The organism is Streptomyces sp. NPDC058632, from assembly GCF_042717095.1.
In the GTDB taxonomy this organism is placed as follows: domain Bacteria; phylum Actinomycetota; class Actinomycetes; order Streptomycetales; family Streptomycetaceae; genus Streptomyces.
Genome location: NZ_JBHXQZ010000049.1, coordinates 1 through 56688, shown reverse-complemented (window position 1 = coordinate 56688; position 56688 = coordinate 1). Strand labels below are relative to the sequence as shown.

55 protein-coding genes and 2 pseudogenes (1 of these 57 only partly in view) are annotated in these 56688 nt (G+C 70.0%); 18 read left to right on the top strand and 39 right to left on the bottom strand.

Translation table 11 applies throughout. From position 1 onward, the window contains the following. From ACFWVE_RS19965 to ACFWVE_RS19945, 5 genes are all read left to right on the top strand, one after another. On the top strand, positions 1–186 hold the 3' portion of the coding sequence (locus ACFWVE_RS19965; protein WP_384015691.1) for a hypothetical protein. It extends 138 nt beyond the left edge of the window; only the last 186 of its 324 coding nucleotides appear in the window; the start codon falls outside the window, past its left edge; it ends in the stop codon at positions 184–186. Positions 187–649: 463 nt separating this feature from the next. Beyond that, complete coding sequence (locus tag ACFWVE_RS19960; protein ID WP_384015689.1) at positions 650–1174, top strand: PadR family transcriptional regulator; 525 nt, start codon at positions 650–652, stop codon at positions 1172–1174. Continuing rightward, a complete protein-coding gene (locus ACFWVE_RS19955) occupies positions 1171–1860 on the top strand; it encodes an ABC transporter ATP-binding protein (protein WP_384015687.1) in 690 nt (229 codons plus the stop codon). The genes ACFWVE_RS19960 and ACFWVE_RS19955 overlap by 4 nt, the downstream gene beginning before the upstream one ends. Positions 1861–1958: 98 nt before the next feature. After that, a complete protein-coding gene (locus ACFWVE_RS19950) occupies positions 1959–4277 on the top strand; it encodes an ABC transporter permease (RefSeq protein ID WP_384015705.1) in 2319 nt (772 codons plus the stop codon). A 114-nt stretch (positions 4278–4391) separates the two neighbouring features. Beyond that, complete coding sequence (locus ACFWVE_RS19945) at positions 4392–4961, top strand: alkyl hydroperoxide reductase (protein WP_384015685.1); 570 nt, start codon at positions 4392–4394, stop codon at positions 4959–4961. 46 nt (positions 4962–5007) lie between these two features. On the opposite strand, the gene ACFWVE_RS19940 is transcribed toward ACFWVE_RS19945, so the two are convergent. The 11 genes and pseudogenes from ACFWVE_RS19940 to ACFWVE_RS19890 form a co-directional block, all read right to left on the bottom strand. Beyond that, entirely contained in the window at positions 5008–6492 is a 1485-nt protein-coding gene (locus ACFWVE_RS19940) for an AI-2E family transporter (protein ID WP_384015683.1), read from the bottom strand. A gap of 143 nt (positions 6493–6635) precedes the next feature. Then, a complete protein-coding gene (locus tag ACFWVE_RS19935) occupies positions 6636–7352 on the bottom strand; it encodes a transglycosylase SLT domain-containing protein (RefSeq protein ID WP_384015681.1) in 717 nt (238 codons plus the stop codon). 439 nt (positions 7353–7791) lie between these two features. Next, positions 7792–9117, bottom strand: coding sequence for a PhoH family protein (locus tag ACFWVE_RS19930; protein WP_384015679.1), 1326 nt, complete (start codon positions 9115–9117; stop codon positions 7792–7794). Between the two features lie 345 nt (positions 9118–9462). Continuing rightward, positions 9463–10236 carry an isoprenyl transferase gene (locus ACFWVE_RS19925; protein ID WP_384015677.1) on the bottom strand — a complete coding sequence of 258 codons (774 nt, stop codon included), beginning with the start codon at positions 10234–10236 and terminating at the stop codon, positions 9463–9465. Positions 10237–10952: 716 nt separating this feature from the next. Next, the gene (locus tag ACFWVE_RS19920) at positions 10953–11828 is read right to left on the bottom strand and encodes a methyltransferase domain-containing protein (protein WP_384015675.1); all 876 of its coding nucleotides are present in this window, start codon (positions 11826–11828) and stop codon (positions 10953–10955) included. A gap of 75 nt (positions 11829–11903) precedes the next feature. Continuing rightward, positions 11904–12791 (bottom strand): LLM class flavin-dependent oxidoreductase, encoded by an 888-nt coding sequence (locus tag ACFWVE_RS19915; RefSeq protein ID WP_384015673.1) that lies wholly within the window; start codon positions 12789–12791, stop codon positions 11904–11906. Between the two features lie 10 nt (positions 12792–12801). Then, positions 12802–13026 carry a hypothetical protein gene (locus ACFWVE_RS19910; protein ID WP_384015671.1) on the bottom strand — a complete coding sequence of 75 codons (225 nt, stop codon included), beginning with the start codon at positions 13024–13026 and terminating at the stop codon, positions 12802–12804. A gap of 486 nt (positions 13027–13512) precedes the next feature. After that, the gene (locus ACFWVE_RS19905) at positions 13513–14106 is read right to left on the bottom strand and encodes a hypothetical protein (protein WP_384015669.1); all 594 of its coding nucleotides are present in this window, start codon (positions 14104–14106) and stop codon (positions 13513–13515) included. 91 nt (positions 14107–14197) lie between these two features. After that, positions 14198–15553, bottom strand: coding sequence for a hypothetical protein (locus ACFWVE_RS19900; protein WP_384015667.1), 1356 nt, complete (start codon positions 15551–15553; stop codon positions 14198–14200). After that, positions 15550–15867 (bottom strand): hypothetical protein, encoded by a 318-nt coding sequence (locus ACFWVE_RS19895; protein WP_384015665.1) that lies wholly within the window; start codon positions 15865–15867, stop codon positions 15550–15552. The genes ACFWVE_RS19900 and ACFWVE_RS19895 overlap by 4 nt, the downstream gene beginning before the upstream one ends. A gap of 106 nt (positions 15868–15973) precedes the next feature. Continuing rightward, positions 15974–16673: pseudogene (locus ACFWVE_RS19890) on the bottom strand (hypothetical protein); the annotation flags it as partial. Between the two features lie 320 nt (positions 16674–16993). Between ACFWVE_RS19890 and ACFWVE_RS19885 the strand changes: the two are divergent. Genes ACFWVE_RS19885 through ACFWVE_RS19875 form a run of 3 tightly spaced genes read left to right on the top strand, consistent with a single transcriptional unit; the run spans position 16994 to position 21800 of the window. After that, positions 16994–18535 (top strand): alpha-1,2-mannosidase, encoded by a 1542-nt coding sequence (locus ACFWVE_RS19885; protein WP_384015663.1) that lies wholly within the window; start codon positions 16994–16996, stop codon positions 18533–18535. A 49-nt stretch (positions 18536–18584) separates the two neighbouring features. Next, on the top strand, positions 18585–18971 hold the full coding sequence (locus ACFWVE_RS19880) for a DUF192 domain-containing protein (protein WP_384015661.1): 387 nt from the start codon (positions 18585–18587) through the stop codon (positions 18969–18971). Positions 18972–18995: 24 nt separating this feature from the next. After that, positions 18996–21800, top strand: coding sequence for a protein kinase (locus tag ACFWVE_RS19875; protein ID WP_384015659.1), 2805 nt, complete (start codon positions 18996–18998; stop codon positions 21798–21800). On the opposite strand, the gene ACFWVE_RS19870 is transcribed toward ACFWVE_RS19875, so the two are convergent. After that, a complete protein-coding gene (locus ACFWVE_RS19870; RefSeq protein ID WP_384015657.1) occupies positions 21797–22297 on the bottom strand; it encodes an ATP-binding protein in 501 nt (166 codons plus the stop codon). The genes ACFWVE_RS19875 and ACFWVE_RS19870 overlap by 4 nt on opposite strands. Positions 22298–22589: 292 nt before the next feature. Here ACFWVE_RS19870 and ACFWVE_RS19865 point away from each other — a divergent pair, with 292 nt between their 5' ends. After that, positions 22590–23441, top strand: coding sequence for a helix-turn-helix domain-containing protein (locus ACFWVE_RS19865; protein WP_384015655.1), 852 nt, complete (start codon positions 22590–22592; stop codon positions 23439–23441). Between the two features lie 10 nt (positions 23442–23451). Continuing rightward, entirely contained in the window at positions 23452–23643 is a 192-nt protein-coding gene (locus ACFWVE_RS19860; protein WP_384015653.1) for a hypothetical protein, read from the top strand. 149 nt (positions 23644–23792) lie between these two features. On the opposite strand, the gene ACFWVE_RS19855 is transcribed toward ACFWVE_RS19860, so the two are convergent. From ACFWVE_RS19855 to ACFWVE_RS19775, 17 genes are all read right to left on the bottom strand, one after another. Continuing rightward, positions 23793–24827 carry a hypothetical protein gene (locus ACFWVE_RS19855; protein ID WP_384015651.1) on the bottom strand — a complete coding sequence of 345 codons (1035 nt, stop codon included), beginning with the start codon at positions 24825–24827 and terminating at the stop codon, positions 23793–23795. After that, positions 24815–25480 (bottom strand): hypothetical protein, encoded by a 666-nt coding sequence (locus ACFWVE_RS19850; protein ID WP_384015649.1) that lies wholly within the window; start codon positions 25478–25480, stop codon positions 24815–24817. Before ACFWVE_RS19850 ends, ACFWVE_RS19855 begins: the two co-directional genes overlap by 13 nt. A 349-nt stretch (positions 25481–25829) precedes the next feature. After that, complete coding sequence (locus ACFWVE_RS19845; RefSeq protein ID WP_384015647.1) at positions 25830–27005, bottom strand: amidinotransferase; 1176 nt, start codon at positions 27003–27005, stop codon at positions 25830–25832. 173 nt (positions 27006–27178) lie between these two features. Beyond that, positions 27179–27775: an OmpA family protein gene (locus ACFWVE_RS19840; RefSeq protein WP_384015645.1), complete on the bottom strand. Its 597-nt coding sequence runs from the start codon at positions 27773–27775 to the stop codon at positions 27179–27181. Between the two features lie 55 nt (positions 27776–27830). Continuing rightward, complete coding sequence (locus tag ACFWVE_RS19835) at positions 27831–28412, bottom strand: hypothetical protein (RefSeq protein ID WP_384015643.1); 582 nt, start codon at positions 28410–28412, stop codon at positions 27831–27833. A 34-nt stretch (positions 28413–28446) separates the two neighbouring features. Then, a complete protein-coding gene (locus ACFWVE_RS19830) occupies positions 28447–29049 on the bottom strand; it encodes a pilus assembly protein TadG-related protein (RefSeq protein WP_384015641.1) in 603 nt (200 codons plus the stop codon). Next, the gene (locus ACFWVE_RS19825) at positions 29046–29240 is read right to left on the bottom strand and encodes a hypothetical protein (RefSeq protein ID WP_384015639.1); all 195 of its coding nucleotides are present in this window, start codon (positions 29238–29240) and stop codon (positions 29046–29048) included. Before ACFWVE_RS19825 ends, ACFWVE_RS19830 begins: the two co-directional genes overlap by 4 nt. Positions 29241–29400: 160 nt before the next feature. Further along, positions 29401–30303 carry a response regulator gene (locus ACFWVE_RS19820; protein ID WP_384015637.1) on the bottom strand — a complete coding sequence of 301 codons (903 nt, stop codon included), beginning with the start codon at positions 30301–30303 and terminating at the stop codon, positions 29401–29403. 23 nt (positions 30304–30326) lie between these two features. After that, the gene (locus ACFWVE_RS19815) at positions 30327–31949 is read right to left on the bottom strand and encodes a sensor histidine kinase (protein ID WP_384015703.1); all 1623 of its coding nucleotides are present in this window, start codon (positions 31947–31949) and stop codon (positions 30327–30329) included. A gap of 40 nt (positions 31950–31989) precedes the next feature. Further along, on the bottom strand, positions 31990–32877 hold the full coding sequence (locus ACFWVE_RS19810; RefSeq protein ID WP_384015635.1) for a DUF5936 domain-containing protein: 888 nt from the start codon (positions 32875–32877) through the stop codon (positions 31990–31992). 19 nt (positions 32878–32896) lie between these two features. Continuing rightward, complete coding sequence (locus tag ACFWVE_RS19805) at positions 32897–33841, bottom strand: type II secretion system F family protein (RefSeq protein WP_384015633.1); 945 nt, start codon at positions 33839–33841, stop codon at positions 32897–32899. A gap of 10 nt (positions 33842–33851) precedes the next feature. Then, entirely contained in the window at positions 33852–35189 is a 1338-nt protein-coding gene (locus ACFWVE_RS19800; protein ID WP_384015631.1) for a CpaF family protein, read from the bottom strand. 70 nt (positions 35190–35259) lie between these two features. Further along, positions 35260–35646, bottom strand: coding sequence for a TadE/TadG family type IV pilus assembly protein (locus ACFWVE_RS19795; protein WP_384015629.1), 387 nt, complete (start codon positions 35644–35646; stop codon positions 35260–35262). Continuing rightward, positions 35647–35979 carry a pilus assembly protein gene (locus ACFWVE_RS19790; RefSeq protein ID WP_384015701.1) on the bottom strand — a complete coding sequence of 111 codons (333 nt, stop codon included), beginning with the start codon at positions 35977–35979 and terminating at the stop codon, positions 35647–35649. It lies immediately after the preceding gene. A 104-nt stretch (positions 35980–36083) separates the two neighbouring features. Then, the gene (locus ACFWVE_RS19785; protein ID WP_384015627.1) at positions 36084–37352 is read right to left on the bottom strand and encodes a CpaE family protein; all 1269 of its coding nucleotides are present in this window, start codon (positions 37350–37352) and stop codon (positions 36084–36086) included. A 9-nt stretch (positions 37353–37361) separates the two neighbouring features. Then, on the bottom strand, positions 37362–38069 hold the full coding sequence (cpaB, locus tag ACFWVE_RS19780) for a Flp pilus assembly protein CpaB (RefSeq protein WP_384015625.1): 708 nt from the start codon (positions 38067–38069) through the stop codon (positions 37362–37364). A 114-nt stretch (positions 38070–38183) separates the two neighbouring features. After that, a complete protein-coding gene (locus ACFWVE_RS19775; RefSeq protein WP_384015623.1) occupies positions 38184–39089 on the bottom strand; it encodes a hypothetical protein in 906 nt (301 codons plus the stop codon). A 518-nt stretch (positions 39090–39607) separates the two neighbouring features. Between ACFWVE_RS19775 and ACFWVE_RS19770 the strand changes: the two genes are divergently transcribed. Then, a complete protein-coding gene (locus tag ACFWVE_RS19770; protein WP_384015622.1) occupies positions 39608–41350 on the top strand; it encodes a chitinase in 1743 nt (580 codons plus the stop codon). 71 nt (positions 41351–41421) lie between these two features. On the opposite strand, the gene ACFWVE_RS19765 is transcribed toward ACFWVE_RS19770, so the two are convergent. Both ACFWVE_RS19765 and ACFWVE_RS19760 read right to left on the bottom strand, forming a co-directional pair. Further along, complete coding sequence (locus ACFWVE_RS19765) at positions 41422–41565, bottom strand: hypothetical protein (RefSeq protein ID WP_384015620.1); 144 nt, start codon at positions 41563–41565, stop codon at positions 41422–41424. After that, positions 41562–42030, bottom strand: a pseudogene (locus ACFWVE_RS19760) (ALF repeat-containing protein). The gene ACFWVE_RS19765 and the pseudogene ACFWVE_RS19760 overlap by 4 nt, the downstream one beginning before the upstream one ends. A 73-nt stretch (positions 42031–42103) precedes the next feature. On the opposite strand from ACFWVE_RS19760, the gene ACFWVE_RS19755 reads away from it, so the two are divergent. Both ACFWVE_RS19755 and ACFWVE_RS19750 read left to right on the top strand, forming a co-directional pair. After that, positions 42104–42472 carry a Scr1 family TA system antitoxin-like transcriptional regulator gene (locus tag ACFWVE_RS19755; protein ID WP_384015699.1) on the top strand — a complete coding sequence of 123 codons (369 nt, stop codon included), beginning with the start codon at positions 42104–42106 and terminating at the stop codon, positions 42470–42472. A 39-nt stretch (positions 42473–42511) separates the two neighbouring features. Continuing rightward, a complete protein-coding gene (locus tag ACFWVE_RS19750; RefSeq protein WP_384015697.1) occupies positions 42512–42691 on the top strand; it encodes a hypothetical protein in 180 nt (59 codons plus the stop codon). On the opposite strand, the gene ACFWVE_RS19745 is transcribed toward ACFWVE_RS19750, so the two are convergent. After that, complete coding sequence (locus ACFWVE_RS19745; protein ID WP_384015618.1) at positions 42660–43565, bottom strand: helix-turn-helix transcriptional regulator; 906 nt, start codon at positions 43563–43565, stop codon at positions 42660–42662. The two genes, ACFWVE_RS19750 and ACFWVE_RS19745, sit on opposite strands and share 32 nt — an antisense overlap. Positions 43566–43643: 78 nt before the next feature. On the opposite strand from ACFWVE_RS19745, the gene ACFWVE_RS19740 reads away from it, so the two are divergent. Next, the gene (locus ACFWVE_RS19740; protein ID WP_384015616.1) at positions 43644–44405 is read left to right on the top strand and encodes an SDR family oxidoreductase; all 762 of its coding nucleotides are present in this window, start codon (positions 43644–43646) and stop codon (positions 44403–44405) included. A 123-nt stretch (positions 44406–44528) separates the two neighbouring features. Continuing rightward, the gene (locus ACFWVE_RS19735) at positions 44529–44738 is read left to right on the top strand and encodes a 4-oxalocrotonate tautomerase family protein (protein ID WP_384015614.1); all 210 of its coding nucleotides are present in this window, start codon (positions 44529–44531) and stop codon (positions 44736–44738) included. 36 nt (positions 44739–44774) lie between these two features. Here ACFWVE_RS19735 and ACFWVE_RS19730 read toward each other — a convergent pair whose 3' ends face one another. Further along, on the bottom strand, positions 44775–46103 hold the full coding sequence (locus tag ACFWVE_RS19730) for an Nramp family divalent metal transporter (protein ID WP_384015612.1): 1329 nt from the start codon (positions 46101–46103) through the stop codon (positions 44775–44777). Between the two features lie 236 nt (positions 46104–46339). On the opposite strand from ACFWVE_RS19730, the gene ACFWVE_RS19725 reads away from it, so the two are divergent. Then, positions 46340–47677 (top strand): M14 family metallopeptidase, encoded by a 1338-nt coding sequence (locus ACFWVE_RS19725; protein WP_384015610.1) that lies wholly within the window; start codon positions 46340–46342, stop codon positions 47675–47677. Between the two features lie 24 nt (positions 47678–47701). On the opposite strand, the gene ACFWVE_RS19720 is transcribed toward ACFWVE_RS19725, so the two are convergent. The 5 genes from ACFWVE_RS19720 to ACFWVE_RS19700 all read right to left on the bottom strand — a co-directional run bounded on the left by ACFWVE_RS19720 (position 47702) and on the right by ACFWVE_RS19700 (position 52639). Next, positions 47702–48466 (bottom strand): hypothetical protein, encoded by a 765-nt coding sequence (locus ACFWVE_RS19720; RefSeq protein WP_384015608.1) that lies wholly within the window; start codon positions 48464–48466, stop codon positions 47702–47704. A gap of 134 nt (positions 48467–48600) precedes the next feature. Then, a complete protein-coding gene (locus tag ACFWVE_RS19715; RefSeq protein WP_384015606.1) occupies positions 48601–50088 on the bottom strand; it encodes a GntP family permease in 1488 nt (495 codons plus the stop codon). A 166-nt stretch (positions 50089–50254) separates the two neighbouring features. Further along, positions 50255–50665: a RidA family protein gene (locus tag ACFWVE_RS19710; RefSeq protein WP_384015604.1), complete on the bottom strand. Its 411-nt coding sequence runs from the start codon at positions 50663–50665 to the stop codon at positions 50255–50257. 13 nt (positions 50666–50678) lie between these two features. After that, positions 50679–51437, bottom strand: coding sequence for an IclR family transcriptional regulator (locus ACFWVE_RS19705; RefSeq protein WP_384015602.1), 759 nt, complete (start codon positions 51435–51437; stop codon positions 50679–50681). Next, on the bottom strand, positions 51434–52639 hold the full coding sequence (locus ACFWVE_RS19700; protein ID WP_384015600.1) for a sugar kinase: 1206 nt from the start codon (positions 52637–52639) through the stop codon (positions 51434–51436). The genes ACFWVE_RS19705 and ACFWVE_RS19700 overlap by 4 nt, the downstream gene beginning before the upstream one ends. Before the next feature lie 241 nt (positions 52640–52880). Between ACFWVE_RS19700 and ACFWVE_RS19695 the strand changes: the two genes are divergently transcribed. After that, the gene (locus tag ACFWVE_RS19695; protein WP_384015598.1) at positions 52881–54158 is read left to right on the top strand and encodes an amino acid deaminase; all 1278 of its coding nucleotides are present in this window, start codon (positions 52881–52883) and stop codon (positions 54156–54158) included. Between the two features lie 11 nt (positions 54159–54169). After that, positions 54170–55780, top strand: a complete 1611-nt coding sequence (locus tag ACFWVE_RS19690) for an amidohydrolase family protein (RefSeq protein ID WP_384015596.1) — start codon at positions 54170–54172, stop codon at positions 55778–55780. 23 nt (positions 55781–55803) lie between these two features. Here the strand turns inward: ACFWVE_RS19690 and ACFWVE_RS19685 are convergent. After that, positions 55804–56688: serine protease (locus ACFWVE_RS19685; RefSeq protein ID WP_384015594.1), on the bottom strand; the 885-nt coding region annotated here is incomplete at its 5' end.

Below are 56688 nucleotides of genomic sequence, written 5' to 3'. Positions count from 1 at the left end.
GCGAACGCGCAGATCGAGTTCCTGCTGCGGCGGGCCCTCGCGGAGTCGGGCCGGCTGCCCGGCGAGGCAGGCCCCCTGCCCCGCCGGGGGCGCCCGCCCGTACAGCCCCCGTCCGCACCCCCGCAGCCGTCGTCCGGGCAGCAGTCCGCACAGCAGCCGCCCGAGGACCCCTCCCAGCCCCGCTGACCCGAACCTTCCGGGCCGGGTGATTCACCCCCGGGCACCGACGATCCCCTCCGGCCCCCCTCTCCGAGCCCTCAGGCTCCCCTGCCACGCCTCCCGGGCAGCCGCAACCGCACCACCACCGCCCGGCGACACGGCCAGGTTCCGCCGACCCGAACCTCCCGGGCGCCACTCGCCCCGGACTCCGGCGTTCCCCCCGGCCCGCTCCTCGCCTCCTCCGGCCCTCCCTCTCCCCCAGCCCCCAGCTCTCACCTCCTCCGGCGCTCCCCCGGCCCCCTCGCCCAGCCCCGCCCTCCCGGCGCCGCCATCCGGTACCTCCGGGTCCTCGACACCCCTCGGCCCGAGCCCCCGCCCCGGTTGCAGAACCGTGACAACCGGCCCCCACCTGGGCGTCGACACCCCTGCTCCTCGGTCTACACACTCGGCGTATACACGGTGCGTATACACACTGTGTAGAGTGCTCGCCATGTCCATCGGTCACACACTCCTCGGACTCCTGGAGTCCGGCCCGCGCCATGGTTACGACCTGAAGCGGGCCTTCGACGCGAAGTTCGGTCACGACCGGCCCCTGCACTACGGCCAGGTCTACTCGACGATGTCCCGCCTGCTGAAGAACGGACTCGTCGAAGTCGACGGCATCGAGGCCGGCGACGGCCCCGAGCGCAAGCGGTACGCGATCACCGAGGCCGGCGTCACCGACGTCGCCCGCTGGCTCGCCACGCCGGAGAAGCCGGAGCCGTACCTCCAGTCGACGCTCTACACCAAGGTCGTCCTCGCACTGCTCACCAGCCGCGACGCCGCCGACATCCTCGACACCCAGCGCTCCGAGCACCTGCGCGGCATGCGCGCCCTCACCGAGCGCAAGCGCCAGGGCGACCTGGCCGACCAGCTCATCTGCGACCACGCCCTGTTCCACCTCGAGGCCGACCTGCGCTGGCTTGAGCTCACCGCCGCGCGCCTCGACAAACTCCGTGAGGCGGTCTCCCGATGACGATCCCCGCCGGATCCCTGCTCGTCGCCCAGGACCTGCGCAAGGCGTACGGGCCCACCCCCGCGCTCGACGGCGCCGCGTTCTCCATCCACCCCGGCGAGGTCGTCGCCGTGATGGGCCCCTCCGGGTCGGGCAAGTCGACCCTGCTGCACTGCCTCGCCGGGATCGTCACGCCCGACTCCGGCTCGATCACGTACGACGGGCGCGAACTGACCGCGATGAACGACTCCGAGCGCTCCAGGCTCAGGCGCTCGGAGTTCGGCTTCGTGTTCCAGTTCGGGCAGCTCGTGCCGGAGCTGACCTGCGTGGAGAACGTCGCACTGCCGATGCGGCTGAACGGCATGCCCCGCAAGGAGGCCGAGCGGGCCGCCCTGACCTGGCTCGAGCGGCTGGAGGTCGACGACGTCCGCGCGAAGCGGCCCGGCGAGGTCTCCGGCGGCCAGGGGCAGCGGGTCGCCGTGGCCCGGTCGCTGGTCACCGGCCCGCGGGTGCTGTTCGCCGACGAGCCGACCGGTGCCCTGGACTCGCTCAACGGCGAGCGCGTGATGGAACTGCTCACCGACGCCGCCCGGTCCACCAACGCCGCCGTCGTCCTGGTCACGCACGAGGCGCGGGTGGCCGCGTACTCCGACCGCGAGATCGTCGTACGCGACGGGAAGTCCCGGGACATGGAGCACGCCGTATGAGCGGGACCAAGGAGCGCGCCCGCACCGCCCCCGCGGCTCCCTCCGCCCCCGCCGTCCGTGGGGAGTCGAAGGCGCGGAGGGTGGTCCGGGACCTGGGCATGGGTCTCCGGTTCGCCCTGGCCGGCGGGCGCGAGGGATGGGTCAGGGCGCTGCTCACCGGCGTCGGTGTCGGTCTCGGCGTGGCGCTGCTGCTGCTCTGCGCCGCGCTGCCCGGTGTGCTGACGGAGCGGGACCGGCGGGAGGAGGCGCGCCTGGACTGGCCCTTCGTCACGGAGGTCATCCCGAAGGCCGACGACACGCTGATCACCGCGCGTACCGACACAGAGTTCCGGGGCGAGGGCATCCGGGGCCGGATCATGGAGCCGGAAGGCCCCGAGGCCCCGCTGCCGCCGGGCCTGAGCGAGTTCCCGGCGTCCGGTGAGATGGTGGTCTCCCCCGCTCTGAAGGAGCTCCTCGCGTCGGACGGCACCGGGCTGCTGCGCGAGCGGCTGCCGTACGACGTCGTGGGGACGATCGGCGAGCAGGGGCTCATCGGCTCGCAGGAGCTCGCCTACTACGCGGGCGCCGTGGGGCTCGCGGACCGGCTCGGCGGCACGTCGGCGGTGCGCCTGGACAGCTTCGGCTCACCTCCCGGGCAGGTTTCCGAAGAAGAGAACGACCCGGTGCTCATGCTGCTGATCCTGGTCGTCTTCGTGGTGCTGCTGACGCCGGTCGCCGTGTTCATCGCCACGGCCGTACGGTTCGGCGGCGAGCGGCGTGACCGCCGGCTGGCGGCGCTGCGGCTGGTCGGTTCCGACGCGGCGACCACCCGGCGCATCGCGGGGGGCGAGGCACTCGCCGGAGCGCTGCTCGGGCTGGTCCTCGGCACCGGATTCTTCCTGATCGGCCGCCAGGTCGCCGCCTCCGTCGAGGTGTTCGGCGTCAGCGTGTTCCCGAGCTTCCTGAACCCGTCGCCGCTGCTGGCCCTGCTGGTCGCGGTGGTGGTCCCGGCGGCCGCGGTGCTGGTGACGCTGCTCGCGCTGCGCGGGGTCGTCATCGAGCCGCTGGGCGTGGTCCGTACGGTGCGTCCGCCCCGGCGGCGGCTGTGGTGGCGGCTGCTGCTGCCGCTGGCCGGCATCGCGATGCTCTACCCGATGGTCGGACAGGGCCGCGAGAACGGGGAATTCAACGAGTACATGGTCGCCGGCGGTGTTCTGCTGCTGCTCATCGGGATCACCGCGCTGCTGCCGTGGATCGTGGAGACGGTCGTCTCCCGGCTCGGCAGGGGCAGCCTGTCGTGGCAGCTGGCGGTGCGCCGGCTTCAGCTCAGCAGCGGCGCGGCGGCCCGGATGGTCAACGGGATCGCGGTGGCGGTGGCCGGCGCGATCGCGCTCCAGATGCTGTTCGCCGGCGTCGAGGGCGACTACACCGAGGACACCGGGTTCGACGTGTCGCTGGCCCAGGCGCAGGTGGGGTTGCCGGACGGCCAGGAACTCGCCCCCGCCGCCGAGAGGCTGGCGGGCACCAAGGGGGTGAACAAGGTCTACGCACTGTCCTACGGCTACCTCGCCGACAAGCCCTGGCAGCAGGAACCGGAGAGTACCGCCGCGCTGACCGTCGCCGACTGCGCGACCCTGCGCACGGTGGCGAAGCTCCCGTCGTGCCGGGACGGCGACGTGTTCGCGGTGTCCGGCGCCGAGTACGACACCGGCACCCCGACGCTGAACAGGCCGGGCCGGGACCTCTACCTCGAGGTGCCCGCTCTCTCGGCCCCCTCCGGCTACGGCGAGAGCGTCACCTGGACGGTTCCCGCGGAAGTCGAGCAGGCCCGGTCGATTCCGGACCCGGTGGACAATGAGCGCGGCGGCTTCCTGCTGACGCCGGGCGCGGTGACGGCGGGGATGACCGACACGCTCTCCGGTCAGCTCTACCTCGGGATCGACGACTCGGTGCCGTACGCCATGGAGCACGTGCGGAACACGGCCGCCGCGATCCATCCGCTGACGGACGCGGTCAGGTGGAGCGCCACCGAGCGCTCCGAGACCTACGACTCGATCCGCACCGGCCTGTTCGTCGGCGCGGCCTGTGTCCTGGCCTTGATCGGGGCGAGTCTGCTGGTCTCCCAGCTGGAACAGCTGCGCGAACGCCGCAAGCTGCTGTCGGCCCTGGTCGCCTTCGGCACCCGGAAGCGCACACTGAGCCTGTCCGTGCTGTGGCAGACGGCCGTGCCGATCGGTCTGGGGCTGCTGCTGGCCTCGGCGGTGGGTGTCACGCTGGGCGCCGTCCTGCTGCGGATGACGTCGACACCGGTACGGGTGGACTGGGCGAGCCTGTTGCGGATGACCGGCTTCGGTGCGGCCGTCGTCCTGGTGGTGACGCTGCTGAGCCTGCCGCCCCTCCTGCGCATGATGCGGCCGGACGGCCTGCGCACGGAGTGAGCGGGGACGTGGCGGCCGGTCCCGGGCGGCACGGGGTGCCCGGGACCGGCCGCCGCCGCCGCCGCTGGCAGCATGGACCGCGTCCGGCCCACCCGGCTACCAGGAGCGTGCCCCATGTCGTTCGAGTCCGTCGAGTCCCTCAAGTCCCGCCTCCCCGATTACGCCCGGGACCTGAAGCTCAACCTGGACTCGGCCATCGGCGCCTCGGACCTGCCGGTCCAGCGGCTGTGGGGGACGGTGCTGTCGACGGCGATCGCCTCGCGCTCGGCCGTCGTGCTGCGCGAGCTGGCGCCGGAGGCGAAGGCGGTCCTGTCGCCCGAGGCGTACCGGGCGGCGAAGACCACCGCTTCGGTGATGGCCCTCAACAACGTCTTCTTCCGGACCCGCCACCTGCTGTCGGACAAGGAGTACGGCGACCTGCGCGCGGGCCTGCGGATGAACGTCCTCGGCAACCCGGGCGTCGACCGGGTCGACTTCGAGTTCTGGGCGTTCGCGGTCTCCGCGGTCAACGGCTGCGGACTGTGCCTCGACGCGCACGAGTCGGTCCTGCGCAGGGCGGGCGTCGAACGCGAGGTCGTCCAGGAGGCCTTCAAGATCGCTTCGGTGATCCAGGCCGTCGCCACCATCCTGGACGCGGAGGCGGCCCTCGCGGACATCGAGGGCCTCGGGGACTTCGGGGAGTGACTCCGCGCGCATCGGCCCCACCGGGAGCCGAGGGCGGAGCGGCTGCCTACTCCCGTTCGTCCTCCGCTCGCGTGCCCCTGCCGTCCTCCGGCGGCTTCGGCCCGGCGGGTGACTCCGGCGGGGCCGGCGGCACGGGGTGGCTCATGGCCGCCGACGCCACCGTGGCGCCCCGGGGCTTCGGGGCGAAATGCGCGGCCGGCTCCTGGGCGTACGCGCGGAGGTAGACCACGACGGTGTTGGTCACCGCGACCAGCGGTACGGCGACCACCGCACCGCCGATCCCCGCCACCACGCCTCCGGTGGCGACCGCCAGCACCACCGCGAGCGGATGGACGCGGACCGCGCGGCCGAGAATGAACGGCTGGAGGATGTGGCCCTCGATCTGTTGCACCGCCAGGACCACCACCAGCGTCATGACGGCCGTGAACACGCCCTGTGTGACCAGGCCGACGACGACCGCCAGCGCGCCCGAGATCACCGCGCCGACGAGCGGGATGAAGGCGAACAGGAAGATGAAGACGGCGAGCGGCACCGCCATCGGCACGTCCAGGAAGTAGATGCCGAGGCCGATGAAGATCGCGTCGATCAGTGCCACTATCACCGTGCCGCGCACATACGCCGTCAGCGTCCGCCACGCGGCCGGTCCCGCGCCGGCGACCCCCGGACGGGCGGCGGCGGGCACCAGCTTCAGCGTCCACCCCCAGATGCGCTTGCCGTCGTAGAGCAGGAACAGGGTCGAGAAGACCGCGAGCAGGATGCCGGTGAGCGCCTCGACGACGACCGTCACGCCCTCCAGACCCGCCGAGGTGATCTGCTCGGTGTTGGCGCCGACCGCCTCACGCAGGTTCTTGGCGATCTCGTTGATCTGGTGGTCGGTGACGTGGAAGGGGCTGTTGAGCAGCCAGTTGCGCAGCTCGTCGATGCCGTCCTGGATCTGGTCGGAGAGGGTGTCGATGTTCTCCATGACCTGCCAGGTCACGAACCACCCTATGAGGCCGATGACGACGAACCCGAACAGCGCGGTCAGCGCCGTGGCCGGTCCGCGCGGCAGCCCGATCTTCCGCAGCCGGGCCACCGTCGGCTGGAGCAGCGCCGTGATCAGCAGCGCGGCGGCGAAGGCCAGCACCACGAGCTGGACGGCACCGATGACCCGCATGAGCACCCAGACCGTCCCCGCGAGCACCAGCAGGCGCCAGCCGGCCTCGGCGGCGACCCGCACGCCCCAGGGCACGGCATGCGCGGGATCGGGACGGGAGGGAAGGACGAGGGTGGGAGCCGCCGCGGGGCCGTGGTCGCCCGGTGTCACGGGCACCCGGTCGGCCTGTTCGGCGGGTTCGGCGGGTTCGGCGGAGGTGGTGAAGGCCGCGGGGGTGGCGGGCACCTGGAGGGATGCGGCCGAGTCGGGCGTGGCGTCGGGCTCGGGGCGCGCCCGGTTCTCCCGTTCCATCTCGGCGCGGCGTTCCTCCAACCGCCTGCTCACCTCGGTCAGTCCGGCTCCGATCCGGCCGAGCCATCCTGGCACGTGCGACATGATGCGTCCTTTTCCCCCGGTTCTCCTCATCACTCCCCTGCTTCCCCCGGGAGCGTCGATCAGACCGTACATGGCGAAAGCCCCGCACCGTCCTACGGTGGGGGCTCTGCCGGGGTTGAGCGGGGCTGGTACCGAGCGGGGCTCTAGTACCAGTTGTTGGCCTGCCAGAACGACCACGCGCCGCAGGGGCTGCCGTAGCGGTCGTTCATGTAGTTGAGGCCCCACTTGATCTGGGTGGCCGGGTTGGTCTGCCAGTCGGCACCGGCGGAGGCCATCTTGGTTCCCGGCAGCGCCTGGACGAGACCGTAGGCACCGGAGGAGGGGTTGACGGCCTTGTAGTTCCAGGTGGACTCGTGGTCCACGATGTTGCTGAAGCACTGGAACTGGGCGGCCGGAATCATCTGCCGGGCCATCGCCTGGACCTCGGCGACGCTGTACGAGCTCTGGACCGCGAAGTCGGCGGCGGACGCGGAGGCCGTCTTGGAGCGGCTGGCGGCCTTCTCGGCCTCCGCGCGCTCCTTGGCTTCCTTCTCCGCCTTGGCCGCCTTCTCGGCGGCCTCCTGCTTCTTGGCGATCGCGGTCTCGGCGGCTGCCTTGCGGGCCGCTTCCTCCGCGTCCTTCTTGGCGCTCGTGTCCGCGGCGATGGCCATGGTTTCGGCCTGCTGCGTCAGGGACGCGGTCTGCACCTCGACCTGCTGGCCCACGGGGATGTCCGCGAGCAGCGTGGTGCCGGCCGCCGTCGCCTCGGCGTCATTATTGGTCTGCGCCACACTGCCCGACGCGACTCCGACGACACTTCCGACAGCGGTGACCGCGGTGGCCGAAGCCACTGCGAATCCCCGGACCGAAATCCGGCTCACACGGTTTCCTTCCAGCGTCGACCGCTTCGGTGACCCTCGCGGACGCAATCGTGCCCCTGACACTGGCCTCCCCAACTCGGGTCACGGGAGGCACGGACCCGGTGGGCAACTCCCGAACGGGAGCGCCGCATGGTGCTCGGGCGGCATACGACGACGCTATGGAGTTGATGCTGGTGCTCATGTGGCGCCCTACCGCTGGGGGCAAGGCTGTGTCGTATGCGGGGCCTGACAGGAATGAGACTCTGCCGTAATACGGAGCCGGGAGGCAATTCCCTCATGGGTGTGAAAGCTCACATCCCGTTTGTCCCAGGCGATTGGCGGAAAGCCGCACGCACGCCGACGCCGCCCGGCTAGGCTCTTCGCCTTTCCGGACGGCGTCAACTCATCAGACGGGGCAGACGGTTCGGATCACCCGGACCGCCCGGACTCCCCAGACCGCTCAGACATGCCCGTCCTCCAGCATTTCGGTCACAAGCGCGGCGATCTGGGACCTCTCGGACCGGTTCAGGGTCACGTGGGCGAAGAGCGGATGGCCCTTCAGTTTCTCGACGACGGCGACCACACCGTCGTACCGGCCCACCCTGAGGTTGTCCCGCTGGGCGACGTCGTGGGTCAGGACGACCCGCGAATTGGCGCCGATCCGGGACAGCACGGTCAGCAGTACGTTCCGCTCCAGCGACTGGGCCTCGTCCACGATCACGAACGCGTCGTGCAGCGAGCGGCCCCGGATGTGCGTGAGCGGCAGGACCTCCAGCATCCCGCGCGCGGTGACCTCCTCGATGACCTCGCGGCTGGTGACCGCCGACAGCGTGTCGAAGACGGCCTGCGCCCAGGGGCTCATCTTCTCGGCCTCGCTGCCGGGAAGATAGCCGAGCTCCTGTCCGCCCACCGCGTACAACGGGCGGAAGACCATCACCTTCTGGTGCTGACGGCGCTCGAGCACCGCCTCCAGACCCGCGCACAGCGCCAGCGCCGACTTGCCGGTGCCGGCCCGGCCGCCGAGGGACAGGATTCCCACGTCGGGGTCGAGCAGCAGGTCGAGCGCGATCCGCTGCTCGGCGCTGCGGCCCTTGATGCCGAACGCCTCCCGGTCACCGCGCACCAGTCGGACGTTGCCCTCGGAGGTGACCCGGCCGAGGGCCTTGCCGCGCTCCGACTGGATGGTCAGCCCCGTGTGCACGGGCAGGTCGGCCGCCTCGGGCACGTAGACATGGCCCTCCTCGAAGAGGACGTCCACCTGCTCGCCGGGCAGGGTCAGTTCGGACATTCCGGTCCAGCCGGAGGCGTCCGTGACGGCGAGCTCGGCGCGGTACTCCTCGGCGAGGAGTCCCACGGAGGACGCCTTGATCCTGAGCGGGAGGTCCTTCGACACGACGGTGACGTCGAACCCCTCGGCCTGCAGATTGCGGGCGACCGCGAGGATGCGGGTGTCGTTGTCCCCCAGCCGGTAGCCGCTGGGCAGCAGGCTGGGGTCCGAGTGGTTGAGCTCGACACGCAGGGTTCCGCCGAGGTCCCCGATCGGGAGGGGAGCATCGAGGCGGCCGTACCGCACCCGGAAGTCGTCGAGCAGGCGCAGGGCCTGCCGGGCGAAGTAGCCGAGTTCGGGATGGTGCCGCTTGGCCTCCAATTCCGTCACCACGACGACGGGAAGCACGACCTCGTGCTCGTCGAAGCGGCTCAGGGCGTTGGGATCGGCCAGCAGGACGCTGGTGTCGATGACATAGGTGCGCCGGTCGGGCTTGTGGCGCTTTGTGCTGGTCACCACGGAAGGACGTACCCCCTCGGAAGAGGTCGGGGAGCGACGGAGCGGAGCTGGACCGGTCGACGGCGCCGATGCACGGGCCGAGAACCGGCCCTCCGCTGCTTCGTCCGTGCCGTGACCGCACGGGCGGGCTGGTGCAAAGGGCCTCCCGGGCGGACGGCCCCGGGCCGCCCGCTGAGATCCGACACCCGTGGTTCGGGTGTCGACCTGTCTGACTTATGCCCTCGAACCATCACCGTCATGCCCGATCGCCGGGCGGCGCCCCGATGAACTCCCCGTTACGTCCGGTGCCCCGAAGCGTTCGCCGTCCCGGGGTGGAGTGGTGACGGGACGGCGGGGACAGGCTCCTCAGCCGCCGAAACGCCGGTGGCGGGCCGCGTAGTCGCGCAGCGCGCGCAGGAAGTCGACCTTGCGGAAGGCCGGCCAGAAGACCTCGCAGAAGTAGTACTCCGAATGGGCGGTCTGCCACAGCATGAATCCGGACAACCGCTGCTCGCCACTCGTACGGATGACGAGGTCCGGGTCGGGCTGGGCCCGGGTGTAGAGATGACGTCCGATCATGTCGACGTCGACGGCCTCGGCGAGCGCCTCCATCGAGGTGCCCTTCTCGTGGGCGTCGAGAACCATGGAACGCACCGCGTCGGCGATCTCCTGGCGGCCGCCGTAACCGATGGCGACGTTGACCACTATTCCGTCGACCTGCGCGGTGGCCGCCTCGGCCTCCTTGAGGCTGGTCTGCATCCCGGCCGGCAGCAGGTCGGGGTTGCCGACATGGTGCACCCGCCAGCGGCCGTCGGCCGCGAGGCTGCGGACGACATCCTCGATGATGCCGAGCAGCGGGACGAGTTCTTCCTCGGGCCGGTCGAAGTTGTCCGTCGACAGCAGCCAGAGGGTGACGACCTCGACGTCCGTCTCGGTGCACCAGCCGAGGAACTCACCGATCTTGTCCGCGCCGGCCCGGTGGCCGTGGACGGTGCTGGAACCCGAGGCCTTCGCCCACCGGCGGTTGCCATCCATGATGACGCCGATGTGCTTCGGCACCTGATCGTGGTCCAGGTGGCCTTCCACCCGGCGCGCGTACAGCCTGACCAGCAGGCCGCGCAGCTTGTCACGCAGGTTCACGTGATCGTCAGCCCCTCCGTACGGATCGGACAGGGGCGGCACCCGCCGCGGTCCGCGGCATGCGGCCCGGTACTCGGCCGCGGGCGGACTCTGTCTCCCTATGGCAGCCCCCGGAGGCGAAGCCTACCCCTGCGGAGGCGGAGAGCCTCCACGCCGGGGTCTCGGCGCCGGGGGTCCCAGCGGGGGCGGGTGGCCCGCAGCCGGACCGCCGGGCGCGGGCAAAGAAAAACGGGCCGGTCCGTGGGGGGGATACGGACCGGCCCGAGGGGGGGTTTCCACCATAACCCTTCGTGAGTGATGCTGCATGCATCGGCGTGCCACAACTACTCTCCGGAATCACCCCGCGACGTCTCGGTAGTCACGGAAGTACACACTCCGGGCGCCTCGATGGCCGAAATGCGACTTTTCCTCCCGGAGGAACCTGGCGATAGCGGGTCATCCCGCCCGGCGTGACGCGACACACCCTCAGCGGAACCCCACCACGACCACTCTTCCGGCCGTCCCCCCGACGGGTGACCCCGCGAGAAACGCCCGCTTGACCCGCCGACGAGTCGACGGCGGGGCGACCTCGGAGCATCACCCGGCCCCCTCCCCTGCGCGGGTCGGGCGCGACACGGACGGGCGGGACGTATGAGATGTACAGGACGCACGGGACGTACGGGCCGCACTGCGGAAGGACCGCACGCGTAAGCCGGCCCGGCGGGCCCCGGTGGGTCTCAGGGCTTGCGTACGTCGAAGAGGTGACGGCTGCTGTGGGCGACGAACGCACCCTCGGCCAGGATCCGTTCGTGCAGGGCACGCAACTGGGGCAGATACGCCTCGACGGTGAAATCCGGAACCATCCAGATCACCTTGCGCAGGAAGTGCACGACGGCGGCGATGTCGTAGAACTCCATGCGCAGGCGCTCGGCCCGCAGGTCGACGATCTCCAGCCCGGCAGCCTCGGCCTCCCGGCGTTCGCGTTCGGGATGGCGGGCGTTGCGCTGCTCGTCCGGCTGTGGTCCGAGGAAGTGCTCGACGAGTTCGTAGACGCTGCTGGGCCCGACGTGCTGGGCGAAGTAACTGCCACCGGGCCGCAGCACGCGCGCGATCTCACGCCAGTGGACTGTGACGGGATGCCGGCTGACGACGAGATCGAAGACCCCGTCGGCGAAGGGGAACCCCGTACGGACGGACGCACCCTCGGAGACGGCGACGACGAAGCCACCCCGCGCCCGGAGCAGCCCGGCGGCTTTGACGACGTTGGGCGCCCAGCCTTCGGTGGCGACGACGAGCGCGGGCCGGCGGCTGTCGGGGACGACGCGTCGGGCCTCGTCGAGGGCGAGGCCCAGTACCTCCCCTCCCCCCGTCTGCACATCAAGCACCGCCCCGGCTGCCGCACCCGGCTCCCCTCCCAACCGCGCAGCCAGTGCACGCGCGTACCCCCAGGAGGGACGGGCCTCGGTGGCCCGCCCGTCGAACCAGGAGAAGTCCCACCCCTCGGTGGGAACGGCGGCACCTTCGGCAAGCAGCTCGTCGAAGGACAAGGAGCGCAAGGAGGAAGAGGAGGAAGATGAGGTAGAGGACTGGTCCGAGCGACGTCCGTAGGACATCCCGCGATCCTCACAGAACGCCACGGAATCCGCTCACGGTTTTTCCCGGGGCCGTCCGGCCTCCCCGCCGACGGCTTACGACACGGCCGCCCCCACCCGCCGGGCCACTTCCTCCGCGGCGAACCGCACGAACCCCTCCGGGTCCGGCTCGTCCCCCGTCGGCTGGAGGATCACGGAGTCGGCCCCGGCGTCGGCCAGCCGCTGGACCGCGTCGGCGACGGCAGCGGCGTCCCCGGCCACTCCGAGACCGGGCTCGGAGCCGACGCCCTCGGCGATCAACTCGGCGCGGAGCCGCTCGTCGGCGCCAGGCCCGGTGGCCGTGAGGAGATAGACGACGACCGTGTGCGCCGCGGCGTCACGCCCGGCCGCCGCACGCCCCTCGTCGATGAGACTCCGGGCGCGCAGGACGCCCTCGGGTGAGGTGGACGCCGTGAGAACGGTGCCGTCGGCGACCTCGCCGGTGAGCCGCAGGGTACGCGGCCCGGTGGCTCCGGCGAGCACCTCGACCTCGCCCTCGGGCGGCCAGTCGAGGGCGACGTCGTCGAGTGTGACGTACCGCCCGTCGACGGTGAGCCGCTCCCCGCGCAGCAGGGCACGCAGCGCGACGAGATGCTCCCGCAACAGCGTCACCGGCGACTCGACCCGGGCCCCGACCTGCCCCATCCAGTCCTGCACCCCGTGTCCGACACCGAGGACGGCCCGGCCGGGGAACATCCGGTGCAGGGTGGCGGCCTCCATGGCCGTGATGGCAACGTTCCGCAACGGCACGGGGAGCAGCCCGACCCCGATCCGTACCCGCTCCGTCCAGGCCAGCGCGGCGGCGGCCGTGGAGATCCCGCCCTCCCGGAAACAGTCCTCCCACAGCCACAGCTCGTCCAGCCCGGCATCCTCCGCACTGCGGGCAACGGTACGAAGACGCTCGGGAGCAAGCTGCGGCCGGAACACGGCACCAAGTGTGGTCATGGCGGAGTACCTACCCGGGGCTCTCGAAGCTGACGCTTTCGGTGATCGCCCGCAGAATCGTCCGGTACTCCTCGCGCCGCGCCGGAGCCGTGGTGGTGAGCGTGAGGACAGCGAGCCGTCGGCAGTCCGGATGGGGAAGGTGGGCGTGCACCTGAAGCAGCGGCCGCTGCGGCAGCCCGCTCTCGCTGCCGGGGGTGGCTGTCGACTCGCTGAAGGTGGCGGGGCCAGCGGCCAACTCGGCAAACTCGACACACCGATGCCCGCCACCGGCCGTCACGGCACGGGCGGCAGTGACGCCCCGGGGTGCAGGCGCGAACTCCCGCCAGGAAACCGTGAACAACGAAAACAGCGGCCCCCCGCCCCCAGCCCCATGCCCCTCCGCCCCAGCCCCATGCCCCTCCGCCCCACCCACATCATCCCGATGCAGCCCAACGGAACAGTGCACGGTGCCTGCTTCACGGAGAGCGGAGAGGAGTTGCTGCGCCGCGGCGAACTGGGCGATGAGTTGCTGACGTGCCAACTCACCCGTGGACGTGTTCAGGAGCGGAGCAGCTACCTTCCGCAGGACGTCCGCCGCCTGAGATCCAGGGGCAGGAAGCAAAGCGTCGAGGGGCAACGCCGTGAAGCCGGCAGGTTCCAGAAACCAAAGCGCAGCATGGGGGTCGGTGAACGATTCGTGGAGGATGATTGTCGGGTTGGTCACTAGCGATTCCCTACGCGGTCAGGGGTGAGAAGAGATTCCAGCGCGTCGACCACGCTCTACATCCTCCGCAGTGGCACCCCATTCCCTGAATCTTTCACTATCTTGCGACGCCATCCGCTGTTCAAGAATGTGCAACCGACAGGGGGTTATGCCGTCCCGTCCTGATGCAGCGATGAGTCCGACAAACCGAGGATCACCAGCGAACCAGATCATCTCAATCTCCGCCTTCAGCATGGGCTTGGCGCGAGGAGCCATTCTTCGGTGCCACCACTCCGTACGGTGATGCCGAGAGAAGACGAGCGGCAATCGGCATTCAGGGTGGGCGGGGTTGGAGAATTCAAACCACCCATAGTGCTTGTGGGAAACTTCCGCATGGTCGGCCAGCCCGTGTGGAACCCCTCGGATAATCCGCCAGGGGTACGTTCGCAGGATGCGGCGCATCTGCAGAGCCGGGGAAAAATAGCGCAGCTGCACTACCGCTCGATAGAAGCAATAGCAGAGCGGAAGCGCGAAGAGGAAGGAGAAGCTGGGAGAGAGGTAGGCAATCAACACATAGAGCAGGCCGAGCCAGGTGGCAGCCCACCCCAGTAGCCCGACAACATTCATCAGCATGTGCCCCATGTAGGACCGACGGGTAGGCGGATGATCCCAAGCCACGTGACACTCCACCGGCTTCACGTTGCCCCTTTCCCTTGCATTGACGTCAGAAAGCATGGCGGACGACGCCGAAGATGCCTCCGTTGTCCAAAATCACTCGTGTGCCGTCGATACCTGCGACGCTGCCATCCTTGATGCCGTCGTCGTCTGCGTCCACGACCTTGCTGTAGAGCCCAAATCCAGCCGTTCCTACGCCGATCAGCCCTGAAGTCACTGCCACTGCGTTCGCCGCGGCAGCGGGATTACTGAGACCTCGGACGGCCCGCCCCACCAGCGGGTTGTCCAACCGAGCAATGACCTCCATGTTGTCCATGATCTTCGTACCGAAAAGTGCGACTTTACGCATGGCTGGCATCCCCCCTCCCCCGGCCCGAATGGCGTTCATCGCGCTCTTAGCTCCTGCGGCGGCCGCTCCGAGGCCGGGAACTGCCCCAGCCGCGTCTGCTCCTACCGATACCAGGTTGCTCCAGAAATCAGAATCAAGTTCACCTTTGATGAAACCGTCCTTCAGGGATTCCAAGGTCTCGGGGTTCGCAAAAAGCCGGAGGCCGAGCGCAACGGCACTCAACCCGGATGCAGTCATCATCAGCGCCGCAACCATGGCAAGGCCCAACGGCCCCGCAAAGAGAATCGCCACGACTCCTGCGATGCCTGCCAAGAAGCTGAGGATGTCCGGCAGGTTGTCCGTCAGCCAGTCGAGTGCCTTGTCGAACATTCCCGGCTCATGCGGCGCCAGCTTCTTCGTCGCGTCGCGGATCTTCGTCGCGCGATGCTTGGCCTGGCGCTCATGCTCCTCGGCCAGCCTCTTCGCCTTGCCGATGACCTTGTCGAGCTCCGCCTGCGCCTCCTCGACATCGGCGTTGGCACGGCTCAATGCCCGCTGCGCCGAGCTGTCCCCGCTTCCCTTCTTCTCCTCCAGGTCGGGGTGCTCCTCCGCCTTGGCAGCACGCCCCTTCGCCCGGTCCACCGCAGTCTGCGCGGCTTCGGCGTCGCTCTCCAGCCGCTTCGCGCGCCGCTGGAAGTCGTCCAACTCACTTTCCCAGCAGCTCAATTGCTTGGCCGCCTTACGAATGGACCGCGCGGCGTTCTTCAGGTTCAGCGGCAGCGGGCCGTCGTCGAGCTGTTCGCGGAAGGCGACGGCGGCGTCACCCTTCCAGTAACTGCCGTCCAGCAGTTTGGTGACCAGCTCATGGGTGTCCTCGAGTACCTTCGCGCACCCGCTCAGCTTCTTGTGCAGTCCTCGGATGGTCTCCGTGTCACCCGGCACGGGGTTGAATCCCAAGTGCGGATAGTCGGGGTACGGGATACGGGGCGCCGACTTGAGTCCTTGGGGTGTCCCGAGATCCGCCCTCGACTTCGGATCGAGCGCCGCACCGGTGTCGTCGATGTGGGTGGCGGTCACGTGCGGCCGCCCTTGCCGCTGCGAGCCTTCTTCAACGCGGCTTCCAGCGCCTTGTCGACTTCGAGGTAGCTGTCCTTGCTCTTGCCGATGATCTCGGCGAGGTCGTCGGTCTGCTTGCCGATCTCCTCGGCCCCGTACTTCCAGTCGTCCTGGAAGTACTCACAGGCACGGTCGAGATCGTCCGTACCGAGTCCGGTGACAGTCCCGTCGGCGAGCGCCTGCCGTACGCCCCTGAGCGAGCTCGCCGACTTGCGCAGCGACTTCATGAACCGTCCGAGCTCGTCCCCGTCGACAGCCAACCGAGGCTCGGCCATACGCGCACCCCTCTCCCGATCCACCTGCACCCATGGAAGGAACGAGAGGTTCCGCATTTCGTGGCGCATCCGGAGCAGAGGGCCCTCCATAGAGGGAGCGCACGGTTCAGCGGTTGATGGCCTGGATCTCCTGGACGACGACGTCCCGTGTGGCGCCGAAGGTGCCGTCGGGAAGGTCGCCGCCCGCACCGTCGGTGCCGGTCCGCTCGATCTTCCAGGTGACCGTGGCCGTGAGCTCGTACGAGTCGTCTCCCGAGGAGCGCAGATACGTCACACCGCACGGCGGGGTTTCGTCTGCCTTGCCCTTGGCGTACGGCTCACCGATCCGGCCGCTCCGGATCTCGCGGACACCGGATGCCGGATGCCGGATAGGCCTCGGCATCCGGTGTGCCTGGTTCAATCCGCACGGACACCGGTTCGGCAGTGGTCGTCGCCTCGATGCCCAGCAACGGAACCGAGACGGTGACGGAGACCGGCTTGAACTGTGCCGCGTCCAGCCATGCCCGGGTGGGAAGGTTCGCCTTGGTCGTGCCCTCCGGCGCCAGAGCCACTTCCGTCGGGGGAACACGGACCTCGGCATAGGCGAGCTGGGTGAGAATCTCCGGGGTGACCGCCTGCGGGATGTCGGCCGGCGGGTCGTTGTTTTCATCCACCCAGAAAATGGGCTCGTCGCAGTCGGCAGCACCTGGATCGCCTTCACGACCGGCTGTTGCATACGAGTCCCACCAGTGGCCCTCGCCGGCCTTGTCCTTGGTGAAGTCCGTGTAGGGCTCGCCCTTGACGTAGCGATCGCGCTGCCGTGCGTCGGACGGCGGTTCCGGTTTCGGCTCCCGGTGGGGCGAGGCTTCTCTCGAGCGAACCCACGCTATCCAGCGATGCGTAACGGCACCAGAGAGATCAGCGACGAATTGCCGGGCGTATCCGGTCAAACCCTTCGCCGCTCCCCTCCCTTGGGACGGAACCGTTGCGCAAGCCGGCACCGCCCATGCTCCGGTCCTCGGCGTCGAGCGGAGGCGTTGTCACAGGGGGGCACTAGGTTCACTGCCCGTGGGGCCGGTCGTGGCGGTTGGAGTCGTCATTCCGCCTTGCCCCAGACATTATTGACGAGCCATCAGGAGCTATTGCCATGAGTATGGAAGCCACCTACGCGGACTTCTCCGTCAGCCCGGCCCGGCTGGCCAACGCCGACGTCCGGCACGAGGACGGTCGGTTCGCCGGGTCCCATCTGGCGCTCGGCGCGGGTGGGTCCGTGACCATGGAGTTCGAGGTGGAGGATCCGGAGGACATCCCCCAGGCCACACTCACCGTCACCGCTCTTGTCTCCAAGCTCGGCCCCGAGCCCGGGTACGCGCCCGTCGACGTCCTGCTCCAGGGCGAGGCACTGGCCGAGGGCCTCACCGTGCCCGGTGGCGGCGACCTCCCGCAGGACAACGTCTTCGCGGTGCCCGGACACCTGCTCAAGGCCGGTACCAACACCCTGGAGATACGCTCGTCCGCCAAGGCCCGCAGCATGTTCTGGCTCTACCGGATCACCCTGGACCCCGTCGCCCAGCGGGGCCGCTCCGAACGCGTGCGGACGGCGGAGGCCGCCCGGGACTCGGTCTTCACGTACCGGACCGAACGCCGTTCCGCCCACGCCTCCCCGTCCCGCTCCTGGCAGGCGGCCCCCCGGCTGCTGTTCCACATCGACCGGGACGAGCACTCGCTGCCCGCGCAGCTCAGCTGGAAGGGTGACGACGGTACCGAGACGGCCATCAGCTTCCAGTCCAACATGTCGGACTTCCACGGCGTCCACCGTGCCGCCGACGGTACTGCGTACGAGTACCGGGGCCGTCTCACCGGCAGGTGGCCGTACTCGGAGGGCATGCCGAACGCCCCGGTCTCCGGCTCGCACCACCTGCACCGCTTCCGCACCGAGGAGGGCTGGGGCGGCGACTGGCACCGTTCCCACGAACTGCGGCTCCTGGTGGACGACGGCGGCCCCGCCCCCGCGGAGCGGGTGACCTGGCGCGACCAGCGCGGGAACTCCGGCGTGGCCGTGCTGCACACCCTGTCGAACGAGGTCGAGGCCACCGACGTCGAGGCGAGCGACGAGTTCGAGGAGGCCGGCGAGATCGCGGAGAACCTCATCGAGGACTCCCGCGACAAGTGGCTGGCCGGCGACGACGTCGCCCTGCTCGACTTCACCCTCGCCCGTCCCGCCGCCATCACCTCGTACACCCTCACCTCCGCGAACGACTTCGCCGAGCGCGACCCCCGCGACTGGACCCTCCTCGGCTCCCACGACGGCGACGTCTGGACGCCCCTGGACGTGCGCATCGGGGAGCGGTTCACCGACCGCTTCGAGACGCGTGAGTTCTTCCTGCGCCCCCGCGCCGGCGTGCCCGCCTTCCGGCACTACCGCCTCGACATCACCCGCAACTCCGGCGGGACCGAGACCCAGCTCACCGGGGTCCGCTTCATCGAGGCCCCCTCCGGCAAGGGGTTCACCGGCTACTACCAGCGCTACAACGAGGGCCCGATCGGCTACCGGGGTACGCCGGTTCCCTCCGTGCCCGCCGCCCTCCCGGCGCCCCGCCTCGCCTCGGACCTGGACGCCGCCGTGGAGAGCCTGACCGAGACCGCCCAGACCCTGGCCGCCCTTGCGGCCCGCCTCCGCGGCAACTGACCATAGGGGAAGGGACAGGGACCGAAGAGGTGAAAGAGGCGGGGTGGTGATGGCAGCCTGGCGGGACGGGCGTGGGGGGTTGGTCGTGCCGGGTGACGAGGGGCGGCCGGACGTGCGGGTGCCACTGGAGATCGCCGCCTCCTACCGCGCCCGCACCAAAGGGCTGTTGGGGCGGGACTCGCTCGACGGCGCGCTGCTCCTCTCCCCCGCCAACAGCATCCACACCTTCCGTATGCGCATGCCCATCGACGTCGCCTATCTCGACCGGCGTCTGCGCGTCATCGCCGTACGCACCATGGCACCGGGGCGGCTCGGGCTGCCGAGGGTGCGGGCGCGGCATGTCGTCGAGTCCGAGGCCGGGGCGATGACGGGGTGGGGGCTGCGGAGAGGGGTGCGGGTGACAGTGGTGACGAGCCCTCCCGACCGCATACCGTGAAGGCGGATCGGGAGGGGGAAGAGCGTGGTGGAGGGGCTGCGGGCTGGTGATCGACAGGCTGTGGGGCCGTACCGGTTGCTGAGGCGGCTGGGTGCGGGCGGGATGGGGCAGGTGTTCCTCGGGCGTTCGCGCGGAGGGCGGCTGGTGGCCGTCAAGGTCGTCCATCCCGAGCTGGCGACGGATGCGGAGTTCCGGCGCCGGTTCGCCCGCGAGGTGGAGGCCGCCCGTCAGGTGGGGGGTTTCTACACGGCGCAGGTCGTCGACGCCGATCCACAGGCCGATCCGCCGTGGCTGGTCACCGCGTACATCGACGGCCCGTCGTTGCAGGACGCGGTACGACGCCATGGGCCGCTGCCCACGTCCGCGCTGTGGCGGCTGGCAGCCGGCCTCGCGGAAGGGCTGGCGGCGGTGCACGCCTGCGACATGGTGCACCGCGATCTCAAGCCCGCCAACGTCCTCCTCGCCCCGGACGGGCCCCGGCTGATCGACTTCGGGATCGCGCGGGCGGCCGACGACACCCAGCTCACCCGGACCGGCCTGGTGTTCGGTACGCCGGGCTTCATGGCCCCGGAGCATGTGGTCGGCAACCAGGCGGGGCCCGAGGCGGACGTGTTCGCGCTCGGCGGGGTCCTGGCGTTCGCGGCATCGGGCGTCAGCCCGTTCGGCCACGGCGCCGCGCACGCGGTCAACTACCGTGCCGTGTACGAGGAACCCCAGCTCGCGGACGGCCTGCCCGCCGGCTTGCGTCCGTTGGTCGTGGACTGTCTCGCGAAGGCTCCGGACGCCCGGCCGACCGTGGCCGAGATCCTCGAACGGCTTCCTGCGCTGGACGACGCCGAGGGGCCGTGGCTGCCGCCCGAGGTCACCCTCGTCATCGGCCCCGGACGGGACGGAAAGCCTGGGGAGGGCACCTCCGACAACGGTGCTGGAGGCGCCCCGGAGACCGGCACCGATACCGATACCGATGCCGGCACCGGCCCCACCTCCGCCCCCGGCCCCGGCGCACAGGAGCCGGCGATGAACCCGGCCGCAGCCGAGGCCCGACGGGCCGAGCGGGAGCGGCGGGTGCGGCGTGTGCGGGAACAGGGCCGGGAGCGTGCCGAGGCCCGAGCCCGTCGCCTGCTCACCCGGGCCGAGGAGGTCACGAGCCATATCTCCGGTGGAGAGGAACGGGTGCGGACGCTTTCCTCCCTCGCCGCGGCCGTGTACATGATCGACCGGACCCACGCCAAGAAGCTCATGCGGAAGGTGGAGCAACAGACCCACCGACTCCCGGACCCTCTGGCACGGGTGCGGGTCATGGCCGCGGCCGCCAGGGAATGCGCGCCTCTCGACCGTTCCTGGGCGCTGTCGCACGCCATGCGCGCCGAGGCCACGGCCCGCGGGATCAACGTGATCGCCGGCCGGAAGACCCGCCGCAAGGCCCTGTACGTCGCCGCCGAAGGGCTCGCGCCGCTCGATCCCGCGCGGGCCGAGGAGATCGTCCGGCAACTCGGCAACGTGCCCGGGCGGTCCGACGACGCCCAGGCGCTGAGTGTCGTCGCCAGGGCGATGGCGGCGGTGGACCCGGACCGCGCCGAGCGCATGGCCCGGAGCCTCCCGGCGAAGGACGTCTACTTCACGGAGAAGATTCTGGCCAAGGTCGCCGTGGCCGTGGCCGGCGACGATGCCGACCGGGCAGCACGCCTGCTCCAGGGCATCGAGGATCAGAGGATCCGCGCGAAGGCGTCCAAGAAGCTGTCCGCGACTTCGCCCGCCGCGGAGGCCACCGAACCGCGCCCCAGCTCCTTTCCCGATGCCCCTGCCGCCCCGGGCGCAGGCCCGTCCAAGCGGCAGGCCGTGCTGGACCGCATCGTCGCCATGGCCGCCGCCGACCCGGACCGGGCTCTGCAGAGCGCCGACGCCCTGCCCGACAAGGAGGACCGGGCCGTGGCTCAGTGCGAGGTCGTGGCCGTACTCGTGGACACGGACCTGGAGAGAGCGGAGCAGATCGCCCTCAGCATCACGGGCGGCCCGGCGAGCGCGCGGGCCAGGGCGAACGCGATGGTCGCCAGGGAGTTGTGCTGGAGCGCTCCCGGCAGAGCGGAACGGCTGTTCCACGAGGTCGAGCAAATCATCGGTGACATCACCGACCCCAAGGGACTCGGCGAGGCCCGTACCTCGCTCGCCGTGGCGCTGGTCGAGCGCGAGCCCGTACGAGCCCGCCGGGTCGCTGCCGCCATCACCGACCCGGAGCAACAGGCACACGCCCTGTGCCTCATGGCGGACGAACTGGCGGACACGGCACCGGAACTCACCGCGGAGCTCATCGCCGACCTGTTGCGGACGACCCGTGAGATAACCGACCCGGCGGCGCGGGGCATCGCGCTGGAGCAGGCCGTCCGGCAGCTCCTGCGTTCGACGCCCCTGCCGGAGCACGAACAGCCCCAGCCCCCGCAACAGGAGCGGGATCAGGCGCGGGGGCGGAGACAAGGGCTTCCACAGCGGCAGTTGGCGGCCGAGATCACGGTGCAGGCCATGGGGCTCCACGGACCACGCCGCGACATCGGCCTGCTCGCGGTCGCGAACCTGCTGATCGACGTGGTACTCGAGGACGCCACCGCGCTGGCGCGGGAAGCCCTGAGCATCGCGCGCAGCGAGCACGACGGCGACAAGTTCAACTTCTGGTCCGAGAAGCCGCTGACCGCCCTGGCCCTGATCGACGCCCGCGAGGCCGCGCGCCTGGCCGTCGAACCCCCGCTGACCCCCACCCCGGACCATGCCCTGGCCAAGCTCGCCCAGTCCATGGTCGCGGCAGCCGACCGCCACTTCACCAGCGAGAGCCTTTAGGGCTCCCCGGCCGCGTACGCACGCGCGCCGCCCCTGGGGAGAACGGCCCACATCCGGGTGCCTCCACCCGGCTCCCGCGCGTCACCGAACCCCCACTCCCCCGCACAGACCTTGACCACGCAGGCCAGAACACGGAGCGCCGCTCGGCGACGGGAGTCGCAGGCGGCAGCCAGCCGGGGGTGCGTGTGGCGGGGGTGGGCGTCGTAGAGGACCACGCGGAGGGCGTCGTCCCGGTAGCGGAGGGAGACGTACACCTCGGCGGCGGGCGCCAACCGGCACGAACACGCAACCAGTTCACTCACCACCTGCACCGCGGCGTCCGTCACGTCGTTCAGGCCGTGGGCCCGCAGGATCCCCCTCGTGGCCGAGCGGGCGATCGCGGGGCTCTGCGGGGCGGCGGGAGGCGTGAAGCTGTAGGCGAGAGTGTCGGGGGCAGGCGGGGCGGACGGCCGGTCGACGGGCGCGGCGATCGGACAGAGGGACGAGGGTTCAGGCATAACAACTCCCGTTGACTGACAGCTGATTGCTGAATGGTGATTGCTGGTCTGTGATGCGGTCCCGCCGGTGGCCTGTCTTCCTGGCACGGGCACACCCCTCCCAGGGCAGGATGGTGCGGTGAGCTCGCATGACGCACTTCCGACCGCCACGGAAAGCGACTACCGCATCGCTGACAGTAGACCACGAAGGTGGCACATTGCCACCAACTGACCGGATTTACCACTCATGTGGGTAGACCTATCGAGCCGCCAAGGGGCAGACTGACGCCGCGACCATTGGAGGAAGTGACAGATGCCGCCGAGGGCAACGCCCACTCAACGCCAGCGACGACTGGGCGCGGAACTGCGGAAGATGCGTCTCGCAGCAGAGGTGTCGACGGAGTACGCCGCCGGGCTGCTCGGCCTCGATCGGGCGAAGATCTCCAATATCGAGGCAGGGGTCCGGACCATCACTCCCGAACGTCTGCGGACCCTCGCGTGCAACTACGACTGCCGCGACGAGGAGTACGTCGAGGCCCTCGCGAACATGGCCGGCGACCGGACACGGGGCTGGTGGGAGTCCTATCGCGGTCAACTCCCCGCAGCACTGCTGGACATTGCCGAGATGGAGTGGCAAGCCAGACGAGTCCGGGGCGGACTGGCCCTGCACGTGCCGGGCCTGTTGCAGACCGACGCCTATGCACGCAGGCTGTTCGCCGCCGCCCTGCCGCCACTGTCACCGGCCGAAATCGAACTGCGAGTGGCGCATCGCATGCAGCGTCAGCAGGTCCTGCATCGGGAATCCCCGATCACGTATGTCGGCTACGTGCACGAGGCCGCACTACGCGTCGAGTTCGGCGGCACGAAGACCATGCGCGCACAGCTCGACCACCTCTGCGAGCTGTCGGAACTCGCGAACATCGACGTGCGGGTGATCCGCTTCAAGGCCGGAGCCTTCCCCGGAGCCGGCCAGGGCCTCACCTACGCGGAAGCGGCAGTACCCCAACTCGACACGGCGGAACTGGACTCGGCTCACGGGCCCGAGTTCCTTCACGGTCAGTCCCAACTGGCCAAGTACCGGGCGCACCTGGACTGGATGGAAGAGGCATCGCTCTCGTCGGCCGATTCACGCGACTTCATCCACAACATCGCCAGCGACCTCTGAGGAGCACCCCATGGCAGCCATCACCTGGGAAGAACCCTTCTGCGCCGAGGGCGCCAACTGCTTCCGCATAGGCACCGACCCCGACGGCAACGCCTACATCGCCGTGGCCGGCCAGGAGGACCGCCCCCTCACCGACACCCGAGAAGCCCTCCGCACCCTCATCCTCGAGATCAAGGCCGGCAAAGCCGACCACCTGCTGTAGGCCGCTCGGACGGCGGGGCCCATGGACCGTCGTGCCCTCCCCGTCGCCGCTCGGCCTCGTGCGCCGACGACGTGGATGTCAGCCACCCGGGCAGTCCGGAATCCGACGATGACGGGTTCCGGACCGCCTCCGGACTTTCAGCATGTGGTTCAGCGGTTGATGGCCTGGATCTCCTGGACGACGACGTCCTGGGTGGCGCCGAAGCTGCCGTCGGGAAGGTCGCCGCCCGCGCCGCCGGTGCCGGTCCACTCGATCTCCCAGGTGACCGTCGCCTGCAACGGGAAGGTGCCGTCGCCCGAGGAACGCAGGTACTCCACCCCGCAGGGCGGGGTCCGCTCCGCCTTGCCCTTGGCATACGGCTCCCCGATGCGGCCGTCGTCGATCGCACAGACACCGGACGCCGGGAACGTCCGGGCGTCGGGCGTGCCCGGCTCGATCTCCAGCGACACCGGCACCGCCGTGGCCGTCGCCTCAATACCGATCACCGGCACGGACGCGGTGACCGACACCGGCTTGAACTCCGCCCCGTCCAGCCACGCCCACGTCGGAAGATTCACCTTCGCCGCCCCGGCCGGGGCCAGCGTCACCTCCGTACCCGGGACACGGATCTCCGCATAGGCGAGCTCCGCGAGGATCTCCGGCGTGACCGCGTTCTCGATGCCGGCCGGCGGGGGATCACCCTGATCCACCCAGAAATAGTCCTCGTCGCAGGAATCCCAGCCCGGGGGAAAGCTGTCATTGACGTAGGAACCCCACCAGTGCCCCTCACCGGTCCGGTCCTTGTTGAAGTCCTTCTCCGGCTCGTCCGGATTCAGATACTTCTTCCGCTGCACGGCATCCCACTCGTGCCCCGTCGACCCGGCCTCCCAGATCGGCTCCAAATACTCCTGCAACTGCTCCGGCGTGTACTTGGGCGCATACCAACAAGGCGGCGGCGACCACGACGTGGCCGAGGTCAACGCACCCGCGGAGTCGCCGCTCCCGTTCTTCGAACGATCGAAGACCACACCACCCACCGTGACCGAAACAGTACCGTCGCCACCGGCTTCGGCCTGCTGCTGCGCCCCCTCTCGTGTGCCGTTCTCCCCACGCCCGCCGGCAAACGCCGCAGGTGCCACAAGCGAGGGGATGGAAACGAGCGCGGCAAGAGCTGTGATCCTTACTGCTTTTCCTACGGCTGACACTCCTTGCTCCCCCGGTTCGACGCGACGTCGGTGGTTTGCCAGACGCCATCAGCGCTTTTCTCTAGCTTGGTGTTGTAGAGGACATAACTGTCTGCCGTCGTCGGCGTGTCCTCAACTTTCCCGGTCTTCTTGTTCTTGATGAACGACTTGCTTTCGTCGGAGCAGTAAGTGACGTAGGCGCCGTTCGCCCCAGACAGGCTCACCTTGTAGTCGAAGTAACGAGTTTCACCGACCCAGGTGTCGTCTTTCTTGATGTACCTGAGCGCATAAGTGATCGAGCCGCTCAGCGCCTTCTCCGTGTTGTAGAAGCCGAGCGCCTCGGTGTCCGTACTGCCAGCAAAAATCGCTTCATCGACAGAGTTGACGCTCAATGCACTGTCCGCGAGGACTGCGTCCTTCACAGGATCGCCCGTCTTCTCGTACTCGAAAACGTTCTCCGCGTCCGAGGGAAACTCGATCTCCGGGCGCCCTGAAGCGGCCGAAGCACTCGGGCTCGGCGACGACTCCTTCTCGCCCCCTGTGTCCGCACCCGCGATCTTGTCGCTGTCCTTGTCCTTGGCGGAGCCCTCCTCGCTGCCGCCGCACGCGGACAGCGTCAGGGCCGTGGCAGCGGTCAGCGCGAGCGCTGCGAGCAGGGTAGGGCGGCGGTTCACGGTGTCGGCTCCCGGTGGGGCGAGGCTTCTCTCGAGCGAACCCACGCTATCCAGCGATGCATAACGACACCAGGGAGATGAGTGACGACTTGCCGGGTGTATCCAACTAAACCCACCACCCCACGGCCCACTTGGAACGGACCCGTTACGAGGGGCGGCACAGCCCATGCTCCGGGCCTCGACGTCGACCGGAGGCGTTGTCACGGGAGGCACCAGGTCCACTGGACAGGGTGTGGCATTCTCCGTCATCTGGTCTTGTGCGGCGCGACACACCGCAACACCGGCGCCTTGACCTCATCGCTCCCTCCCCCTCTCACCTCGGGAGGAACCTCAGCGGCCGGTGGGACCGTCAATCGGTGTACGACTCGAGCGTGCCGCGGCGTCGGATGTCGAGTGTCGCGCAGTGGAACGAGCCGCCGAACGGCGCGTAGTGCAGCAGGTCGCACGGGATCGGCTCGAAGCCCCATTTCTCCAGCGCGCGCAGCATGTCGGTGTGGTGGCGCTCCGCGATCACCCGTTTCTCGTCGATCATGAGAACGTTCATGCTCAGCCACTTGCCGCACATCGAAGTGACCTTGAGCAGACGATCGTCGATCGGACGGGGCTCGGGGGCGATCAGGACGTCCCACGAGCTCAGGACGTCCGGCAGGTGGTCGACGTCGACGTATTCGGGATTGACCAGTACCTTGCCGGGCGCGAGGAGGACGAACGTCGTGTCGATGTGCATGGGCGCGCGGCAGCGGCTCTTGATCTCGTGGATGCGGTAGCCGGGTCCGAGATGACGGCGCAGCCAGTCGATGCCCATCCGGTTGGTGACGTTGCTCCGCGTGACGAACAGGTCGCGTCCCGCGCGCACGAAATCCGCCGCGTCGAACACCGGCTCGAACTCGGTGAGGATGTAGCGCATGGGCTCGCCGGCCTCGGGGATACGGAAGTCCGCCTCGAAGAGTTCGTCGGTGAGCTGCGGCTTGGGAGCCGCCGTCCAGCGCGCGCCGCCCCGGAAGTACTCCTTGAGGATCGTGCGATAGGAGTGGGTCTCGAAATACCGGCACGGCCATGCCATCGGGGTCTCGATGATCTCGTCGCCGATCACGAGCATGCTGTCACGCGGACACGTGTTGCAGAAGCCGCGTGACGACCAGTCGGGGGTGCTGAAGCGGCGCCGGTGGTCCATCTCGTCCGGGCGTCTGACGGTGACGTCGAGGGACTCCAGGAGGGCGATGAACCGATCGAGTTCCTGCTGCGCCCGCTCGACCAACGGGCGCGGGTATCTGAAACCGGCGGCAAGCCCCTGCATCCGTGCCGCCCATGGCGGGATGTTGCAGGTCACGACCGGATGGTCGGAGGGAATCGTCGCGCCGTCGAGACGCCCGACGATGATCTCCTCCAGCGGGTCCCACTCGTTGTGCGAATTGACCGGCGAGACGAAGGGCTCCGAGTCGCTGTCAGTCGCGGCTGATCGCGCCGGACGCGAATCCTTGTCTGCCGCTGCCGTCAGCCTACCGGGCCTTGGCGTTACCGCCATGATCAACCGCTTTCAATCGCAAAAGTCAGTAACTCACCATATTCAACGCGTTACGTCGGGAGATGTACAGGACTGGTGCGTGTCTACGAGTAGGACCATGTGCGCAGCAGGACAGAATCTTGCCCGGATCAAAGATCCGAGAATCGCACGAGTGTTTTAGTAGTTCTCGGTTCTCAGCTCTCAGTTCGGGGGAACGTGATCTCGACCCTGCGGTTCTTCTTGCGGCCGGCCTCCGTCGAGTTGTCGGAGATCGGGTACTGCTCGCCGTAGCCGCGTACCTCGTACGTGACGTCGGGGTCGTTCAGCTCCTGGTCCAGGACGGTGTGGACGGCGTTCGCGCGCTGACGGGACAGGACGTCGCCGTGGGCCGAGGAGCCCAGGTTGTCCGTGAAGCCGAAGACCCGGATCCTCGCCGCGTTCTGCTTCTTGATCTCCTCGGCGATCGCGCCGATACGGGCCTTCGCCTGCGCGCTGAGCTTCGCGCTGTCCTTGCCGAACAGCACCTCCGCCTGCAGCGCGAACGTCACCTCCGTGTTGGTGTCCTCGCGGCGCTCGTCACCGCTCTGCTCCTCGACGACCTGCTTGATGTCCAGGACCTTCGGCTCGGCGAGGGTGGCGCCGTCGGGGAGCTTCAGGTCCGGGTCGTTGGGGTCGAGTTCGACGGGGGCGGAGGCGGTGGCCTCGGTGCCGGGGGGGACGCTGGGGTCGTCGGCGGCGTGTGCAGCAACATTATTGACACTCGCAGCAAGCAGGACCGCAACGGCCGTCATGGCAAACCACTTGCCCGTTGCGGCATGTGGGATTCGAGACGTGGTCATTTGAGCATCACCCGGTGATCTCGATGACACCAGCTGAGAACATGGGCAGCTGGAACGTCAACTCAGTTGTCTCCGGGGGCGGCGCGGGGAATTGCATGAAGACGGGCACCGAATCGCCTGGCTTCAGATTGGGGAAATTGGTCGTCGTGAGCGGGCGGCCGTCTGTGTCTCGCAACACGTAGTAGCGCTTCTTTCCCTTGGAGTCCACCAGAGTGGCACCACCAAGGGACCTACCATTCTTGATGATCTCTGTCTCGTTGCCACTTACCTGAGCAGGAACGACAGACACCTTACTCGCATCGTTCGTCAAGTCACCGCTCACGGTCAGGAAGCCACCTGAGTCCCGCTGCGCCGCGGTGATTTTGAGCAGCAGACCAGACGGACCCTTCAGTTCGGCCAACGGTTCCGCTGACTGTCCCTCTTGAGTACTCGGGTCGGGCCCTTCTTCCTTGGGCGTAGGTACCGAAGCGTTCGATTTGTCATCGCCGTCTCCGTCGCTGCTACACCCGACAACTCCTAGGGACAGTCCGGTTGCCAGAGTCAGCGCGACCACCCCTCTGCGGGCCCGCATCGTGAACCACATAATCATGACCCTGCTTCCCTATTCATTCGTCGTTCGCTGATCAGTCGGCCAGGTGGACGTCGAAAAGATCCTCAGGCTTTGGAAGAAGCTCTTCGAGATCTTCCGGATCCAGCTTCCACTCCCTGTCCTTGCAAGTGAGCAGAGGCAGTGCGTCCTCAGGCGCGCCCTCAGCCAGGAGGGCGAAAGTACAGCGAGGATCGATCACCGCACTCGCTGTCTCCTGCGACTTCATGTTCTCGGTACCGGGCACGATGGAGTCCCCCACGGTGTCGGTCGTCTCGACCTCGACCGTGTAGCCCAATAGCCCGTCTTGCACGCACCTCAGAACAGCCGCGTCGTTCTGTGCCGCAAGTTGCTGTGCGCGCCAGCACGACTCGTCGAGCCCTTCTGCACTGCCGTCGAAGATCGCCTGCCACTTGGTCGGGTCCAAGAGATCCTCGACCCAGGCACCCGCGAGTTGGTCACGCCTGTCCTGCGCCGCTGCGAGAGCAGCCGCATCGGCGGCGGTCTGGGCACCGTTCCTGTTCACCGTTGCCTGGCCAACCGCGAAGTACGCAAACGCGAGGAAGAGCAGGCCTCCCACCACCGTGATGTAGATAGGGAAAGCCTGCCCTGCGTCGCCGTACCTACGGGGCCGCCTCAACCGGTCACTTCTGCGATCTTCGCCGTGATCGCTGTGTAAATCGTCTGTCCAATGTCCGTCCCCGTGATGGCCAAAACGATCGCCACCACCACCGCGATGATCCCCAGGTACTCCACCGCCGTCTGCCCCGTGTCGTTGCGGGCGGTGCGGGACTGGAGGTATGTGACCGTGGTGTTGATCCAGTTGCTCATGGTGTTCCCCTCCGGCTGACGCGGTTGCGGCTTCCTTCAGGGTGCCGCATTCGATATCAGCAACGTACGGCGAATTTCCCAGTCCGCCAGAGGGCCCCAGGACCCAATCCCGGGCCCAGTTGCCGGGCCGCCGCTTCGTCCCCCCTGACGTCACCGCAGGTCACCCCAGTCCTCGTGCGGAATCCGGGGCCGTGCCGAGCCACTTGGCGGCGGCTTCGGAACGGCTGGTGCTGTGCAGCTTGGCGAAGATGCGGTTGATGTGGTTCTTGACCGTCTTCTCGCTGATGAAACAAGTGGCGGCGATCTGCTGGTTGTTCATGCCGGATGCGATGTGATCCATGATCTCCGCCTCCCTGCTGCTCAGTTGGAACCTCGACCTGTCAGGAACGGCCGGACGACAACCGCTTGCCCACCCTGACGACGACTGTCCCATATCTGGTTGCAGTTGCGAAAGGTTTTGTGAAGAAACGGGTGGCGTGATAGACCGCCGCGCGCCCAATATGCTTGGTGGCGCAGCTTGTTGAGGGTTCATATACCGCAGCTTCGTCTTGGAAAGTTCGTATGCAGTCGCATCCGTCCCGGCTCCCAGATCTTCCGGCAAGGGCGGGCCCGAGGGCGTCTTGCGGAGTTGGGCCAGCAGCGCTCCCGCCGCCGTGGGGGTGAAGTGGGGGCGGCCGTGACTGATGTCCCGTACGGCCGTGACCAGTTCGTCCGCCGTGAACTCGCCGTGGACCAGGTAACCGCCCGCTCCCCTGCGCAGTGCCTCCTCGACGATCTCCGACTCCCCGCTGTACGTCAGCATCACCACCGGTGCGATCCCCACCAGGTACGGAAGTGCCGAGATGCCGTCCATGCGCGGCATTTGGACGTCGAGGAGGATGACGTCCGGATGGTGGTCGCGGGCCGCCTCGCAGGCCTCCCGGCCGTCTTCCGCCTCCGCCACCACCTTTATCCCTTCTCGGCCGGAGAGCAGGGCCGTCAGGCCTGCGCGGACCACCGGATTGTCGTCGGCGACGAGGACCCGCAGGACCGCGGTGGACGGGGGTTTCTGGTTCGTCGTCATCTGTGACACCTGTGTCATCTGTGTCATCGGGCCACCTCCGCTGTCGCGCGGGTGCTGGTGAGTGGTCTCGCGGGCGCCATCGGGAGTTCCAGGCGGACCTCCGTGCCTCGCGGGTGGGTGCCTCGGCCGATGCGGATGCGGGCACCGATCGCCGCCGCGCGCTCGACCATGCCGACCAGGCCGAAGTGACCGTCCGTGCGGAGTTGTTCGAGGGTCGTGCCGGGTGGGAGGCCGCGGCCGTCGTCGTGGACGGTGATACGGAGCAGGCCGCCGTGGACACCCGCGCTCACGGCGACTCGTGTCGGGTGCGCATGGCGGTGGGCGTTCTCCAGCGCCTCTGAGACGATGGTGAGCAGTTGGCGGGCCACCGTGAGGGGGACGGGTACGGGGTGGGGCGGAGTCCCGGCCGCGTCGTCGTCGCCGGTTCGGCGGAAGGTCGCCGGAAGGCCTGTGCGGGTGCTGAAGGCACCTGTACGTGCTGCCAGTTCGGCCACGATCTCCTTGCCGCTCTGCCACGCGCCCGCACCCCCGGGCGCCCCTCCCCGCAGGTCCGCCAGGAGTTCACGGGACTCGGCGGCGGCGCGGCGGGCAGAGCGGGCGACCAGTTCCGCCTGTTGCCGTAGCAGCGCCGCGTTCACGTGCCCGGCGCTCGCCGAGCCGGCGAGGCCGTCGGCGGCCAGGGCGACACCGTGCAGGGTCTTCGCCACCGAGTCGTGCATTTCGCGTGCCAGGCAGGCACGTTCCTCGCTGACCGCCTCCGTGGCGGCCAGGCGGGCCTGGACCGTCGTCAGGGCCCGGGTGGCCGTGCCGAAGCCAAGCATGAGGTTGCGGAGGCTGGAGCCGACCGCGCCCGTGATGACGCAGAGGCCCGGCAGGAACAGCGTCTCCGTGAGGCCCGCGGGTGGATCCGCGTCCGCCAGGGTCACGTGGACCAGGAGCAGGATCAGTCCCTGGAGGGAGGCGAACGCCGCCGCCCCCCGCCAGCCGTAGACCAGACCCGCGAGGAGCGGGGTGCAGATGCCGGCGTATGCGAGGAGGCTGTCGGGGCCGGCGGAGATGAGGAGCAGGGCTCCGAAGAGGGTGTCCACGGCGAGGAGGCTGGGGTGGCGCAGGAGGAGAGGGCCGAAGCGCTCCCAGTCCCGTACGAGGGCGTAGGACGCCATGAAGGTGACCACGACCGCGATGCCGACCATGCGCACGCTCCAGCCCGGCCCCGCGTTGAGGAGGGCGGCGGGGGCGGCCAGCGCGATCACCGCCAGCCGGAAGCCGAACACCTGCCGGCACAGGGCCTGGAGTGCGTTGATCTGGAGGTCGACGGCCGGGGACTCGAATGCCGGCGCGGGGGGAGGCAGGGGTGCGGGTGCCTGCGGGGTGGCTCGGTCCGTCGCGGGGTGGCTGTCCGTCGCAGGGTGTGGCCGGACCTCCGGCGCGCCCGTGGCGACGTGCTCCCTGAGAGCCTGTTCCGTGAGGGCCTGCTCCGTGAGGGCCTGCTCCGTGAGGGCCTGCTCGGTGACGGCGTGCGCTGGGAGGGGCGAGCCGTCCGCCGAGGGCATGCCGGTCCCGGGCTGCCGGGTACGGCACCGGCGCAGCAAGCCCCTGCGGTCCCTACGTCCTGAGCGCGGCCCGCGCTCCCCGGTCATCGCCATCCTGCTGTTCACCGTCCCTCGTTCCTTGTCCCTCGTCCCGCTACTCGCCCGTGATCGAGCCGAAGTCGGTGCCGGAGCCCAGGATCAGGCCCGCGCCGAGGAGGATCATCGTGGCCGGGACCATGAACGTGGTGATCATCATGGTGGCCTTGGGGACCGCGCGGGCCGCCTTGCGGCGGGCGTTCTGCGCGTCCGTGCGGCGCATGTCCCTCGCGAGGGCGACCAGCGTCTCCACGATGGGGGCGCCGAGTTCCTCGCCCTGCTGCAACGCCGTGACGAACATGGCGACCTGCTCGGAGTCGTTGCGTCGGCGCAGTTCCGCGAAGGCCTGACGGCGGCTCATGCCGAGGTCCATCTGGCGGAGCGTGATGCGCAGCTCGTCCGCCCACGGGCCCTCGTACTTGGTGGCGACCCGGTCCAGGGCCTGCCGGAAGCCGAGGCCCGCGCTGACGACGACGGCGAGGACGTCCAGGAAGTCCGGCAGGGTCCGCTCGATCACGTCCCGGCGGATCCGGATCGCCGACCAGATGCCGACCTCCGTCCAGAACGCGCCGAAGGCGAGCAGCAGCAGGGCGACGAAGAACTGCCCGCGCATGAGGAAGACCAGGAAGCCGAAGCCGCCGAGGAAGCCGTAGACCGCGCGACGGGCGGCGTAACGGTCGATGGTGAGGCCGCCGGGGTTGCCCGCGAGGTCGATCCTGCGGCGGTACCGGGCGACCCGCTGGGGACCCATGAGGCGCAGGACTGCGGGGGCGTAGCGCATGCCCATGCGGTCGACGAGCGAGTCCACCGCGCCGGTGCGGGTGGCGCCGACCTCCAGGGCGAGGACCAGGTCGGCGGGGAGTTTCGCGTCGGCGCGGTACATGCGTACGCCGGCGAAGACGCCCCCTACGGCGAGGGCCGTCACCAGCGCCAGCAGAAGTCCCATGTCACTCACTCCTCCCTCCTCATACGTCGATGCGGGACAGGCGGCGGATCAGGACGAAGCCGACCGCGTACAGGCCGAAGGCGACGATCACGGCGCCCTGGCCGACCGGGGAGCCGGTCATGCGTTCCAGGGCGCCGTCCTTCACCCCGTTCATCAGGAACAACGAGCCGACCCCCAGGACGGGGACGGCGTACGACGTCATGCTGACCTGGGAGAGCTGGGTACGGACCTCGCGCCGGGTCTCCTTGCGCTCCTCCAGGGTGTCGGTGAGGTTCCGCAGAGCGCTGACGACCTGGCCGCCCGCCCGGTTGGAGAGCACCAACGTGGTGACCAGGACGATGAGTTCGCGGGAGGGAAGACGTTCGGCCAGCTCGCCCAGCGCGTCGTCCATCGAGGCGCCGAGGGCCAACTGGTTGTCGACCTTGGCCAGTTCCTCGCCCGCCGGCGCTTCCAGTTCCTCCGCCGCCATGCCGATCGCCGTCCGCAGGGCGAGACCGGCCTGGGTGGCGTTGGCCAGGATGCGGGCCAGTTCGGGGAGCTGGTTGATGAACTTCTCGATGCGTTTCTGGCGTTGCCAGTCGAGGAACTGGAACGCCAGCCAGATGCCCAGGACGCCGGCCAGCGGGCCGAAGAACGGGGCGAGGATGGCCTGGCCGGTGAGGAGGAGGCCCAGGGCGAGGGCGACCATGTAGGCGACGAACTCGCCCGGGGTGATGTCCAGGCCGGTGGCCACCAGGCGCAGTTCCAGTCTCCTGCCGAACGCGGTGCGGCGCAGCCTGCGGTCCAGGGTGGGGAAGTGGCGCCGGCGCCCGCCGACCGTGACCTGTCCGGTGTACGACAGCCGTTCCACCAGCTCCTGCTGCTGAGCCCTGCCCGCGGCGTACGTGTGCACGCCGACGACCGCGAGGACGCAGGTCAGCAGTGCGATGCCGGTGGTCAGCGCGATCAGGTCCTGCAGATCCATGGCGGCGGTCCTACCTGGCTTCTCGGGTGGTGAGCTGGTCGAGGGAACGGGCGATGCCGAAGGCCTGCGGGACGGGCTGACTCGCCATGTAGAGGCGTTCGGCGGTGCGGCGCGGGAGCGGGTGGTGCTCGTACGAGCCGTAGATGCGGCCGTCGCCTGCCATCGGCTGCGCGTTGAACCGGGCGACCGTGGCCAGCCGGTACGGTTCGCCGCCGTGGCTCTCCAGCAGGGCGATCTCGGTGATGCGGCGGGCGCCGTCGGCGAAGCGGGTGAGCTGGACGAGGACGTCGACGGCGCTGTTGATCTGGTCGTGCAGCGCGACGAAGGGGATCTCCACCTCCGACATGGAGGCGAGGGTCTGGAGGCGCATCAGGGCGTCCTCCGCGCTGTTGGCGTGGACGGTGGCGAGCGAGCCGTCGTGGCCCGTGGACATCGCCTGGAGCATGTCCAGGGACTCGCCGCCGCGGACCTCGCCCACGACGATCCGGTCGGGGCGCATGCGCAGCGAGTTGCGCACCAGGTCGCGGATGGTGATGCGGCCCTTGCCCTCGACGTTCGGCGGGCGCGCCTCCAGACGGATCACGTGCGGCTGCTGGAGCTGGAGTTCGGCGGAGTCCTCGATGGTGATGATGCGCTCACCCTCGGGGATCAGGCCGGAGAGGGCGTTGAGGAGGGTCGTCTTCCCGGTGCCGGTCGCGCCCGACACGATCACGTTGAAGCGTGCCTGCACCAGGCCCGCCAGCAGGTACAGCATGTGCTCGTCGAGGGAGCCGAGGCCGATCAGCTCGTGGAGGGTGAAGGAGCGCGGGAAGCGGCGGATGGTGAGGGTGGCGCCGGTCAGGGACAGCGGCGGGATGATGACGTTGACGCGCTCCCCGGACGGCAGACGCGCGTCCACCATCGGATTCGACTCGTCCACGCGGCGGTTGACCGTCGAGACGATGCGTTCGATGGTCTGCATCAGCTGGTCGTGGGAGGCGAAGCGCATCGGCAGCTGCTCGACACGTCCGCCGCGCTCGACGAAGATCGCGTCGGGGCCGTTGACCATGATCTCCGTGATGGAGGCGTCCTCGAGGAGCGGTTCCAGGATGCCGAGGCCGAGTGCCTCGTCGACGACCCTGCGGATCAGCTGCGAGCGCTCCACGGTCGACAGGACCGGGCCCTCGCGGCTGATGATGTGCCCGAGCACCCGCTCCAGTCTCGCCCGGCGCTCGGCGGCGGCCAGCGAACTCATCTCCGCGAGGTCGATCTCCTCGAGGAGCTTGGCGCGGTAGGAGGCGACCAGATGACCGTCCTCGCCCCGGCTGCCCTTCTCCTCGGGGGAGTTGATACGTGACCGCAGACTCATGAGTCCGGCGCTCCTCGTTCCTGGTTGCGTGGTGAATACCTGAGATGGGTGGATGGGTGGTCAGGTGCGGTCAGTGGTCGACGGGCATCGTGGCGGTCTTCGTGGCCTGGCCGAAGTCCCAGCCCGGCACGATCGACGGGATGTCGATCGTGGCGGTGACGGTGACCTCGTCACCGCCACCGGACGCCCCGCAGTCGGTGCGGCCGGCCAGCCAGCCGCTGACCGCCACCGCGCAGGCCGACCCGGCCGCCCCGTCGAGCGAGGCGCTGCGGGCCCCCGCGCGGGCGGCGGTACCGGCCTGCTGGGCGGTGTACGCGATCAGGCCCAGCTGTACGGCGGCCATCGCGACGATGATCAGGACCGGCAGGAAGCCCAGGTACTCGATCGCCACCTGCCCGCGGTCCCCACGCCTCCCGAGCCCGCCCCGCCTGTGCCTGTGCCTGTGCCTGTACGTCATCTAGTCCCCCACCTCCTCCTCCACCGCGCCCGCGTGGCCCTTCACCTCGAAGGGAAAGGTGGCGGTGCCCGGGAAGAGGACGGGGACGCCCAGTGTCACGTCGGCGGTGACATAGCCGCCCCCGGTCGCGCACGTCACCGTCGCCGCTCCCTCCCAGGCACTGGGCAGTTTGTCCAGCCCCGCCGCCTCGCAGGCGCCCTGGCGCGCGCCGGGGTCCGCGGCGGTGGCCGCGCGGACCGCTTCGTCCGCAGCATTCCCCGCGAGGGTGAACGTGTATCCCAGCAGCACGAGTTGCCACAGCACCACGAGTGTCACGAGGATCGTCGGGATCATGCCGAGGAACTCGATGGTGACCTGGCCCCGGTCACGGGCACAGACATGGTCGCCGTCACCGTCACGGCCCGGGCAGGAGTGCCGCTCCTCCCCCTTCATCACGGTCACCCCCCTCCGTGCTTGCGCCGCCGGATGCTCACCGCTCCCCGGTCGCCGCGCAGCCGGTCTCCCCGCAGCCGGCCGGACTTCTGGGCGCCCTCGGGGGCCTTGGCCAGCCCCAGCTCTCCGGCCAGGGCCCACAGGGCCTGCTTCACCGCGCTCCTGTTCTCCAGTTCGTGGACCCGGCCCGCGTCCACGACCGGCTGGAGTTCCTTGAAGTTGGCGGGGATCACGGTGGCCGCGACCGCGGTGCCGGTGATCTTCTGGATGAGGGGCGGCTGGATCTCCGTACTCCGGGTGTGGCGGTTGACGACGACCGTGGTCTCCTCCGCCTTGCGGATCTGGAGCCGGTCCCACATCCGTACCGTCCGTTTGGCGCCCCGGACGGAGACCACGTCCGGGGTGGTGACCAGGAGCGCGGTGTCGGCGGTCTCGACGGCGGCCGCGCCGGCCCCGCCGAGCTGGGCGCCGGTGTCGACGACCACGACCTCGTACCGGGAGCGCAGGGCGCCGACGATGTGGCGGGCGGCGCGGTCGGTGACGTCCTCGCCGCGTTCGCCTTCGGCGGGGGCGAGGAGCAGGGTGAGACCGGTGTCGTGGCGGAAGACGGCGTCGGCCAGGACGCGCGGGGAGATGTCGGTGATCGTCGCGAGGTCCACGACGGACCTCCGGAACTGGACGTCCAGGAAGGAGGCGACGTCCCCGGTCTGGAGGTCCAGGTCGACCAGGGCGGTGCTGCGGCCGGAGGCCTGGGCGGCCAGAGCCAGTTGGATGGCGGTCAGGGTCGCGCCCACCCCGCCCTTGGCTCCGCTGACGGTGACGACCGTGCCGCCGACGCCGGTGAACACGTCGCTGCCGGCTCCGAGATGGCGGCGTACGCCGGAGGACCACTGGGCGACGGCCTGGACGCGGGTGGCGAGTTCCTCGTAGCTGAGCGGCAGGGCGACCAGGCCGCGGGCGCCGTAGTCCATGGCGGCCTGGAAGAGGCCGGGACTGGCGTCGGAGGTGACGAGGATGACGCCGACGGCGGGGAAGCGCAGGGCCACTTCACGGATCAGTTCCAGTGCGGGGACCGGGCCGATCCGCTCGTGCACGACCACGACCTCGGGCAGCTCGTCGATCGACTCGGCGGCCAGGCGCGCGAGGGTGTCGACGAGCTGGGTGGAGTCGGCCACCGGGGCCACCGGCTCGGCGTCCGGGAGCTGGCTGAGCAGCGTGGTGATGGACCGGACGGCGTCCGCGTCACCGACTGCCGGGAGGATCCTCGTGGGCATGCGGGCCTCTCACTTGTCCTTCGCGAGTTCGTACGTACGGTCCTGCTCGGGAACCGTGGTGTCGCCGCCGGGGGCGACGAGTGCGAGCCTGACCCGCTGGGCGAAGGACTCGGCGTAGGTGATGCGCTGGGCGTCGATGGTGGACAGCGCGAAGGTGATGGGGACGGCGTCCGTGGGCTGCCGTCCGCGGTCGTTCTCGTCGGGTTCGAGGGCGGTGATCCGGCCGACGTCGAGGACCTTGGCGTTGGTCACGATGATCTTCGACTGGGCCGCGGCGCCCTCGCGCTCCCCCTCGAAGGTGGCGTAGACGTTGACCGACGAGCCCGGCGTGATCTTTCCGGCGACGCCGGTGGCCGCGTCGATCATGATGGCGACCTCCTGCTGCCCCGGCTGCAGGGCGGGCTGGTTCACGATCATGTCGCTCTGCAGCAGGGAGCCCTCCTTCAGCGTGGTGACGGCGATCTTGCCCCGGATGTCGCCGAGATCGGTGACCGCGTTCGCCGACAGCCAGCGCTCGGGCATCTCGATCTTCTCGAACTGGCCCGTTCTGAGCGGCGTGTAGGGCGCCACATCGGATTTCAGCCGGTACGCGCCGACCTCGGGACCGACCTTGGACTCCACGTCGTTGACGACGGAGAGCACACCGGCGAACGCGGCGAGGGCGCACAGGATCGACAGGAGCAGGAGTATCACGCCGCGGCGCTGACGGGAGTTCATAGACCGTGCAACCTCATTGGGGGATATGGGCCGAGCGGGACGGTGGGAAACCGCGTTTCGTGTGTGCGGACGGGGCGCGGGGCGGGGCGGGGCGGTGTGGTGCGGTGTGCCGGTTCAGCTGCCGCGGACGAGGGCTCTGCTGCCGGTGCCGCGGCCGCTGTTGAGGCCGCGGGGGCTGTCGTGGGGGCTGTCGTGGGCGGGTACGGACGGTGGCGTGGCCGAACAGAACACGCACCGGTCGCCGATGACATCGATGCCGCACCAGTGGCAGATGCCGCGCCGCACGCTCGTGACCAGCTGGTAGAGGACGGAGAGGTCGGGAAGATAGGTGCAGAACTCGATGACCTTGCCGGTCCCCCACCAGCTCGGGGACTCGGCCGGAAGCGGCGCCTCGCGCAGTCCCTGCACCTTCCAGGACGGTGCCAGGGTGTCGGTGACCCAGTCGGACTGGAGCTGCCCCTTGGCGACGAGCATCCAGGTGCCGAACTCCGGTCCGTCCAGAGCGGCTTCCGGACCGAGGCGGACGAGCTGCGGCTGCGGGTGGGCGAGGACGGCGAACTGACTGCCGGGCATCCACGACTTGGCGTGCTGCTTCAGGTTCACGGGAATCCGGTCGAGCCGGGCGACGGAGCCGAGCAGGGCCCCGGAGTGGATGTAGTGGACCAGTAGCCGGCCGGCCGAGGCGAGCACGCCGGGGCTGAGGTCGCAGGAGGCGAGCTGCCTCAACTGGCGTACGAGTACGGCGAGTCCGAGCGGGGGCAGATCAGGGCTGAAGAGGGCGATCCGGTCGCTCTCCAGCAGGGAGCGCAGGGTGTGCAGCCGCCGCAGGACGGCGACGGGCGTCACCTTGGAGCAGACCACGATGACGTGCCCGTGCTGTTCGATGAGCGCCTGGAGTTCGGACAGCGCCTGTTCGAGCGGCAGGCCGGCCATGTTCCGCAGCACCACGGCGGGCAGGGTTCGTTCGTCCTGCGGTGGCAGCGCCAGGTCGGCACTGGTCACAGCAATGGCAGTTGGCACGCGCGGCTCCCCGTTCTCCCCATGCCCCTCGGTCCACCGGACGTCACTCCGATACACCCTGACGACTTCGCTGCGTGACTATGCGAGCACTGTAACCACGGCTTTGTGGCCGGAGAACAGCGTTTGTGTAGCTCGTAAGCAACTGGCGTTGCACAAGTTGCGCCAAAACGGGGCACGTTGAGCATCTCGCCGGCCTCGACACGACTCGCAGGGGGGAGATCCCGCGCACCGCCTTGACGCCGGAACCCTGGCGCGGGGCCGTCCGGCGGGCCGGAGCGCCGGGCAGCCGGACACGACCCCGCACCCTCGAATTGGTCTGGACCCATTGACAACCCGATTGGTCTGGACCACCTTGTTGCTCCAACGACGACGCCCGCTGTCATCCCCATGCCCCTCTCACTTCTCCCTCCCGCCCCTCGCCTTCCCTCTCTCCCTCTCCCCTCCAGCCCCTCCTTGCACCCCCTTCTCTCTGTACCCCTTGTCCAGCCCCCTTCCCCCCACCCCCACAGGAGGCTTCAGTGGACCGCACGCCAGCCACGACCGACCGCAGAAACAGAGCCGCCCGCCGCCGCCCCGGCCGCCTCTGGGCGGGCGCCCTCGTCTCGGCCCTCGCCCTCACTCTCCCCCTCGCGGGCGCGGGCCAGGCGTCCGCGGCGGACGTGAACAACGTCAAGAACGCCGGTTTCGAATCGGGCCTGAGCAACTGGACCTGCTCGGCGAACAGCGGCACGACCGTCTCGTCCCCCGTGCACGGGGGCACGGCCGCGCTCAAGGCCACCCCGGCCGGCCAGGACAACGCCCGCTGCACACAGACCGTCGCGGTGCGGCCCGACTCCACGTACTCACTGAGCACCTGGGTGCAGGGCGGGTACGCCTACCTGGGCGTGACCGGCACCGGCACGACGGACGTCTCCACCTGGACACCGGACTCCAGTACCTGGAAGCAGCTGACGACGAGCTTCCGCACCGGCTCCGCGACCACGTCCGTGACGGTCTACACCCACGGCTGGTACGGACAGCAGCCCTACTACACGGACGACCTGTCGGTCTTCGGTCCCGACGGAGGCGGAGGCGACGGCGGCGACCCGGACCCGGCCGTCCCCGGCACCCCGAGCGGTCTGAGCGTCTCGGGCACGACGGCGTCGACGGCTTCCCTGACCTGGAACTCCGTCTCCGGAGCGACGGGTTACACCCTCTACCGCGACGGTACGAAGGTCACGGCGGTGACGGGCACGTCCGCGACGGTGACCGGGCTCGCGGCCTCCACCTCGTACTCCTTCCGGGTCGCGGCGACCAACGCGGCGGGCGAATCACCCAAGTCGACGGCGGTGACGGCCCGGACGACGGAGGGCAACGACGGTGGCGGCGGCGGTGACCTGCCCCGGCACGCGGTGACCGGCTACTGGCAGAACTTCAACAACGGCGCGGCGGTGCAGCGCATCTCGGACGTCCCCGCCCAGTACGACATCATCGCGGTCGCCTTCGCGGACGCGACGGGCACACCGGGCGCGGTCACCTTCAACCTGGACTCGGCGGGCCTGAACGGCTACACCGTCGACCGGTTCAAGGCGGACGTGCGGGCGAAGCAGGCGGCCGGCAAGAAGGTCATCATCTCGGTGGGCGGCGAGAAGGGCACCGTCTCGGTGAACGACCCCGCCTCCGCGACGAACTTCGCGAACTCGGTGTACGCCGTGATGCAGGAGTACGGCTTCGACGGCGTCGACATCGACCTGGAGAACGGCCTCAACGCGACCCACATGACGCAGGCACTGCGGTCGCTGTCCGCGAAGGCGGGCCCGGACATGATCCTGACGATGGCACCGCAGACCATCGACATGCAGTCCACGTCCAACTCCTACTTCCAGACCGCGCTGAACGTGAAGGACATCCTCACGGTCGTCAACATGCAGTACTACAACAGCGGTTCGATGTTGGGCTGCGACGGCAAGGTCTACAGTCAGGGCTCGGTGGACTTCCTGACCGCGCTGGCCTGCATCCAGCTGGAAGGCGGCCTCCACCCGTCCCAGGTGGGCCTCGGCCTCCCGGCCTCCACCCGCGGCGCGGGCAGCGGCTACGTCTCCCCGACCGTGGTGAACAACGCCCTCGACTGCCTGACCAGGGCCACCAACTGCGGTTCCTTCAAGCCGTCGAAGACCTACCCGGCCCTGCGCGGCGCCATGACCTGGTCCACCAACTGGGACGCCACCGCCGGCAACGCCTGGTCCAACGCGGTGGGGCCGCACGTCCACGCCCTGCCGTAACCGAATCCCCTTCCATCTCTCACCGTCCTGAACGCGCCGCCCTGCCCACGACGATGTGAGCAGGGCGGCTTTCAGATGATGTCGCTGATGGCGTGGGACCACCTGCCGATCCCGTCCACGACGACGTGCGGGATCACCACCGTTCCCCCGCCCTGCACGTTGGTCCACGGGATCTTGTCGTACGCGCCGGGATCCGTTCCCTGGCCCGGCCTCATCCGGACGACAGGTTCCAGCCGTCGACCTCGTACTGGCCGACCTCAAGGAAGTAACGCAACGCTTCTGGGGTGTAGTCGTCCAGGGCCGCACTCGCCGCCGCACGCAGGGGGTCGCTGATGTCGGGGTCGGCGAGGATCGTGGAGATGGCGACGGCGTCGTCCTCGGACTGGGCGAGGCGGTAACCCGTCTCGAGCCAGGCACGCACCTCCTCCGCAGTGCCCTCGTCGAGGAGTTCGTCGGCCTCCTGGATCACTCGCTTGCCGCTGTCGGGATCGGCCAGGATGCGGAGGATCGCGGATGCGCAGGTCGTCCGCGTCCATCTCGTCGTAGGGGGAGCCCGTGTCCGACGCGGCGGCGACAGCGGTCGACGGCGGCATGGGGGTGGCGAAGGACGGAGTGGAGAGCAGCAGGGCCGGGGCGAGGCAGCCGGCTGCCACGGCGAGGGTCGTGCGGGTCAGCATCAGGGATGGAGTCAGCCACCCGGTGTCGTAGTCGCGGGGTACAGCGGAGGCATCGTCCCAAAGGGAGGCGGGCCGGATCACTGCCCGGATCAGGCAGCCTTCACAGGTTCCTCGCTGCCAACGGTGTGCCGAATTCGGCGGACGGGAGTGCGCACGGGCGCAGCTCGAGCTTGTGATCACCATGTCCCAACGGCCCGCCGTACGGTTGCTGGTCGTGCCGTTCACCGCCGGCACGTGTCACGGGTCCGGGCAGACCTTCACCTGCCTGGAAGGACCGGTCCCGCGACTGGGCACCGTCCAGGCGGACAGTACGCATGGGCCGGAATTCCCCGGCGGAGAAGCCCAGTCGGCCAAGTACTGTACGCACGTGGACTGGATGGAGCGCATCGCCCTGTCGCCGCGGGCCTTCCGTGACTTCATCCGGAACGCCGCCAACAGCCTGTGAGAAGAAGCACCACGGACCACATCACCTGGGAAGCCCCTTCTGCGGCGAGTCTGCGGCGAGGGAGCCGGTGGCTTCCGCCTCGGCACCGATCAGCACGGCAACGGCTACATCGCCATAGCCGGTGCCGGTGCCGGTGCCGAATACCTCACCGCCAGCCGGGACGCGCTGCGGCGCATGATCCTCGACATCAAGGCGGGGAAAGCCGACCACCTGCTGTGAAGCCGGTGCCGGTGGGGTCGACGACGTCCTGGGTACCGATGACCGCGAGCAGGTCGAGGAGGTCGGCGCTGTCGGTGCCGACCGCCGGTGTGAACCAGAGGAGCCGCTGCCGGCCGTCCTCGCTGAAGAGGTGCAGGCAGTTGACCTCGACCGGGCCGAGGACGGGGTGGATGAGGCGTTTGCGGTCGTCCCGCCGGAAGGCGACGTCGTGGTCGGCCCACAGGGCGGCGAACTCGGGGGACGCGTCGAGCAGCGCGCCGATCAGCGAGCCGGCCTCGGCGTCCTTCCCGTCCCGCCTGGCGGCGGCCGCGCGCAGGTCGGCGACGAAGGAGCGGGACTGGCGGTCGTGATCGGCCTCGGGGTAGAGGTCGCGGGCGACGGGGTCGGTGAACCACCGGTACACGAAGCTGGCCCGGTGTCCCCGCAGGCCGGACTGGTCACCCAGCAGCGCCACGGCGAGGGGGTTCTGTACGAGGGTGATGTGCAGGTCGGTGATCACCTGTGCCGGTGTCGTCGTCATCCGGCCGAGCAGGTCGAGCATGCCGGGGTGCACGTGCGAGGCGGGCCCGTCCTGCACGGGCACCGGGCGGTCCGCCAGGTGGTAGAGGTAGTCGCGCTCGTCGGCGGTCAGGCGCAGCGCCCGCGCCAGCGCGGCGATCATCTGCTCGGACGGCTGGGAGCCGGCTCCGCGTTCGAGCTCGTTGTAGTAGTCCACCGACGCTCCGGCGAGCTGGGCGACCTCGTCACGGCGCAGCCCCGGCACCCGGCGCCGGGGTCCGGAGGGGAGCCCGACGTCGCCGGGGCGGATGCGTTCGCGCCGGGAGCGCAGGAAAGCCCCCAGTTCGGCGTATTTCACGGAGCCCATGCCGTCCATTGTGCGCCCGGCCCGGTCACCGACCCAGGGGATGACATCCCCTGGCTCCGCCGGCCGGCTCCGCGCATCGTGGAGGACATGGCTACGAATCCCCCTGCTTTCGCACCGGCGGCCGATCGGGTCGCCGTCGTGACCGGCGGATCGCGCGGCATCGGCCGGGCGGTCTCCCTGAAGCTCGCCCGGGACGGTCTGGCCGTCGTGGTGAATTACGCCGGCGACACGGCCGCCGCCGAGGAGACGGTGAAGGCGATCACCGCCGCCGGCGGGCGGGCGGTCTCCGTCCGGGCGGACGTGGCGGACGAGCACGCGGTCGCCGCGCTGTTCGACCGGGCGGAGAGCGAGTTCGGCGGCGTGGACGTCGTCGTGAACTCCGCCGGCCGGCTCGCGCTCTCCCCCATCGCCGACCTCGACCTGGCGGTGCTCGACGCCCTGCACCGCACCAACATCCGCGGCGCCTTCGTGGTCGCCCAGCAGGCCGCACGGCGGCTGCGCGCGGGCGGCTCGTTCGTGGGGTTCTCGACCTCCGTGGTCGGCACGCAGCTCCCCGCCTACGGGGCGTACGCGGCGAGCAAGGGCGCCGTCGAGGCGCTCACGCTGACCCTCGCCCGCGAGCTGCGCGGGCGGGACGTCACCGTGAACACGGTCGCCCCCGGTCCCACGGCCACCGATCTGTTCCTCGAGGGCAAGACCCCCGAGCAGATCGATGCGCTGGCCAAGGCCCCGGCGCTGGAGCGGCTCGGCACCCCGGAGGACATCGCCCGGGTGGTCGCCTTCCTCGCCGGTCCGGAGGGCCGCTGGGTGAACGGCCAGATCCTGCGGGCCAACGGGGGCCTGGTGTGAGGCTGGCGCCGGGCTGAGGCAGCCGCCGCCGAGCGCCTTGGCACCGCAGGCCCGCCACCCCCACCCCCACCCCGCGGACCGCCGTCTCCGCACCCGCCGATGACGACTCCAAGGAGAAGCCCCATGCCTTTCGCCCACTTCAAGGTGCCCGCAGGCACCCTCACCGCCGAGGACAAGAAGAAGATCGTGGAGCGCACCACCGACCTGTACGCGGAGATCTACGGCGAGCGCGCCCGCCCCACCACCGTCGTCCTCGTCGACGAGGTCGCCGACGGCGGCTGGGGCGTCGCCGGCCATGTCCTCACCACCGCCATGCTGGACGGCGAGGACTGACCCCGAGCTGCGGTGCCCGGGGCCGGGCCCCGGGCGTCAGAAGAACTCCGACCACGGCTGGTCCCAGACCTGCTTGACGCACAGGACCAGGAAGAGGAGGCCCGCGGCGGCGAGCATGCCGTTGCTGAGGGGGCCGTTGCGCCATTCGCTCGGGGTGCGGGTGGAGTTGAGGAGCCAGAGCAGGGTCAGGGCGAGGAAGGGCATGAAGGCGGCGCCCAGGACGCCGTAGATGATGATCAGGCGGAAGGGCTGGCCTTCGAACAGGAGGATCATGGGCGGGAAGGTCAGCCACAGCAGGTAGGCGCGGAACGGCCAGGACTTCTCCGGGCGGCCGGACGCGATGGCCTCGCCCGTCGACGCCTTCGCCTTCTTCCGGCCGCGCGTCACGAAGTCGGCGAACATCAGGCTCACCCCGTGCCACACGCCGATCAGTGACGTGAACGACGTGGCGAAGAAGCCGATCAGGAAGAACTTCGCCGTCGCGGTGCCGTACCTGTCCTCCAGGATGTCGCCCAGCTGCACCAGGCCCTTGTCGCCCTTCTCCAGCGCGAGCCCCGCCGAGTGCAGCAGCTCGGCGCCGACGAAGAGCATCGCGACGACGAAGAGGCCGGTGGTGAGGTACGCGACGCGGTTGTCCAGGCGCATCACCTTCATCCAGCCGGTGTCGGTCCAGCCCTTGGCGTTGACCCAGTAGCCGTACGCGGCCAGGGTGATCGTGCCGCCGACGCCGCCGACCAGGCCCAGGGTGTAGAGGACCGAGTCGTCCGCGTCGGGCAGGACCGGGAGCAGTCCGGCGAAGGCGTCACCGAGGTTCGGGGTCACCCTGATCGCCAGGTAGACCGTCACCACGAACATGACGCCCACCAGGACCGTCATGACCTTCTCGAAGACCGCGTACCGGTTGAACCAGACGAAGGCCAGGCCCACCAGGGCGCAGGCGATGCCCCACCATTCGAGGTCCATCACGTCCGGGAAGAGGGCCTGCAGGGGCAGCGCGCTCGACGACATCGCCGCCGCGCCGTAGACGAAGCCCCAGATGACGACGTAGACGCCGAAGAAGTACGTCGTCCAGCGGCCCAGGCTCGCCCAGCCGTCGAACAGGGTTCGTCCGGTGGCCAGATGCCAGCGGCCCGCCGCCTCGGCGAGGGAGATCTTCACCAGGCAGCCGATGACCGCCGCCCAGAGCAGGGTGTAGCCGAAGGCGCTGCCCGCGATGAGGGTGGCGACCAGGTCGCCGGCGCCCACACCGGTCGCGGCGACGACGATTCCTGGGCCGATGTAACGCCAACTCGACTTGCGGGGCTGAGGGCCGGGGGCCTGGGGTGGTGCTCCGGTGTCCTGGGTGTTTCCCGTGGTGTCCGCCATGGAGGCAAGAAAGCCCATGAACACCGGGCGGACAAGGGGGCGTGCGGGATCTTCACCGGATATACCTGGTCGGGTGGCCGACCGACCGGCCGTCGTGCCGGACGAGCGGGCAACCGGCCGACCGGCACGACACTCTTGACCTGATCATGTCACGCGCGCAGGATTGCGGCACCGCACACCGCACACCGCACAGGCACGTCGTCATGGACAACCCCCACCTCCCACAAGGAGATTTCATGCGACTTCGCACACGCGGCAGACGCTCCGCCGTGCTCGCCGCACTCCTCGCCCTCGCCCTCGCCGCGCCCGTGTCGCTGTCGGCCACGGAGGCCGGCGCCGACAGCGCGAAGCAGGCGGCGCCTTCGGCGGACGACATCCGCCAGTACGAGATCCATCAGCACACGACTCCCGTGACCCGTACGGCGATCCAGCAGGCCGGGGTCACCGTGGACGAGGCCGACGAGGAGACCGTGGTGGTCTCCGGCCGCGCGGACCAGATCCGCACCCTGCGTCAACAGGGGTACGAGCTGACGCCGTTGGGCGCCGCACCGGACCGCTCGTCCGCCGCCGACGGTCTGCGGCTGTTCGACTTCCCCTCGGCCGACTCCCGGTATCACAACTACGCCGAGATGAACGCGGAGATCGACCAGCGGCTGTCGGCGTACCCGAACATCATGAGCAAGCGGGTGATCGGCCGCTCCTACCAGGGCCGGGACATCGTCGCCATCAAGATCAGCGACAACGTGAGGGCGGACGAGAACGAACCCGAGGTCCTGTTCACCCACCACCAGCACGCGCGTGAGCACCTCACCGTGGAGATGGCGCTGTACCTGCTGCGCGAACTCGGCGCGGGATACGGCAGCGACTCCCGGGTCACCAACATGGTCAACGGCCGCGAGATCTGGATCATCCCGGACCTCAACCCGGACGGCGGCGAGTACGACATCGCCACCGGCTCCTACCGTTCATGGCGCAAGAACCGCCAGCCCAACTCCGGTTCGTCGTACGTCGGCACCGACCTGAACCGCAACTGGGACTACCGCTGGGGCTGCTGCGGCGGTTCCTCCGGCTCCAAGTCCTCCGACACCTACCGGGGTTCGGCTCCCGAGTCCGCGCCCGAGGTGAAGGTCGTCGCCGACTTCGTGCGCAGCCGGGTCGTGGGCGGGGTGCAGCAGATCAAGGCCGGCGTCGACTTCCACACGTACAGCGAGCTGGTGCTGTGGCCGTTCGGCTACACCTACTCCGACACCACGACCGGCATGACGGCCGACGACCACGCCGCCTTCCGGACGGTCGGCCAGAAGATGGCCGCGAGCAACGGCTACACGGCCCAGCAGTCCAGCGATCTGTACATCACGGACGGGTCGATCGACGACTACCTGTGGGGCACTCACAAGATCTTCGGCTACACCTACGAGATGTACCCGAGGTCCTCGTCGGGCGGCGGCTTCTACCCGCCCGACGAGGTCATCGAGCGGGAGACGTCCCGGAACCGGGACGCCGTCCTGCAACTCCTGGAGAACGCCGACTGCATGTACCGCTCCATCGGCAAGGAGGCGCAGTACTGCAGTTAGCGTCACCAGGAGTCGCCGAGGTGCCTAGACCACGGGGTCGGCGTCCGACGTGGACTTGTCCTCGTCGGCGTCGGCCTTGGACCGGTCCGTATCCGTGCCGGCCGTGTCGGACGTGTCCGTGCCGGCCGCCTCGGGCTCGGGCTCGGGTGCCCCGTCGTCGAAGTAGGCGTCGAGGACCGCGTCCAGTTCCGTGTCCCACGCGGCGAAGCGGCTGCGGGACGTGGCCTCGATCTCGATCGGGTACCAACGGCCCTCCGTGGTGTGGACGGTGACCGTGTAGCGCTTGCCGAAGCGACCGGTCTCCGTCTCCACCGCGCCGATCTCGTCCCAGCGGAACTCGCACGCCTGGTCGTCCAGCCGGAGCCGTACGCCGCTGTGATCGGCGACGATCTCGGCACGGCGGTCGGACGCCTCGAAGACGGGACCGTCGGTGACGGGCTCCGTCCCGGAGGACTCGGACGTCCCGGAGGACTCGGACGTCCCGGAGGACTCGGACGTCCCGGCGGCCGAGGAGACCTCGGAGGCCGCGGGCTTCTCCAGGGAGGCCGCCGCCCCGGACTCCGTCCCCGGTTCCTCGGCCGCGTCGGCCTCCGCCTCCGGCGCCGCGCCTTCCTGCTCCGGCGCCGCCTTCGCGTCCTCCGGCTCCTCCTCGCCCTTCACATCCTTCGCGGCCGCCTCCCGGTCGGACGCGCCGGGCGCGGGTGCGGTGAGCCCGGGGATGAAGGCCGGGTCGAATCCGGCGCCTTCCAGGGGCTGGGGCTGGCTGTTCGAACCTATGCGCTGCTCCACACCGGATGAGTATGGTCGACAATCCTGTGTGGGACACAGCCAGCCCCTACTTCGTTATCAGACGCCTACATGCGACCCACCGTTCGCACCAATCGGATGATGATCAGCCGATTGGTGCGGTGATCCGCCGGGTGTCACACGACCAGGCTGAGCGCCGCCGCGACCACGAAGCCCGCCACCGACAGGACGCTCTCCAGCACCGTCCACGTCTTCAGCGTGTCCCGCTCGCTGATGCCGAAGTACTTGGCGACCATCCAGAAACCGCCGTCGTTGACGTGCGAGGCGAAGATGGAGCCCGCCGAGATGGCCATGATGACCAGCGCCACGAACGCCTGCGAGTGGTCCCCCTCCGACAGCAGCGGGGCGACGATGCCCGCCGTCGTGACGATCGCCACCGTCGCCGAGCCCTGCGCGACCCTGAGCACCACGGAGATCAGGTACGACAGGACGATCACCGGCAGGCCGACGTCGTTGAACGTGTCGGACAGCGCCTGGGCGACACCGCTCCCCTTGAGGACCGCGCCGAAGACGCCGCCGGCGCCGACGACCAGGAGGATGTTGCCGACCGGCTTCAGCGAGGACGTCGAGACGGTCTCCAGGGACTTGCGGGACCAGCCGCGCCGGATGCCCAGCAGGTAGTACGCCAGGAACAGGGCGATGGTGAGCGCGACGAACGGGTGGCCGAAGAACTCGACGACCGAGCGCAGCGTGGACTCGTCCAGGGCGATCGAGGAGAACGTCGAGGCGAGGATCAGGATGAGCGGCGTACCGATGATGCCCAGGACGGTGCCGAACGGCACGGGCGCCTCGCGCGGCTCGACGCCTGCGGCACGCTGCTCGTCGAGGACGGCCTGACGGGACTCCTCGGCGGCCTCGACCATGTCCTGCGGTACGGCGACGAAGATCCGCTTGCCGATCCAGGCGGAGTAGACCCACGCGGCGACGACGGCCGGGAGGCCGGTGACGACGCCCATGAGGATGACCCAGCCGAGGTCGACGTCGAGCAGTCCGGCGGCGGCGACGGGGCCGGGGTGCGGGGGCAGGAAGGCGTGGGTGACGGACAGGCCCGCGAGCAGCGGCAGGCAGTAGAGCAGGATCGACTTGCCGGAGCGCTTGGCGGCGGCGTACACGATCGGCGCGAGGACGAAGATACCGACGTCGAAGAAGACCGGGACGCCGAAGATCAGGCCGGTGAGGCCCATGGCGAGCGGGGCCCGCTTCTCGCCGAACAGGCCGAGCAGCCGCGAGGCCAGTACCGCGGCACCGCCGCTGACCTCGAGGATCGCGCCGAGCATGGTGCCCAGGCCGATGATGATCGCGACATGGCCGAGGATGCCGCCCATGCCGGACTCGATGGTGGACACCGCGTCCGAGCGCTGGACCGTGCCGAAGAGTTCGGTGACCGACAGGCCGGCCATCAGGCCGACGGCTATGGAGACGGCGAGCAGGGCGACGAAGGGCTGGAGCCTGACCTTGATGATCAGGAAGAGGAGCAGCACGATACCGATGGCGGCGACGGTCAGCAGACCGGCGGTGCCGTCGATGAGGAGGAGCAGCCCGCCGGTGTGCGGGGACGTCTCGGCCGCCGCGCCGGCGGCGAGCGAAAGGGACGGGTGGGGCATTCGGGGGTCCTCTGCTTGAGCTCATGAAACCGGGGGTCCGGGGGCCGCCCCGGAGGGTGCAGCCGGGCACGGGGAATCGCGGCACGGCGTCACAGGGGTGACGGACGCCGTGCCGTGGGATACGGGGTGCGGGGCGGTCGCGGGAGGGGGAGGGGGTGAGGGCGCGTCAGCCCAGTACGGCCAGCGCGTCGATCTCGATGAGGAGCCCCGCGGGCAGGCCGACGTAGACGGTCGTGCGCGCGGCGGGCGGCTGGGTGAGGCCCTGCTCCTCGAAGTAGGTGTTGTAGATGCCGTTCATCTCCGCGAAGTGGTCCACGTCGGTGAGGTAGACGCGGATCATCATCACGTCGTCCCAGGTCGCGCCGCCCTCTTCGAGGATCGCCTTGACGTTGGCGAGGGTCTGGAGGGTCTGCTCGCGCAGGGTGGGGCCGGCGGGCGTGGGCGGCCTGCCCTCCTCGGCGGGGAGGAACCCGACCTGTCCGGCGACCTGGAGGATGTTGCCCTTGCGCACGCCGTGGGAGAACTTCGCGGGCGGGGTGGTGTGCGTGCTCGGGGTGAGGGCGACTTTCTCGGTCATGCGGGGCTGTCCTTCACTGGAGTTCTGCCGGAGTCCGGCCGGAGTACTCGCCGCTGATCGCGGCCGCGGTGCGGCGGACCAGCGGGAGCAGGGTGAGGAGTTCGTCGGCGGTGACGACGACGTTCGGCGCGGAGACCGACATCGCGGCGACCACCCGGCCGTCGGCGCCGCGGATCGGCGCGGCGACGCAGTTGATGGACTCCTCGTGGCCACCGAGGTCGGTGGCCCAGCCCTGTTCGCGTACCTTCTCCAACTCGCGCAGGAACGCGGGAGGGTTGGGTGTCGAACAGGACGTGTACATGGGGTAGTCGAGCTTCTCCGCGAGAGCGCGGCGCTCGTGTTCGGGCAGGTCGGCGAGGAGCAGCTTGGCCACGGCGGCGACCGTGATGGCGACGGGCTTGCCGATCCGCGAGTACATGCGGACCGGGTAGCGGCTCTCCACCTTGTCGATGTAGAGCACCTCGTTCTCCTCGTGGACGGCGAGGTGCACGGTGTGCCCGCACTGCTCGTTGAGGCGGACGAGGTGGGCGTGGGCGATCTCGCGGACGTCGAGGTTCTCCATCGCCTCCTGGGCGAGGGCGAAGAGGCGCGCGCCGAGCCGGTAGCGCTGGTCGGACTGGCGGTAGACGAGTCCGTGCTCATGCAGGGTGCGCAGCAGCCGCAGGGCGGTGGACTTGTGCACGCCGAGGCGGTCGGCGACCTGCCCGAGGTCGGCGGGTCCTTCGGCGAGCAGCGGCAGGATGCTCAGTGCGCGGTCGACGGTCTGGCTCATGGGGTACGTACCTCCTCCTCGGCCCGGTCCGCACCCGCGTCCGCGGTGTCGGTCTCTGTCCAACCGGGGCCAAGGCGCAGTGTCCCCCACGCCGCCTCGTCCAGGGCCGCCAGCCGGTCGGCCAGGTCGCGGGCGGGGGGCGCGGCGAGGTCGCCGGGGACGGTGAGGGCGGCGGCGGCCGTGAGGTGGCCGTGCCGGAGCCGGTCCCGTACGGGCAGGGCGCGCAGGGTGGCGGAGAGGAACCCGGCGGCGAAGGCGTCCCCGGCTCCGATCGTTGCCACGATGTCGACGGTGAGGGCGGGGACGAAGGTGCCCGGTGCCGGTGCCGGTACCGGTGCCGGCCGGGGGTGGGGCGCGCAACCCGGCGCCGACGGGGTGCCTCCCCCGGAGGGGGCACCCCCAGCGCCCACCGGTGCCGCCCCGGCGGCACGACTGCCCGCGGGTGTGCGGCAAAAGGCCGTGGCTCCCTGTGCGCCTTGCTTGACCACCAGGACCTCCGGCTCGGGCAATGCCTCACGGATTGCCGACGGGCCGCCCTTGATGCCCCAGGCGGACTCGGCCTCGTCCTCTCCCACGAAGACGATGTCGGCCCCTCGGGCCAGCTCCAGCAGCACCTCGGGGCCGTGGGCGCCGCTGTCGCGCCACAGTCCGGGCCGGTGGTTGACGTCGAAGGAGACGAGGGGTCGGCCGGGGCGGCGGGCGGTCAGCTCCCGCAGGAGGTCCAGGCAGCCGGGGGAGAGCGCGGCCGTGATGCCGGACAGGTGCAGGACGCGTCCGGCGCGCACCGCCTCCAGGTCGATGTCGTCGGCGGTCATCGCGGAGGCCGCGGAGCCCGCCCGGTAGTAGGCGACCTCGTGGGCGTCGGTGGCGCGGTCGCCGGCGGTGCGGAAGTAGATGCCGGTGGGGCGGTGCGGGTCGCGCCGGACGTACGACACGTCGACGCCGTACTCCCCGACCGCCCGGACCAGGTGGTCGCCGAAGCCGTCCCGGCCGACCGCGCTGATCCAGCGCGCCGAGTGGCCGGCCGCCGCGAGGACGCAGGCGGTGTTGGACTCCGCGCCGCCGATGGCCCGTTCGAAGGAGGGCACGTCGGCGAGGCGCCCCGGCCGGGAGGGCAGGAACGTCACCATGGACTCGCCCAGCGCGACGACGTCGACGGTCTCCACGACGTCGGGGGCGGTGCGGGGTCCGGTGGCGGTCACGGTGGAGTGGCTCCTCGGGTGGCAGTCGGTCGCGGGTCGGTCGCGGGTCGGTCGCGGGTCGGTCGGTGTCCGGACGGCCGGCGTCCGGATCGTCGTCGTCGACGCGTTCGCCCGCGTGGTGCCCGGTGGCCGCGGGGATCCGTTTCCGTTGACCCCGCGTGGCCGAGATGTTAGACAGCGGTAAGCGACATACGCAATGGCTGTTGCAGGGAATGCAACAGACCAGATCAGGGAGGCTCTGATGGCCATGGACCCCGGCTCCGACGCCTACGCGCTCCTCGCGGAGGAACGCGTCGACCACCGTTTCAAGGGCCTCCCGCCGGACGCCGACGGCCTGACCGTCGGCGAGCTGGCCGCCCAGCGCCGGAACCTGTTCACCGGCGGTTTCACCACGCCGGTGCTCGCGCTGTCCGCCGAGCGCCTGGAGCACAACCTGAGACTGATGGAGACGTACGCGGCCCGGCACGGCCTCGCCTTCGCCCCGCACGGCAAGACGTCCATGGCCCCGCAGCTCTTCCGGCGCCAGATCGAGCACGGCGCCTGGGGCATCACGCTCGCGGTGCCGCATCAGGTGCGGGTGGCACGGGCGTTCGGCGTTCGGCGGGTGTTCCTCGCCAACGAGCTGGTGGACCCGGCGGCCCTGCGGTGGGTCTCCGGTGAGCTGGACGCCGACCCCGGCTTCCGGTTCGTCTGCTACGTCGACTCCGTGCGCGGTGTCGAGCTGATGGACGCGGCCCTCGCCGGGTCCGCCCGCCCGGTGGACGTCGTGGTCGAGCTGGCCGGCGGCGAGGGCGCGCGGACCGGGGTGCGGACGGAGGCGGAGTGCGCCGCCGTCGCCGACGCGGTGGCGGGCGCACGCGGGCTGCGGCTGGTCGGGGTCGCCGGGTACGAGGGCGAGGTACCGGACGCCGACCCGGAGCGGGTGGCGGCGTGGCTGCGGCGCCTGGTGGCCCTGACGGTGGACTTCGACAAGGCGGGGCGGTTCGCGGGTCTCGACGAGATCGTGGTGAGCGCGGGCGGCAGCGCCTGGTTCGACGCGGTGGCCGACGTCTTCGCGGAGCTCCCCGAACTCTCCCTGCCCGTCCTGAAGCTGCTGCGCTCGGGCGCGTACGTCTCGCACGACGACGGGCACTACCGCGAGCTGACTCCGTTCAACCGGGTACCGGAGGAAGGCGCGTTGGAGCCGGCGTTCCGGCTGTGGACGCAGATCGTGTCCCGGCCGTCCGCCGAGCAGGCCTTCGCCAACGCGGGCAAGCGGGACGCGGCCCACGACCTCGACCTGCCGTTCGCCCAGGTGGTCCGCCGGGACGGCGCGGAGCGCCCGGCGACCGGGATCTCCGTCGTCTCCCTCTCCGACCAGCACGCCTGGCTGAGTACCGCCCCACAGGCCGACCTGGAGGCCGGCGACTGGCTGGGCCTCGGGCTCTCGCACCCGTGCACCTCCTTCGACAAGTGGGTGCTCATCCCCGTGGCGGAGGCGGACGGCACGGTGGTCGACTACATCCGTACGTTCTTCTAGGAGGCCGTGTCATGGAAGAACTCGTCATCCGGGACGCCGACGTCGTGGACGGCTCCGGCGACAGCGCGTACCGCGCGGACGTGGTCGTCGACGGCGGCCGTGTCGTCTCGATCGTGAAGGAGGCGGCGGCAGCGGGCTGCCAGCGCCCGAAGGCCCGCCGCGAACTGGACGCCGAGGGGCTGGTCCTCTCCCCCGGCTTCATCGACATGCACGCCCACAGCGATCTGGCGCTGCTGCGCGACCCCGACCACAGCGCCAAGGCCGCGCAGGGCGTCACCCTCGAAGTGCTGGGCCAGGACGGCCTGTCGTACGCGCCGGTCGACGACCGCACGCTCGGCGAGGTCCGCCGCGCGATCGCCGGGTGGAACGGCGGCGGGGACGACATCGACTTCGACTGGCGGTCGGTCGGCGAGTACCTGGACCGGCTCGACGGGGGCATCGCCGTCAACGCCGCCTACCTGATCCCGCAGGGCACGGTCCGCGCCCTCGCCGTCGGCTGGGAGGACCGGGACGCCACCCCCGCGGAGCTGGACCGGATGCGGCAACTCGTCGCCGAGGGCATGGGACAGGGTGCGGTCGGCATGTCGTCGGGGCTGACGTACACGCCCGGCATGTACGCCAAGGACGCCGAACTCACCGAACTGTGCCGGGTGGTGGCCCACTACGGCGGCTACTACTGCCCGCACCACCGCAGTTACGGCGCGGGCGCGCTCCGGGCGTACGAGGAGATGGTGACACTCACCCGGGAGGCGGGCTGCCCGCTGCACCTGGCGCACGCGACGATGAACTTCGGCGTGAACAAGGGCAGGGCGCCCGAGCTGCTGGCGCTGCTGGACGACGCGCTCGCCGCCGGCGCCGACATCAGCCTCGACACGTACCCGTACACGCCGGGCGCCACCACGCTGGTCGCCGTGCTGCCGAGCTGGGCGGGCGAGGGCGGGCCCGAGGAGATCCTCCGGCGGCTCGCGGACGACGCGACGGCCGAGCGGATCCGGCACCACCTGGAGGTCACCGGCTCGGACGGCTGCCACGGCGTGCCCGTCGAGTGGGACACCATCGAGATCTCCGGGGTGGGCGACCCCGCGCTGGCGGAGTACGTGGGCCGCACGGTCCAGGAGTCGGCCGCGCTGCGCGGCGAGAGCCCGTGGGCCGTCGCCCGTGAGCTGCTGCTCAAGGACAGGCTGGCCCCCTCGATCCTCCAGCACGTCGGCCACGAGGAGAACGTGCGGGAGATCATGCGGCACCGGGTGCACACCGGCGGCTCGGACGGCATCCTCCAGGGTGCCAAGCCGCACCCGCGCGCGTACGGCACCTTCCCGCAGTATCTCGGGCGGTACGTGCGGGAGCTGGGCGTGCTGTCGCTGGAGGAGTGCGTCGCGCATCTGACGTCCCGGCCGGCCGCGCGGCTGCGGCTGGCGGACCGCGGGCTGGTCCGCGAGGGCTACAAGGCGGACCTGGTGCTGTTCGATCCACGGACGGTGGCCGCCGGTTCCACCTTCGAGCAGCCCCGGACGCCGCCGACGGGCATCCCGTACGTGCTGGTCGACGGGCGGTTCGTGATCGAGGACGGGCGGCGTACCGACGTACTGGCGGGGCGGGCGGTCCGCAGGCCGCCCCGCTGAACCGCCCGCCCGCGACGGGCTCGTCAGGGCTTGGGCAGGGTGCAGGCGCTCGCGTCGAGGTCGAGCACGCCGTCCGCGCCGAAGCAGTCGGTGAACGGGTAGGTCTGCTGGGCGTAGTTGACGCCCTGGCGGACCGTGACGACGCCGTTCGCGTCGACCTCGCACGGGTTGTCGACCGTGCAGCGCTCGCCGTCCTCGTTGCCGGTGTTGTTGACGGCGACCACCTTGCCGGTGGCGTCGTCGACGACCGGCGAGCCGGAGGTGCCGCCGATGGTGTCGCAGGCGGGGGTGTAGCGGACCGAGTCCTTCCAGGTCCAGGCCCCCTCCTTCAGCCGGTGCGCGAACCCGTCGACGGAGCAGTTGTAGATCCGCTTCCAGTAGCCGGAGACCACGCTGACGGCGGTGCCGGCCGCCGGGCGGGTGTCGTCGAGGGTGAGCGCGTCGATGCCGTACGCGCTCTTGATCCGCGCGTACGTGGTGCCGAGCCGGTAGACCGCCGCGTCCGTGTCGGTCATGGTCGCGTAGACGAGCCGGTTGGCGCGCAGGGTGGCGACCCGGGAGCCGGAGGAGCCGAGCAGTCCGAAGCTGCGGCTGGACGCCCGGTCGACGAGGACCTCGCCGGCCGCGGGGAAGCCGCTCTCCAGGCAGTGGCCGTTGGTGAGGACGAGTGCGGGGTCGTCGCCCGCCGAGTGGGGCAGGCGGACGACGGAGCCCGAGCAGTTGCTCAGCGAGACGGTGCCCGCGAAGTTCACCGCGGCGGCCTTCGGCCCGGTGAGGCCGGCCACGGCGCCCGCCGCGGTACCGACGACGCCGTCGACGACGTCGAGCGCCGTGGCCGAACCCGTGTCCGCGCCGGCGCCCGGGGCCGTGTCCGCTGCCGCGTCCGCGCCCGTGGGGGTGGGCGCGGA

Coding starts and splice junctions, on each gene's coding strand:
- ACFWVE_RS19960 (WP_384015689.1), top strand. CDS start 650: ATGTCCATCGGTCACACACTCCTCGGACTCCTGGAGTCCGGCCCGCGC.
- ACFWVE_RS19955 (WP_384015687.1), top strand. CDS start 1,171: ATGACGATCCCCGCCGGATCCCTGCTCGTCGCCCAGGACCTGCGCAAG.
- ACFWVE_RS19950 (WP_384015705.1), top strand. CDS start 1,959: ATGGGTCTCCGGTTCGCCCTGGCCGGCGGGCGCGAGGGATGGGTCAGG.
- ACFWVE_RS19945 (WP_384015685.1), top strand. CDS start 4,392: ATGTCGTTCGAGTCCGTCGAGTCCCTCAAGTCCCGCCTCCCCGATTAC.
- ACFWVE_RS19940 (WP_384015683.1), bottom strand. CDS start 6,492: ATGTCGCACGTGCCAGGATGGCTCGGCCGGATCGGAGCCGGACTGACC.
- ACFWVE_RS19920 (WP_384015675.1), bottom strand. CDS start 11,828: ATGTCCTACGGACGTCGCTCGGACCAGTCCTCTACCTCATCTTCCTCC.
- ACFWVE_RS19915 (WP_384015673.1), bottom strand. CDS start 12,791: ATGACCACACTTGGTGCCGTGTTCCGGCCGCAGCTTGCTCCCGAGCGT.
- ACFWVE_RS19905 (WP_384015669.1), bottom strand. CDS start 14,106: ATGCTGATGAATGTTGTCGGGCTACTGGGGTGGGCTGCCACCTGGCTC.
- ACFWVE_RS19895 (WP_384015665.1), bottom strand. CDS start 15,867: ATGGCCGAGCCTCGGTTGGCTGTCGACGGGGACGAGCTCGGACGGTTC.
- ACFWVE_RS19885 (WP_384015663.1), top strand. CDS start 16,994: ATGAGTATGGAAGCCACCTACGCGGACTTCTCCGTCAGCCCGGCCCGG.
- ACFWVE_RS19880 (WP_384015661.1), top strand. CDS start 18,585: ATGGCAGCCTGGCGGGACGGGCGTGGGGGGTTGGTCGTGCCGGGTGAC.
- ACFWVE_RS19870 (WP_384015657.1), bottom strand. CDS start 22,297: ATGCCTGAACCCTCGTCCCTCTGTCCGATCGCCGCGCCCGTCGACCGG.
- ACFWVE_RS19865 (WP_384015655.1), top strand. CDS start 22,590: ATGCCGCCGAGGGCAACGCCCACTCAACGCCAGCGACGACTGGGCGCG.
- ACFWVE_RS19860 (WP_384015653.1), top strand. CDS start 23,452: ATGGCAGCCATCACCTGGGAAGAACCCTTCTGCGCCGAGGGCGCCAAC.
- ACFWVE_RS19845 (WP_384015647.1), bottom strand. CDS start 27,005: ATGGCGGTAACGCCAAGGCCCGGTAGGCTGACGGCAGCGGCAGACAAG.
- ACFWVE_RS19840 (WP_384015645.1), bottom strand. CDS start 27,775: ATGACGGCCGTTGCGGTCCTGCTTGCTGCGAGTGTCAATAATGTTGCT.
- ACFWVE_RS19835 (WP_384015643.1), bottom strand. CDS start 28,412: ATGATTATGTGGTTCACGATGCGGGCCCGCAGAGGGGTGGTCGCGCTG.
- ACFWVE_RS19825 (WP_384015639.1), bottom strand. CDS start 29,240: ATGAGCAACTGGATCAACACCACGGTCACATACCTCCAGTCCCGCACC.
- ACFWVE_RS19820 (WP_384015637.1), bottom strand. CDS start 30,303: ATGACGACGAACCAGAAACCCCCGTCCACCGCGGTCCTGCGGGTCCTC.
- ACFWVE_RS19815 (WP_384015703.1), bottom strand. CDS start 31,949: ATGGCGATGACCGGGGAGCGCGGGCCGCGCTCAGGACGTAGGGACCGC.
- ACFWVE_RS19810 (WP_384015635.1), bottom strand. CDS start 32,877: ATGGGACTTCTGCTGGCGCTGGTGACGGCCCTCGCCGTAGGGGGCGTC.
- ACFWVE_RS19805 (WP_384015633.1), bottom strand. CDS start 33,841: ATGGATCTGCAGGACCTGATCGCGCTGACCACCGGCATCGCACTGCTG.
- ACFWVE_RS19800 (WP_384015631.1), bottom strand. CDS start 35,189: ATGAGTCTGCGGTCACGTATCAACTCCCCCGAGGAGAAGGGCAGCCGG.
- ACFWVE_RS19795 (WP_384015629.1), bottom strand. CDS start 35,646: ATGACGTACAGGCACAGGCACAGGCACAGGCGGGGCGGGCTCGGGAGG.
- ACFWVE_RS19790 (WP_384015701.1), bottom strand. CDS start 35,979: ATGATCCCGACGATCCTCGTGACACTCGTGGTGCTGTGGCAACTCGTG.
- ACFWVE_RS19785 (WP_384015627.1), bottom strand. CDS start 37,352: ATGCCCACGAGGATCCTCCCGGCAGTCGGTGACGCGGACGCCGTCCGG.
- cpaB (WP_384015625.1), bottom strand. CDS start 38,069: ATGAACTCCCGTCAGCGCCGCGGCGTGATACTCCTGCTCCTGTCGATC.
- ACFWVE_RS19765 (WP_384015620.1), bottom strand. CDS start 41,565: ATGAGGCCGGGCCAGGGAACGGATCCCGGCGCGTACGACAAGATCCCG.
- ACFWVE_RS19745 (WP_384015618.1), bottom strand. CDS start 43,565: ATGGACGGCATGGGCTCCGTGAAATACGCCGAACTGGGGGCTTTCCTG.
- ACFWVE_RS19740 (WP_384015616.1), top strand. CDS start 43,644: ATGGCTACGAATCCCCCTGCTTTCGCACCGGCGGCCGATCGGGTCGCC.
- ACFWVE_RS19735 (WP_384015614.1), top strand. CDS start 44,529: ATGCCTTTCGCCCACTTCAAGGTGCCCGCAGGCACCCTCACCGCCGAG.
- ACFWVE_RS19730 (WP_384015612.1), bottom strand. CDS start 46,103: ATGGCGGACACCACGGGAAACACCCAGGACACCGGAGCACCACCCCAG.
- ACFWVE_RS19725 (WP_384015610.1), top strand. CDS start 46,340: ATGCGACTTCGCACACGCGGCAGACGCTCCGCCGTGCTCGCCGCACTC.
- ACFWVE_RS19715 (WP_384015606.1), bottom strand. CDS start 50,088: ATGCCCCACCCGTCCCTTTCGCTCGCCGCCGGCGCGGCGGCCGAGACG.
- ACFWVE_RS19710 (WP_384015604.1), bottom strand. CDS start 50,665: ATGACCGAGAAAGTCGCCCTCACCCCGAGCACGCACACCACCCCGCCC.
- ACFWVE_RS19705 (WP_384015602.1), bottom strand. CDS start 51,437: ATGAGCCAGACCGTCGACCGCGCACTGAGCATCCTGCCGCTGCTCGCC.
- ACFWVE_RS19695 (WP_384015598.1), top strand. CDS start 52,881: ATGGCCATGGACCCCGGCTCCGACGCCTACGCGCTCCTCGCGGAGGAA.
- ACFWVE_RS19690 (WP_384015596.1), top strand. CDS start 54,170: ATGGAAGAACTCGTCATCCGGGACGCCGACGTCGTGGACGGCTCCGGC.